This window comes from Legionella busanensis (genome assembly GCF_900461525.1).
GTDB lineage: Bacteria > Pseudomonadota > Gammaproteobacteria > Legionellales > Legionellaceae > Legionella_C > Legionella_C busanensis.
Map to the genome: position 1 here is coordinate 1503087 of NZ_UGOD01000001.1, position 57671 is coordinate 1560757.

Below are 57671 nucleotides of genomic sequence, written 5' to 3' on the forward strand. Positions count from 1 at the left end.
TAATCTACTTGCTGAGGTAATGTGTGGCGGTGATGTGTATCAAGGTACAGTAGTTGATGAGCAATGGTTACTTAATTTAGAAAGAAGAGCTTTTATAGAGCTTTTAGAAACCCCATTGACCCAGGCGCGTATTGCGCATCTACTCGAAACTGGCAAGCCACTACGTAATTAATCAAGGAGCAATCAATGACCAATATTTATATAGTTGATGTATTACGTACTCCTGTTGGTAAGGCGCCACGTGGTGTGTTTAGACATACATTACCTGATGATCTTTTAGCCCATACAATTAGAACGTTAATGTCACGTAATCCTTCTGTTGACTGGAAAGCGGTTGGCGATGTTGTGATTGGCTGCGCGATGCCTGAAGCAGAGCAAGGTATGAATGTCGCACGTATTGCTTCATTACTAGCTGGTATGCCAAATTCAGTACCTGCAATGACAATTAATCGTTTTTGCTCTTCAGGGGTACAAAGTATTGCAACGGCTGCGACTGCTATTAGTCAAGGCGCTATGCCTCTGGCGCTAGCTGGAGGTGTTGAAAGCATGTCTATGGTTCCCTTAGGCGGTAATAAGTACACAGCTAATCCTGCTATTTTCCAAAATGAACATGTAGCTATTGCTTACGGAATGGGTATTACTGCAGAAAATGTAGCAAAACAATGGGAAATTTCGCGCGAAGAACAAGATGAATTTGCTGCCGAGAGCCATAAGCGAGCCATTGCCGCGCAACAACGTGGTGACTTTGATCAAGAAATAGTGCCTATAGAAATTACGGAGCGTCATCCTAATTTATCAACTGATAAAGTCCTTACTAATAAGCGATTAATAGATAAAGATGAGGGTCCTCGAGCTGATACCTCTTATGAGGCTATTGCACGTTTACGTCCTGTTTTTTCAGCTAAAGGGAGTGTAACAGCAGGTAATAGCTCTCAAACAAGTGATGGAGCAGCTATTGCTCTTTTAGCAAGCGAAGAGGCTATAAAGCAATTTGATTTACAACCTATGGGACGCTTACTTAGCTATGCAGTTGCAGGTGTTGCGCCTGAGGTAATGGGCATAGGACCTGTCAATGCTGTTCCTCTAGCTCTACAAAATGCAGGAATTACTTTAGAGCAATTAGATTGGATTGAACTAAATGAAGCGTTTGCTGCCCAAGCATTAGCTGTTATTAAGACGCTTAATTTGCCGCGTGAAAAAGTAAATCCACTAGGTGGGGCTATTGCTTTAGGTCATCCACTTGGTGCTACAGGTACAATTCGTGCAGCTACCTTGTTACATGGACTGCGTCGGATTAAAGGACGCTATGGTATGGTTACTATGTGTATTGGTACTGGTATGGGAGCTGCTGCTATTTTTGAAGCTGTCTAAGAGTTTAAAGTAGCAGAGTTCGTATTGATTATGCTGCTACTTAAATTAAAAGCGTAGATTTGTCCATTTTCCTCTCCCTAACCCTCTCCCGCGAAAAGCATCATACTATCACGACACCTAGCGCGGGAGAGGGGGTAGACCAAGGTGAAATTGAAAAATATGTGCTTAATTCAAAATTAAATCTTGTCTAAAAAATTTCAGGGGCACTGCCTAATATTTCTAAACTATTTGGCTTCTTTATAAAAACTTTGCATAATATATTCAATAAATGTTTTTAGAGTGATCATGAAAATAAGGATTAGTATATTTTTATTATTATTTTTAAGCCAAGTATTTAAGGTTAACGCTTTAACTCAAGAAGAAAATAAGATAATTCATTATTTAAAAGCTAGTTCCCAAGAACAGCTCCATTTATTAGAAGATATAGTCAATACCAACAGCGGCACTACTAATATAAATGGTGTTAAAAAAGTAGGTGAATATTTAGAGTCGGAATTAAAACAACTTGGATTTACTACCCAATGGAAAAGTTTACCTGCTAAGATGAATCGAGCTGATACATTAATTGCTTATCATCAAGGTAATAAAGGGAAGCGATTTTTGTTAATAGGTCATCTTGATACAGTTTTTCCTGCTAGTAGTTCCTTTCAGCGTTTTAATTTAAAGGGAAATATTGCAACAGGACCAGGTGTTATCGATGCAAAAGGTGGCGATGTTGTAATCATTTACGCTTTAAAAGCCTTAGCTAAAGTAGGTGCATTGCAAGATGCAACAATAACGGTTGTGTTTACAGGTGATGAAGAAGACTCTGGAAGACCCACCTCTCTTTCTAGAAGACCTTTGATTGATGCAGCAACTCATAGTGACGTTGCGTTAGATTTTGAATGGGCAATATCATCTGATACTGCTACTGTAGCACGTAGAGGTATTGAAGATTGGGTAATTAAAACCGAGGGAAATGAGGCACATTCTTCCCAAATTTTTAAACCAGACGTTGGTAACGGTGCTATTTTTGAACTTAATCGCATTTTAGATACTCTACGAATGCTTCTTTCCAAAGAACAGTATTTAACATTCAATCCCGGATTAATTATGGGTGGTACTACAATTGAAGTGAATAGTGATGGAAGTAATCTTGTTTTTGGAAAACCCAATGTCATAGCTAAAAAGGCTATAGCAGAGGGGGATATTCGTTTTTTAACAGAACAGCAAAAAGAGAGTGCTAAGAAAACAATATTGTCTATTTTAAAGCAGAATTTGCCTGGTACAACAGCCGAAATTATCTTTAAAGATGGTATTCCATCAATGACGCCTAGGAAGGCTAATCTAAAATTATTAACTATTTATAGCAATATAAGCTCACAATTAGGATTAGGCAAAGTTACAGCGCTTGATCCCGGCATGAGAGGCGCTGGTGATATATCATATATTGCTGCTAAAGTACCTTATGCTTTAGCTGGCTTAGGTCCTGTTGGCAGTGGTGCGCATTCTGCAAAAGAAACACTTAATGTTGCATCGTTACTAACTCAGACTGAGCGTATTGCATTATTAATGTATCAGTTGCTTAATAATCCAGGCTTATTTGACACTAAATAACTTCTTGTCTAAGCTAATTTTTTGGTAAGTGTTTGCTCGGAACTATTGTCAGAGTTTTTACTGCTGTAAGCTCTCATTACCTATTTTATCTGCATTTAATTTAATTCTTTTTACCTAAGGATGTTTGTTAATGACATGAAAAGCCTTCTTTTATGTCAACTTACATTTATTAAGAATTATTTTTTATACAAGGAGGTTTTAATGCGTCAAGTAAAATATTTTCTTTTTGGTATCTTTTTAAGTTGCTCATCATTTGCTTTTGCCCAAACTTATCAAGGCGAATTAGAAGTGCTTATCTTTGATGATTTTTCGCATAATCAATCAAAGACTATTTATCAATTGCATGAAGGTGATGAAGTTTATATTTTAAATTTACCTAATACCATAGATAAAGCCAATCTCTTGTCGGGAAAAACTGTCATTATTGAAGGGCAAGAGGTGCAAGGAGTTAAAGAGAAAACTATTAAAGTAGATTCATTAACAATACCAAACAAAACAAGTTTTTCAGAATTACCTAATGAAAACCCAGCAATTTATGAGACAAGAAAAGTATTAGCATTGCTGGTTAATTTTACTAATATGCAGGCAACAACAACTGTATCAACCAATACGGTAGATTCTATTCTATACACGAGTACCCGTTCGACGCGAGCTAATTTTCAACGTAGCTCTTTTAATCAAGTTAATTTTATTCGTGATACGAACAGTGATGGTAAACCAGATATTTATGTCATTAACCTTAATTATGCTGCCAGTGGCTGTAATTATAATCAATGGGCAATTGACGCTAGAAACGCAGCTACCAGAGCAGGAATTAATCTATCTTTATATAGACACCATATGTTTGTCATCCCACAAAATGTCAGTTGCAACTGGGGAGGATTAGGTCATTTAGGTTGTGGGACTACATGTAGCACCTGGGTGCGAGCTTATAGTCCATCCCAAGTATATTCCCAGCTAATCTATACCCATGAGTTAGGGCATAATCTAGGCATGAATCATGCTGCAACTGATACTAATAATGATGGTGTAAGTGATTCTGAATATGGTGATGCTGCTTGTATTATGGGCACAGGTGATTTTCAATATTATAAGGAAGTTAATGCACCACATCGGGATAAAATGCAATGGTTTGCCAGTTTTCCCAACCGTATAGCTAATGTTACAGCTGGTAGCTATACCCTCTATCCATTAGAGGCTGGTGTAACTGGAACAGGTTTATTAGCATTGAAGGTTAAGAAAAATGCAACTGATACTTATTATATTTCTTATCGTAAAAATATAGGGCCTTTTGGCTCTGGTGCCGCCCCTTATCTTGATAAGATTAGTATTCACCGAACTCGAACTGGCGATGCGCATACCTATTTTATCAGAACGTTAAGCGCTGGACAGACTTTTGCTGATTTATCAAATAATGTAAAAGTAACAGCAGTAGTTATAGGAGGTAATGTAGCTATTGTAAATATTAATTGATAGATAAATTTAAAGCCCTTTGTTATAGGGCTTTAATTTTTAAATTTATTGCTACTATATTTTACTTTGTTCCCTAAACCCTTAGAAAATTCATATATTAGATTTGATTAAAAGTGATTTGCCTAAATTTTTAAAACTCTATCAGCAGAATTCAAATTTTCAGTCTACAATCTACTTATTAATTACCAGTCAATATTAATTAAAATTGACTAAATTGATTAAAATTATAACTAAATTAATTAATTTATTTATAAATATGTTATTTCCTATACGGGTAGTCTAATTATTTTATGGTTAAGTCTCATAAAGAAATGACCCATATTTTGGGTTTGCCAGCGAATCCTTTTAACAGCATCATATCTAATGAAGGAATGGTGAACACTGACGCTTTTGATAGTGTAGAACGAAGATATAATTTACTAAAATCTGCAGGCGCGTCTGATTTAGATTTTCAATACTTACCTGATCAAGGAAAAAAACTAAGCTTACCGAATGCACCGGGTAAATATGTAGGGTTTTATACTTATTGGGAAGGACATGCTTATTCGTTTCATGCAATTAATGACGGAACTCAAACTCATTTTATCTACGTAAATCGAGGGGAACCTCATGAAACAATGGATGAAACAAAGCCACCTAATGTAATCGTATTTTCTTTGAACAACGGAGATGAAGCTAATAATTTTGCTAATAACATGCGAATCGCAGCTAATTCGATTTTTAGTATGCGCGATCAAATGTCGACTTTCCTTGTTAATAATAAAAGTAGAGAGAATGCTGAGTTTACTAATCTATTAACAAAAAAAAATCAAAAGGTAGGAAACTGTACTATAGCTAATTCTAATATTGCTTGGCATTTTCAATTAGCGTCAGATTATATGCAACGTAATCCGGGCACAGATTTTTCAACAGCTTATGAGCAGACTAAATCGGCTTATAAAGAAATGCGAGGTAAGGATAGAATTCAAGCATTTAAATATTTATTAGAGGATAAAGATAATTACCTTTATAAAGATGCTTACCTTTATAATTATTTTAAAGCACTGATTAAAGTGGAACGAAAAGAAGGAATAGCGGCTATTTCAGAAATTGTTAAGAACAATAAGCTATTAATTAAATCATTGATAAAACCCCTATTAGATATAAAAAAAATAAAAAAATTTAGCTATATTATTTCTCTTGAAGCCTCCGTATCTTATTCTTCAACTCAGCTAAAAAATCAAATTATTCACTCTATAAGAGCACCACTCTTAGAGGAGTTTTTTAAAGAACTTAATTTAGAAAAGCAACAAAAATATATAAAGAAGAATAAGGAGTTATTAAAATATGCAAATCCTACTTTACAAAAAAAATTGATTGAAAATGATATTTCGTTAACTAAATTTGCTTCTACCCAGGTACAAGTACAATTACTAGTGGCTCATCCTAATAAATATCGTTACTACGCGAGTGATGAGGCGCTTAAAGCCAAAGGAATCAATCCTGAAGAAAATAATTTTTTGTTTGAACAAGCAAATTTTCTTAACAAGAATGAAGAAATTTTACAGATGAAAAAAGTCAGTAGTAATTTTTTGTTATCAAAAAGTGCTAGTCATAAAGAAGCCCAAATTAATAATAAGCTTAGAATTTTATATTCTTATGCAGAAAGAGGTGATGAAATTGGGGCGAAAAAAAGTTGGGACGAGCTTTGTCTCGTTTGTGCTGAGCGCAGGTTTTGCCCTTTGGGGAATAAATATTCAATTGATACTCATTCTGCGAAATGGTTAATTAAACACGTGGAAGGAGATGAGCAGTTGCAAAAAATTTTGGGTATAAAAAGTTCAGATTTAGTAATAGAACAAGTTCAAGATATTATAATGAAAAAAAATGCTGAACTGGCTCATAAAAGTTCTGACTTTAAAAAAAGTTATCAAAAAGTCAATAGTGCAACAGCTAAGGCAGAGTCTACAGCTGATGAAGGTTTAGTTGTGTCTAACATACCTAATAGTCCTTGAAATTACTATTTTTTCTCATTATTAATGATGTAATAAGGATAAGCATTAAGAAGTTTTAAATCTTATTACTTTGCGCTTTAAATTTTTATTACATAAAAATTTTATTTTAAGAATCATTATCATTAATTAATTAAATTAGCCCAAAAAATCTTAAAATTCATAGTCCTAAAATCAAATGGCTATAGATCACATTGTTCAAAATTTGATTTGTACTGTGAATATCCTACGCTTTAAGATAAGAGCGTATCCTAAGGAGCGTGCATGCGTTCATTTATTATTGCTGCGTGTTTGTTTGCAAACGTAGCCTTAGCAGACGAGATCATCGGTTTTACGGCCTTTGAAAATGAAGATTACAATACAGCTTATCCTCATTTAATGGAGTCGGCTAAACAAGGCAATGACGATGCTATGTATCTTCTAGGTAGAATGTATCAATATGGCTATGGCGTTAATCAAGATGACGCTAAGGCTGTTGAGTGGTATCGAAAAGGGGCTGAAAAAAATAATGCATTAGCTCAACTGAGCTTAGGTTATATGTATGATAATGGTAAAGGCATACAACGAGACTTTAAAGAAGCCTTTAAATGGTATATGAAAGCTGCAGAACAAGGTAACTCCATTGCTCAGCGTAATATCGGGCTTATGTATGCTACGGGCGATGGGGTGCAAGCCAGTGATCAGCAAGCATTTGTATGGTTTAAAAAAGCAGCTGAAAAAGGCTATTCTAAGGCCCAAGTTAATCTTGGGTATCAATACATGACTGGCGTAGGCACTGATAAGGATATAGAGAAAGCGCTGTATTGGTATAATAAAGCGGCTGAACAAGGGGATCCTAAAGGTGAATACAGCTTAGGTCTGTTATATACCGGCAAATTTGGGATTGCTCCAGATCAGAAAGCAGCTTCTTATTGGTTTTCAAAAGCAGCTAATCAAGGTCATCGCAATGCACAAGCTTATTTAGCCTACCAATATTTACATGGACTAGGCACACCTACTGATGCAAAAAAAGCTGCTTATTGGTATCAGGCTGCTGCTGAAAGAGGACACGCAGAAGCACAAGCAGAGTTAGGTCAATTGTATTTAAGTGGTTCAGGTGTTGAGAAGGATTATCAGCAAGCTGCCTATTGGTTTGGAAAATCAGCCGCACAAGGCGATCCGGTGGCACAAGGAAAACTTGGCTATTTATACCTAGCAGGTTTAGGTGTTACTAAAGATAATGCTCAAGCTTATGCTTGGTTTAAGCTAGCTGTAGATAATAAGAATGATGGTGCTGTTGATGAACTAGCGCGGCTTGAACCAAAACTAACTCCACAGGAAAAGCAGCGAGGCGAACAAATTTTTCAAGAATTAAAAAAGAAAGGGGCGGTGGCTGAGAATGATGTAGATGAGTAATTAAAAACTACGGGGTTAACGAGTAATAAGATTACTTGCGGCTGTAAAGTCGTATTAATATGAGTATTTAAGCGTTATAGAAAAGCTTATTGCTGAGGTATAGAAGTATTTTGAAAAGGAGTATCTTGAGAATCTAGAGAAAGCATGTCAGAAATTTCTTGATGAATATTAAAAGTTGATTCTTCACTAGCACCTTGATTCGAAAAAAGTAGGTGATGAAATTTTCCTGTTTGACTTTGGCATTACTAACTGATAGATAAACGATAATACTTCCTGATAAGCTTTATTGGAATTATTTGAAAATAGTTAATAAATAAATTAAGAATAAGGAAGCTCTGTTAGATAGTTTATAATTTATTTTTATCTTTCCGCTAAGTAAATGCTTTAGGTTATGAATAAGATAAGCTTAAAAGTCGTTATTTAATTATAATAATTTATAAGGTATTTAGACTTTCAGAAATAAGATTAACAGATAATTTTCCTTCTCTGTCTTTAGTTCGCTTTAAAATAGTATAATTGATTAAACTTAAATCATTTAATTTGACATAAGCAATACTCAAAAAGTATTCGCTTTCAATGGTAACCAACTCTTTACGTAGATTTAATTTTTTTAGTAATTGATTTAATTTTTGTTCATTCAAAATACCTGTTTTTCCACGAGCATTCATAATGTCAGCTATTTGCTCATCACTAAATTTATTACCAAGCGCCATTAATACCTTACGGGGCGCTGTATTAATGTTGATAGGAGTGACAGTTGGTAACGTGGTAATAAAAGGACTAAGCTGCTGGTATATTTCCCCTGTAACACCACGAACCAAACGTAGCTCTGATACACTTTGAAATAATTGTTTACTAGGATAATAGGGTGGCTTTTGTTTTAGATAGTAAGTAATAAATTCATCATTTCCACGCCCAGGCGTATAAGGTGTTAGCCATTGAAATATTGCCACTGCTAATCGCTCTTGATCTTGAGGTGGTGTTTTAGCTAAAACATTACTTAAAAATTTTAAAAAAACGGGATAGTAGTTTTTGTCGCTTAAATTATTTAAGTTAAAGAAAGCCTGTAAGTCATATAAAGAGCCACTGATGGCAACATTAGGATAAATAGAAGAGTACTGTTTAGGAAAATCTTTCACTTTGCCTTGTTTATCGGCAATAGTATATTGATTTTTCACATTGGCAAGATCCCCCATAGCCCAAAAAGCAATAGCTTGCGAAGCAAGATATAATTTATCGCTGGTAATGGTTAGTTGGGTACGATAAATATCAAGTTGTAGACGAATACTCATGGCAGTAGCAGCAATTGCTACTAAAGTCATAATAAATAAGGCGGAAATTAAAGCGCTGCCTTTGCCATAAATATTAACAGAAATATTAGTAACGACCTTAACCTGCATATTGCGCCTTAGGAATAGGTAAAAGTAAACTTAACTTATCACGCTGGTTAAGTATTAAAGTCAGCTGAATAGCTTTAGGCAACGGCTCGACTTGCTCAAGTTCACCAGTACCTACGTTCCAGCTAGGTAAAATTTGCAGGCTTTTATTCAAATAAGCGAACTGACATTTATTTAAGTTATCTAATAAAACCCTATCTTCATATTTATCTTTATTTGCTGGATCTAAGCTTGGCCAAGTTCTCCTTATTAATTGATTTTCTTTACATAGTAAACCTACACGTAATAAAGTACTTCTTTTTTCTGTACTATTGGGGTTGGCATGACCTCCACGTGTAAATTCTGAATAGCTGGCCTGGCCAATAAAGGCGGGAAACAAGTGCATTTCGTTACCGCGCACTGGCCTATTGATTATCTGCAGGCTGTCTCTTTCTAATAAACTGATAGCCAGCTGTAAATTTGTAAACCGATCAGCTTGCTCGGTAACGCGGGCACGTGTATTGAATGCATAATATAAGGCAGAAGAAGTTAAAGTGGCCAATATGGCAAATACCGCAATAGCAATTAATATTTCAAGTAAGGTAAATCCACCAGTTAATTTTTTTTGCAATTTTGTTGGGCTGATTAATCTTTCATGTATGTAAATGCTAGAGCTGTTGCAATTAATTTTATCTCTTAATTTAAAGTTATTTGGTAGCTTTGCTGTAAGCACTATAGGGTTATTCTTGTTCATAAAAATACCGATAAGCAGTTAAAGCCTCACTAAAAGGGCCAGCTTGATTTTTACTTACTTTAATATTAATTTCTTGAACAGCCTTTAAGGGAGTTTTAGTTATTTTAACTCGCCAATACCAACGTTGACCTAGCATAGTAGTGACTTGAGTTATTTCCTCATTTAAAGTGGGATTTAATAATTTAAGCTGTAACATGTTTACCCCTTGCAGGGCGATCCAATGACTTACCGTCTTATCTTTAATACGTGCTGTATTAGCAACATTTTGAGCAGTTACTTTTAATAAAGCAGTCAGTGCAATAGCAATTATAGCTAAAGCTAGTAGCACTTCTATTAAGGTAAAACCATTTTGATAAGATGGATTAGCGTATAGGTTTTTCATTTACTTTTTGGTTATCTAAAGTTAAAACGCCGTTATGTTTACCTATTAGAGTTATTATATTTGGCTCGGTAGGCGTTCCAAATATAAGTTTAAATTCAGTCATACTACCAGAGGGCGTCACTATAATAGTAGGACCTTTATTAGTCTTTAATTGATTATGTAAGGTAATAACTGTATCTTTTGGAAAAAAGCGGTGGAAAATAAGGCTATTTTTAGGCATGGGTTGCCAATTCTTATCGCTGTAGCGATAAGTTTCATAGCCTTCATTATTGACTGTTACGCCAAGTGTTACCATTTCTAATATAGCCCGTTGTTGTACAAGCTTTAAGTAGGCGCTAAATTGTTCTGCGGTTAATTTAATTCTTCTATTCGTACCAAAATCGCCGAACGCAAACAAGGCAACACTTGCAATAATGCCAATAATTAAAATGACAACTAATATTTCAATGAGGGTAAAACCACGCTCATTTTGCGTCCCAGTTACCAATTTCTGCATCTTTACCAGTACCACCAGGTTGTCCATTTGCTCCTAAAGTAAATACATCCACTTCCCCATGTTCACCAGGATTTAAATACAAATACTCACGTCCCCAAGGATCTTTTGGTACCGATTTCAAATACTGTTTCCAATCACGCGGTGCTGGATTACTGGAAGGTTTTTCTACTAAAGCTATTAACCCTTGATCAGTTGTTGGATAAAAGCCGTTATCTAATTTATAAAGATCAAGGGCATTTTGAATAGCTAAAACATCTTGTTTAGCTTTAACGGCTCGCGCTTCGTCTGGACGGCTAATAATTTTAGGTACAACGATAGAAGCTAAAATACCTAATATCACAACCACTACCATGATTTCAATTAATGAGAAACCTTTCTGTAACCTCATACTTTCTCCTACGAATAAATTACTAAATAATACTACCATTACCTTAATATTTGCCTAAGTGACTAATTGCTCCATTGAAAAAATAGGTAATAAGGTGGCTAATACAATAAAAAGTACTACAGCGCCCATAAGCATAATAACCATTGGTTCTAAAAGCGTAAGCGCTGTATCAATTAATCGTTTAACTTCATTATCTAAATGAGACGCTGCGCGTTCCATCATTTCTGCTAATTGTCCACTTTTTTCGCCACTAGCAATTAAATGAATCGCCATAGGACTTAAAAAATGCGTTTCTTTTAAAGCTACACTGATTCCGGTACCTTCACGCACGCGAGTTGTCGCGACATCAAAGGCATTGCGCATAACAACATTGTTAACAACACTTGCTGAAACACGCATCGTTTCTAATACATTGACCCCAGCAGAAAACAGTATACCAAAGGTATGGATATAGCGCGCGACATTTGTTGATCTTACTAAATAAGACCCTATGGGAAGTTTTAATAAAATTCGATGCCAGACGGTTTTTATTGCTAAATTTTTTAAACTTCTACGAAATACTATCAATATTAAAATAAAAGTGATTAACACATATAGACCATAGGCTTTAATAAAGTCACTAAGAATAATGAGTACTTTAGTCATTGCAGGCAATGATTGACCGCTGCTAGTAAATACTTCAATAATTTTTGGCACTACAAAAGCTAATAAAAAACTTATAATAGTTATAGACACAAAAATCATTAGAGAAGGATAAATAAGGGCATGTTGAATTTTTTGCCGGGTAGTTTGTTGAGTTTCAGTATAATCAGCAAGTTTTTCTAAAACTAAATCCAGACGGCCGGTTTGTTCGCCTGCGCTGACCGTCGCTCTATATAATTCAGGGAAGGAGTTAGGAAATTCACCCATGGCTTGAGCAAGCGAATAACCTTCAAGTACTTTAGCACGGATACCTATAAGTAATCCTCTAACTCGTTCTTTTTCAGTTTGTTCACTTACCCCGCGCAAAGATTCTTCTACAGGAATACCTGCTGCTAAAAGCGTCGCTAATTGTCTTGTTAACAGCGACAGATCTTGGGCAGAAATCTTGTCACGCCTACGCGGTGTCGTTGTTTGCTTGGTTAAAGCACGAACTTGGGTGGGAATTAAACCCTGATCGCGTAGTAGTTGCCTAGCTTGACGCTCGGAATCAGCTTCAATAACACCTTTATTTGTATTTCCCGCAGATGTTAACGCTTGATAATGATAAGCACCCATATTTTTTTTAAAGAATATCTATTTTAACAGTGTAATCTATTAGGTTTCAGAAGTCACTTAAGGTAAACTATTTATTAGGCTTCTATTGTTACTGAGCTGTGAGGTAATGGAGAAACCTATCTTTTGTTCAATTTTTAGGCTTAAAAAGATTATAGTTTTGTATAAAGACATTCTAACATTGAGTTTAATTCAGCCAGTATTGACGGAGGCCGATAGTTTAACCTTGGAGATAATGAATGAGTAACAATGCAGTTCAGGCAGCAATTAAAGAACATGGTGCTAAATTTGTTGATTTGCGTTTTACGGATACCCGAGGTAAAGAGCAGCATATTACGCTGCCTATCTCTGCTGTAGATGAGGATTTTATTGAAAACGGTAAAATGATTGATGGTTCGTCAATTAAGGGTTGGCAGAAAATTCATCAATCGGATTTAGCATTAGTTCCAGATTGCGAAAATATATTAGTGGATCCTTTTTATCAGGATAATACCTTAATTATTCGCTGTAATGTCGTTGATCCGCAAACTATGCTGGGCTATGATCGTGATCCTCGCTCGCTTGCTAAGCGTGCAGAAGCCTATTTAAACTCAACTGGCATTGCTGATGCAGCCTTATTTGGACCTGAGCCTGAATTTTTCATATTTGATGATGTTCGTTGGAAGACAACGATTAATAGCTCTTTTTATGAAATAGACTCCTCAGAAGCTCAATGGAATTCTGGTAAAAGTTTTGATGGTGGTAATATTGGACACCGCCCTCCTATCAAAGGTGGTTATTTTCCTGTTCCGCCAGTCGATTCTTCACAAGATATTCGTTCTGATATATGTCTTACGTTAGAAAGCCTGGGCATTGTCGTTGAAGCACATCACCATGAAGTAGCTACAGCAAATCAAGGGGAAATAGCAACTAAATTTGGCACATTAGTTAGAAAAGCTGATGAAATGCAGCTTTTAAAATATGTTGTGCATAATGTAGCTCATAACTATGGTAAGACAGCTACTTTTATGCCTAAACCGTTAGTAGGGGATAATGGAAATGGTATGCATTGTCACCAATCACTTATAAAAGATGGCGTTAACATATTTAATGGTGACAAATATGCTGGTTTATCAGAAACCGCGCTATACTATATTGGTGGTATTATCAAGCATGCTCGCGCATTAAATGCATTTACCAATCCTGCTACTAATAGTTACAAGCGCCTAGTGCCAGGTTTTGAAGCACCAGTTTTATTAGCTTACTCTGCTCGAAACCGTTCTGCTGCTATACGAATACCACATGTTGGAAATCCTAAAGGACGCCGTATTGAAGTACGTTTTCCAGATCCAACAGCTAACCCTTATTTGGCTTTTGCTGCGATGATGATGGCAGGGCTTGATGGTATTCAAAAGAAAATTCATCCAGGTGAGCCTATGGATAAGGATCTTTACGATTTACCGCCTGAAGAATTAACTGATGTACCCACCGTTTGTTCTTCATTAGAGCAGGCTGTTGAATACTTACGACAAGACCAAGAGTTTTTACTACAAGGTGATGTTTTTACTAAAGATTTTATAGAGAGTTATATTGCTTTGAGAGAAGCTGAAATAGCTCAAGTAAGAAGCCTAGTGCATCCTTTTGAATTTGAACTTTATTATAGTTTATAAAATAGACAGCCATATTATCCATAACTAACTAAAGATCAGTTTCAATGTTCTGAAACTGATCTTTAAAAGTTAATTTATTAAATAGATTCAGAAGTAATCGATCAGAAGATAGGCCAATATCTTGGTGAAATACTAGGGTTATGTAATATATGCCAAATTTTACCCTTAGTAAGTAGGGGGCTTATCACTGAGTTACAGAAAACTTTGCTGGCTATCATTAAGGGATTATACTTATGATAAAAGTTATTATTTCTATTTTCTTTTTCTTTTTGGTTAGTCCATTACAGGCTGAAATATATAAATGGACAGATAGTCAAGGTGTTGTTCATTTTAGTGACGAGCCTCATCCAGGAGCAGAAAAAGTTGTTTTGCCACCTACTCAGAGTAGTAATCCACCTTCTAACGCGCCAACAAATCCAACACCTCCAGTCACAGGGAATCCAGTCAATAAAAATTCTGTTACTCAGCCTGATTATACAGTGACTATTTCTCAACCTAAAAGTGATTCAACTATTCGTAATAATCAGGGATATGTGTCTGTTGTTATTGAGGTTGAGCCTGAGCTTCAACAAGGGGTAATGTTGCAGCTCATGTTTGATAATCGACCTTTAGGAAAACCGCAAGTAGGGAAAAGTTTTATTTTAAATAATGTAAATCGTGGTGCTCATACACTTGCTGTGCAGATTATCGGCGCTAACGGTGATGTATTAAGTACAAGTGATCCTGTAACTTTTTATATGCAAAGGCCAAGAGTTGGTATGGTGCCAAATACACGTCCAGCAAATACCCCTTGAAATTTTTATAGACCGTCCTCATATTGAAAAACAGTTTTTATTTTACTACATGCATTATGTAATGCTTTAGGGGAGATTTTAAATGTCGGGCAAGAAACAAACAATGGGATTCCAAACTGAAGTCAAACAGATGCTTCATTTGGTTGTGCACTCGCTCTATAGTAATAAAGAAATTTTTCTGCGTGAGTTAATATCAAATGCGTCAGATGCGCTTGATAAACTTCGCTTTTTAGCGCTTGCAAATTCATCTTTATATGAAAACGATTCAGATCTTAAGATTACTATTGATTTTAATGAGAAGTTAAAAACTATTACCATTAAAGATAATGGGATAGGTATGAGCTGGGATGAAGCGGTTGAAAATTTAGGAACTATCGCTAAATCAGGTACTAAAGAATTTTTAAATCATTTAACCGGTGAGATGAGTAAAGATTCTCATTTAATAGGGCAGTTTGGCGTCGGTTTTTATTCAGCATTTATCGTGGCTGATAAAGTAACAGTCAAAAGTCGCCGTGCTGGTTTAGCGTCTGAAGAAGGAATTGTTTGGCAATCTAATGGTGAGGGTGAGTTTACTATCGATCAAGAAAAACGTGCCGAACGTGGTACAGAGGTTATTCTTCATTTAAAGAAAGAAGAAGATGAGTTTTTAAGTGACTGGCGACTGCGCGGTATTATTAGTAAATATTCAGACCATCTATGCTGGCCAATTGTAATGAAGAAGGCTAAGGATGAAGAAAAAGATAAAGACGATAGTAAAGTTGAATATGAAACAGTCAATAAAGCCACTGCTCTTTGGACTATGCCTAAATCTGAAATAAGTGATGAAGATTATAAAGCTTTATATAAGCATATTTCACATGATTATCAAGATCCCTTAACCTGGGCACATAATCACGTTGAAGGTAAGCAAGATTATATAAGCTTATTGTATGTTCCAGCACATGCCCCATTTGATCTATGGCAGCAAGATGTAAAACATGGTTTGAAACTTTATGTTAAGCGTGTTTTTATTTTAGATGATGCTACTCAATTCTTACCGCGTTATTTACGATTTATAAAAGGGATTATTGATGCTAGTGATTTACCTTTAAATGTTTCTCGCGAAATTCTCCAAGATAATAAACAAGTTGAATCAATTAAAGCTGCTTCAACTAAACGTGTTTTATCTATGCTTGAAAAGATGAGCACAAGCGATACGGAAATGTATCAACGTTTCTGGAAGGAATTTGGTTTAGTTTTAAAGGAAGGGCCCGTAGAAGATTTTGCTAATCGTGAAGCGGTAGCTAGATTACTTCGTTTTGCTACGACCCATAATGATTCTGAGCAACAAAATATTTCTTTAATGGATTATGTTTCTCGTATGAAAGAGAAACAAGATAAGATTTATTATATTACAGCCTCTAGCTACAATGCTGCTAAATATAGCCCTCACTTAGAAATTTTTAAGAAAAAAGGTATTGAGGTGCTGTTATTAAGTGATCGAATCGATGAATGGTTAGTAGGTTACTTAAGTGAATTTGAAGGCAAAAAATTACAATCTATTAGTAAAGGTAAAATTGATTTAGAGCCAGAAAAAGATGAGCCAGATGTTAAAGAGCAGGAAAAATCTTTAGAACCTATGCTTAAACATATGAAAGAAATACTAGGTGATAAAGTTAAAGAGGTGACTTTAACCAATAGACTTACTGACTCGCCTGCTTGTATTGTGGCAGATGAACAAGATATGGGCCTGGAAATGCAGCGCATTTTACAAGCTGCTGGTCAACAAGTACCCGGTGTTAAGCCAATCTTTGAAATTAATCCACAACATGACTTAATTAAGCGATTACATGATATCGAAGATGATTCTCGTTTTGCTGAATGGGTTATCATGCTGTTTGAACAGGCGGTTCTCGCAGAGGGTGGGCAATTAGATAATCCGGCTGATTTTGTTAGTCGAGTTAATAAATTACTTATGACTGCTGCTTAGTTTATAAGTTAACTATTATTATCTTTTTTGTTTATATCCATCTTGTCTTATTTAAGATGGATATAAACTTTACTTAAGGCTCAAATAAGAGCTAGAGGATAGCGCTTAGTTGCGTTGTTTCCTCTTTTTCTTCTTTCTTCCCTATTTCAAAAGCACTAGTATTTTCATTTTGGCTAAATAGGGTATCTTGTGATAATGAGATAGGCATATTAGATGAACATCTCCAGCTTTGTAATGGTTCCTCTTTCTTTTGAGTTAAAATAGGAGAGGTAGAGGACACTTGTTGAGCTAGTGTTGCACGTTCTTTGTTTACTAGTTCCAACTTAGGCTTGATAAAGCAAACCATACGATTACGACTAGGATCACCTGCACGGATCATCTCCACGTCAGCACCAGAGACATCGTAATTCAGACCTGCTTCTTTGCATAATGATTTCCAGTGCTCCATCGAACGAAATAACCTGGTTTCATGCAACTCATCTTGCAGACTAGCCCCTATGACAGCGTTGAAAATCATATGTGCTCCATGTGCCATTACCATATCAGATTGATTGCGAACATCATGATCGACTAGCAGAAAATGTCCTTCTGCTCTTAAGACTCGTCTAACCTCTTGCAAGAAAAATTTTACTTTATTCTCAGGAAAGTGATGTAAGCCAATATAGCATGTAATGACATCGGCACTGTTGTCAGGTAGCTTATGTAAATTTGGATCACTGTAATCTAACTTAGCAAATTTATGATAAGGTCTAGGGAATCCAGTCTGAACATAATCAGACAATTGTGGATTTTCGTAAACTGCAACTATATTACCTGTTACTTTGAAATGCTTTTTAAATCCATCAACAAATCTACCTGGATAACCAATTTCAACTAGACCATTTATTTCTTTAGTACCATCCAGCAAAACGACTGCTTGTTCAGTTAAATCATTTTTTATTTCAGATAATGAAGTTAATATATGGCGAAAATCTGCCAGTGCATTTGCAGAGATTTCAGGAAGACGACGGCATAATTCCTGGTATATTTCTGCATGAGAATCATTATACCTCATAACGTCTTCTAACAAGTTATACAACTCTTTAGCCTCGACACGTTTTAGTACTACGCTAAGAAAACCGCTAAAACGCTCCTTCATTTCTTTGGTTTTCATGAGTTCATTAAAATAATTAGGCCTAGTTGATTTATGTGCAAAAAGGTTATTATAAATAGGTGCAAGATATTTTTGATAAAATCCACTGACAAATAGCTCATTCGGATCTACTTCATGCTTCATGCGCATAGCCTCAGCAGCTCTTGGATAGGCACGATTAAAGTCTTTTGGATTTGATATATGTTGATAGGGCAAGTAATAAGTACCGCCATGTTCAACAGCTAAATTTTGTGCTTCGCGTAACCACTTTTTAGCTTTGACAACTTGTGAATGCTGTAGTGGTTGGTTAAAACATAACACTATGGCAAAACGATCACCATCATGCGCATAGGACATCGGAGATGCGTTGTGTTGTTTTACAAAACGTACTGAAGCGTTAATTAACGCTACTTGATTGCTAGTCAGCAGTCGACTAAGTGCATACAAAAAGTCTCGCAAATTTTCTTCTGGAATAAAATATTCTTGTAACCATTCCGCTTCACTAACAGCATTGTTAAACATGGCATTAATTGGTGGCTGCATAATTTGATTTACTGTCATTGGCGGTGAATCATTTCTTAATAAGCGGCCATATTCTCTTTGCCAATATTTGTCTCTCATCCAGGCAAATTGGTTAGCCATATTTACCAAAATACGGTTGATACGTGAACCATATGTTCCTTCTTGAATTAAGTTTTCTGTTTTTACCTGCTTTGAATTATCTACTTGGACATAATCAACTGCGACTCCTGTGCCAAGTAAATCTTTTGGATCAAGTGACAGACGATATAAATGCATATGTATATTTTCATTTGGTTCGACGTTTCTACGAAAATGATTCACATAATCACTGAGCTTAACTTCTGTGCCTACTTCTTTTAATAATTTGTTATTGGTTAGCTGAAGGGTTATACTCGTAACAATACCAAACAGGCCTAAGCCACCAGTAATAAAGTGAAATAAGGGTTCTTTTGGAGTAATTGTTTGTTTTTCACCCTGAGCGTTAATGATATCCATGGATAGTATGGTATTAGACAGTACGCCCGTACGGTGGTTCCAACCATGAATATTGGTGCCAACAGAGCCGCCTGCTGAAAATACATTAGATGCTTGCTGAACTTCAAGAGCGAGTCCTAATTTGTCTGCATAATTTTGTACATCCTCCCAATGTGCCCCTGCCCCTATTGTGGCTGTTTGTTCCTTTGCATTAATTTCTACGGTATTTAAATAACGCATATCAATAGCGATACTTTGCTCACCCTTCGCACCTTCTGGAAAATATTGCTTACCTTGGCTCCTTCCTGAACCTATAGGCATTATTTTATGTCCATTCTTTGCTGCATCTTTTATAATGTCTATAACATTATCAACATTTTTAGGATATTCAATCTTGGTATTTAAATCCTGGTGTAATTTTCCACCTGATACTAAACCTTGAGTTGGATTATCTGAATTAAAGTGAAGTTGGACAAGTTTTGGTTTAAATAAGCCAACTGGTGAGGCTAACAGTGCTAAGACATTTTTACTAAAAAGAGTAGCGTACTTTTTAAGTTTAACTATACGATCATCTTGTACTTCATCTGATCGAGTAAATACACCTATACTGTAGCGGATACCTATTCCTAAGGAAGTAAACATATCAATAGCGGCGGCTGGCAAAAACAAGCCGCCATAAATAGTGCGAAGCTTTATTTCCTTCCATAGTTTTCCAAATAAGCTACCTGGCTCGCTTAAGTAAGTTCTTTCTATCATAGCAGCAGGTCCTGCACTAAACTTGCCTATCTCTGGCAATATTTTATCTATCTTAGATCGCATTTATAGTTTTCCTAAAAGTTATGGATAAATTTTACTTGAACATTTTCATGCTCATTAAGTTTATTAACAGTTTGCTGTAGTTCCTTGACAGGCGTATCAAAGAGACAAATTCGACGATTGGCATTAACTCTGTCACCATATGAATAGAGAAAACGAGTATTAGGAACTTGCAGGAGTTCTTTTTGACGAAGTTCTACTGAGGATTTACTAGATTCTGTAATTTCACATTTCACTTGGATATTGTGTTGGCCGGCAATTTTCTTTACTTGAATACCTCGCTGGCTTAATGATTTAAGATCTTCCTGAAACGCTGCATAACGATGTGTTCTAAGCAATGCATAGACAGAAGTATATTTCTTCTCTTCATTGTTGCTTTTTACATACACATGTAAATTCTCAGTACTGTCTTTAACCTGTTTATCGTATGCACTTTTTCTTACAATAGTTATTTTATCCTTAATCTCATTTAATTTTGATAGGAATTCTTGTTGGGCAACTTCGGGATCGACTGCACTTTCTGTATTGAACTTAACCAGTACATCCGTTGTAGCGGGAACAATATTAGTTTCAGAATGATACCAAGCGCTTAAAGGTTTAGAAATCCAATGGCGAGCGAATAATTCCATCGACAGAAATTTCCAGCTAAACCAGTCACCCCAAGTCTTAGTGCTTACACTACGATATCCTTCAGCTAATCTCGCTCTAATTTCATTATATTTCTGATCATAAAAAGGAATTGTTTGCAGATCATTGGCATACTGGGTAAAGTATTGCGCCAATTGACTTTGTATCTCAGTATTATTTTTTGCCTGCAAAAATAGACTAAAAAACAAAGATACTACGCCTTTGGGCATTAATTCAACTGTAGTAAAAACCCCAATAAAAATATCCATAAACATATATTCTGAAGATAAAATTGCCTTTCGTGGGCTATGTTTTGTTGCTGAAGAATATGATTTATAAATCACTTGCCACAAATCTACGATTTGCCTGAAATAAGGAAAGCGAAACATTGAATTTCCTTCTTTGACAAACTTACCTAATTCTTCTGCCATTTCAACATTGCGCCATTCAGGGCCAGTCATATATGATTGAAATTGCTCGCGGACGTAGTCAGGTTTTTCAGCAATTTTTAGTTTTTTGTTTAATAACTCTAAAAATTTTCCCATTAAAATTACTCCATGTTAGGTCAACTTATCTAAATGAGTTAGATTTGAAAATAAGTCTTAACTTGCTCAAATTAATAACAAGTTATAACTTTAAAAAAAGTAGTTCATATAACAATTTAACAGTAAATTAGTTACCCTTTCTTAAAGGGTGACAGGAATCGAATTTTAAGCATAAGTTGGCATTTGTGAAGTGTCTTGATGATAATTTACTGTTTTTTTTAACTATGCCTTTTTTATGCGCAAATCATTGATGATTTTAAAAATTATTATTCAGTTTAGTTTAGTAATTTTGTATATATAGTGTAATAAGTGACTTGTGTCGGAATATTAGAAAAAACTCTTCATTGGGTGATCTTGCGGGTAAATTACTAAAGATATGATTAAGTCAATTTTGAGTTTTAGTAGTTAGAATATTCATAAATAAAATCCTATTTATAAAATTGAACATGGATTCCAACCCTTATCTAAACTCAGTTCGTTTGAAAAAACAGCTGATATATATATTTCAAATCAGCTTGTATATAATGTATCATCGTGTATTAAATTAAATCATTTCGAAGCTAAATGCATTCCATAAAAAAATCAAATAAACATATCAATACACAATCAGTGCTAGTAAAAATCAAAAAGTTAATATATATTTTTTTGTACTCCTTGATTTTTTTTTGGAGTAAAACTCACCAGCTTACTTTAAGGGATTAAGTCATGTTAAAAAAAATAGCTCTGATTTCTTCACTAAGCGCTGTTTCTACGTTTGTAATAGCTGCTAATGCAATTGATCTTTATCAAGCACCTTATACAAGTTTAAATAAATATCAATTGCCAAATGTAGCAAGTAAGGCAGCTTCTGTTTCTAATAATCAACTTAAACTTATTCAAGAAACAACGCAAGGAAGCAAAGTAATTTTAACCTACCAACAATTATACAAGGGCATTCCTATTAGTGGAGCTCGAGTGATGGTGGTTACGGATAAAACGCAACCACATTCCTTGACTACTTCTGCAAAAGTAAATGGCCAGTTAATCGAAGAACTTAATATTGATACCCAGCCAAGCATTACTTCAGCTAAAGCACTTGAGCTTGCGTATAATGCTTATATAAAGTTTGGTGCCCAACCTAGTATCAAAGCTGAACAGGTAGAGTTACAAATTAGAGAAACTAATAAAAATGAATTTAAATTAGTTTATGAAGTCTCTTTTAAATTATTAAATGAAAAAGGTGCCCCTTCCTGGCCATTTTTTGTTGTTGATGCGCATGGCGGAACTATCCTAGAGCAATGGGAAAATATTAAAACGTATAATGATGTAGGTCCAGGTGGTAACGATAAAATTCATGAATATTGGTATGGTAAAGATGGTTTGCCTCCATTACGTGTACGCCAAAAAGACAATATGTGCGAGATGGAGAATGGATCAGTTAGAGTAGTACATTTAGATTCAAATTGGGACTGGGAAAATACATTACTCAATGCCTACCAATATCCATGTGGGCAAAATAAAGAAGAGCTGGTAAATGGTGCTTTCTCTCCTGTAAATGATGCTTATCATTTCGGATTAGTTGTAGTTCAAATGTATAAAAATTGGTATAGCCTGCCTGCTTTACAAACCCCTAAAGGTAGAGCAAAAAAATTAATTATGCGAGTTCACTTTGGCCAGGCATTTGATAATGCTTTCTGGGATGGTAAAACAATGTCATTTGGAGATGGCGATAGTTTTTATCCCCTAGTTTCTTTGGATGTAGCAGGACACGAAATATCGCATGGATTTACCGAACAACATTCCAATCTTGAATATCAAAACCAACCAGGCGCATTAAATGAGTCATTTTCCGATATGGCAGGACTTGCATCTCGTGCTTATCTTTTAGAAAAGCAGCCTAAGCTTTTTAATAAGACTAATATTACACCTAATCAAATGACTTGGGGCATTGGTGAAACAATAGTTAAAGATGATTTCGGTTTTAAAGCTTTGCGCTTTATGAATAATCCATCTCAGGATGGTGATTCAGCAGATTGTTCTAGTAGAAGTCTAGCGGAGCGCTCGGGGGAAACTTGTAAAATTAGTTATGCTGAACTCGTTGCCTTTGCAAAAAAGAATATCCCAAATCCTATGCATCAACAAAGTTACATTGTGCATACAGGTAGTGGTGTATTTAATAAAGCATTCTTTCTTTTATCACAAAAGATAGGGATTCAACAAGCTTACCATGTCATGTTAACAGCAAACACGACTTATTGGACACCAAAATCTAATTTCATTAATGCCGCTTGTGGGGTGCTGCATGCAGCTAAAGATTTAAATTTAGATACTAAGTCTGTTAAAACTGTTTTTAACAAGGTTGGTGTTAATACGAGTAAATGTCCAATTTAATTCTTACTTTAAATAATTGTTAATCTAAAGGCCCACTTAAGTGTGCCTTTAGATCTGAAACTGAATAATTAATTATTCATCAGTTAAGCGGAAATACTTTGTTCCGAAATAACGTAATAGTTTTTTTCGAATGGTGCCACGGCTTATACCTAGCATCTTAGCTGCTTGTAATTGGTTACCACGGCGCTTTTCCATAACCGCTTGTAAAAGTGGAGGCTCAACTTCTGATAAAATCATATCGTAAAGGTCATCAATAGGTTTATTTTTATTTTCTGCAAGAAAGCGGGTGACCAACGAGTAAACTAATTCTTGAAGGCCTTGGTCTTGTTTAATACCTTGAGTAGATGCTTGTGTATCAATCACGTTCATCGTAACTTCCTTATTTTTGTTAAAAGCTTTATCCAAATACTTTCGTTACGAAAGCCGAAATATTGTACCTCAAGGTTTTTTGATAATCTACTAACATAGGTAGCAAATATTGACCATATAACAATAATTAGATTTAAAAAATAACTTTATGTTATTTTTTAAATCATTGAAATTTAAATGATGTTATTAAAGTCATTGTTAAGTTAACATTTTTCTAAGTGTTAGAGACGCTAAATTTATCTATTTTTGCTTTTATCGTATGTGTTACGACTTATTCACATTTTTCAGGAGAAAATAATATGAATTTAGATCATTTAGCTTTCATTCTAAAAATAATAAAGGCAAACTCACCTTATAAAGTTAAAAAGTTCTGACTTAAACATAATGATATGTGCAACTGACGACTATCTTTATATTTCTCGAACAATCATCGTAGGTAAAAAAGGATAGTGAGTATTAATAGGAAAAAATTATGACCATCGTTGATTGGCTTACAACTTTAATTGCATTTGATACCACATCATCCAAGTCTAATTTAGAGTTAATTAATAATATTGCTGATTGGCTTTCCAATTATAATATTAAATCTAGATTAACCTTTAATGACGATAGAAAAAAGGCCAACCTTTTTGCGACTCTTCCTGCTGCTAATGGGAATACAGCAGGGGGTATTATTTTGTCCGGTCATACTGACATTGTTCCTGTTACAGATCAAGCTTGGACTAATGATCCTTTTAAAGCTGTAATTCTTGATGATAAACTATTTGGCCGTGGGGCCTGTGATATGAAGGGGTTTATTGCAGTAGCTTTATCCTTATTACCCAAATTTCAACAATTAAAACTATCTTATCCCATTCATTTTGCTTTTTCTTATGATGAAGAAGTTGGCTGCTTAGGTGCGCCATTATTGATTAAAGATTTGCAATCATTAAATTGCAGCCCTAAAGCCTGTATTGTTGGTGAACCAACTAATATGTACCCGATAATTGCCCATAAAGGAATTAATGTATTTCGCTGCCAAATTAGAGGAAATCCAGCCCATTCTTCGTTAACACCGAAAGGTTGTAATGCTATAGAGTATGCGGCGCAGTTAATTTTATTTTTAAAAAATTTAGCTTCTCAATTTAAAGAACAACAGCTTGATAAGGATTTCGATGTCCCGTTTACTACTTTAACTACCAATGTAATTCAAGGCGGTACTGCTCATAATATTATTCCTGAATTTTGCGAATTTGTTTTTGAGTTTCGTAATCTACCTGACCATGCAGCACTAAATATAAAAGAGCAGATTAATGCCTATATTACAGACCACCTATTACCGAAAATGCAGCAAGAATATCCATTAGCACAAATTGATTTAAGTGAAGTGGCAAGTGTTACAAGCTTTGCCGCGGATCCCAATGCTAAATTTATTAAGCTCTGTCAATCTATAAGCGGTGAACAAGACCTAAAGAAAGTTGCTTATGCAACAGAAGCGGGATTATTTCAAGAAGCAGCCATTCCTACTATAGTTTGTGGCCCAGGAAGTATTGAACAGGCGCATAGGAGTGATGAGTTTGTAACTTTACAGCAATTAGAAAAATGTAGACATTTTTTGCTTTCTCTTATTGCAGAAAGTAATAAAAGCTTTTTTAACTCTCTAAAAGATTAGGCACTATTATATTAATGCAGTAGATTGGTTTGTTGCTCTAACGTTATCTTCTAATTCATGCTGCTTTTCTTTGCTTGAAATTAATTGAGGAGTATTGATCTGTAATTTACATTTAGTAACTTTGAGAAAAAACGTTGGATCCGGTTGGTCTTTGTCGTTAGTATCTAATTTTATTTTGACATTATATTCACAAATAGGCACAAGATTATTTTCAGTTTCTTCTAATCTCTCTTTATCACAATTTTTATAAACACGTTCAAAGTCTTTATCAGATATTGGTAACAAGGTTTGACCATCGCTGCCTATAGCATAAAATTGTTGTGGTTTCTTAGGATCATTATCAGCAAAACTAAATGTATAAATTTTAATATTAACTGTTGCATAAACCTCATTAGCTGTATTTTTTGACCAGTTAATATGACCTTGTACCTTGCCTCGTTCCAAGATTCCTTGACGGCCGTCAGCAAATTCAATGGTATTAGAAAATTCATTTAAAACTATTGCCTCTAAAAATTGACCACCGAAATACATTATTTTACTGGCTTTTGAACCAGGATGAGGCAAGCTACTACTGTTGCTGCTATCGCTGGTAAAATTTTTAATTGTTTGCACAATCATCGTATCAAAAGGATCAATATAATTTGCAGGCGCAATTACAGCACCATAAAAAGTGACACCCTTCCTGCGAACGTCTGGTATTATTGTTGATTTATCAGAAGATACTAATTCTCTGGTACTTATATCTAAGTCGTGAAACGCTTGTGATTGCGTTAACATCACTTCATCATAATTAACTTTTTTAACAGGAATCTTGCGTATTGTGTGAGTTAGAGCTTCTTGATAGTAGGAGAGTAATAATTGGTGGGTTTCAATTAAGGCTTTGGTGAAATTGCTTGTCATGCCTAACTTTACTTTAGGCAAATCTGGCAAATTAAAAGAAATACCATCAGCAGTATTATTTACCTTGTTTAAAATTTGATAGTCTAATTTTCTCGAAATTAGCTGGCTTAATGTTGTATATTCTTCAGAAAAAACTGGTAATTCTTCTATTAGTTTTATGGCATGTTCAATATCTCTAATGCTCATAAAATCATTTAAATTTAGCGATTGATAAATCAAATTTACAAAGTTATATTTGGCAAAGTCCCGAAAGACTAATTTTTTTGAGGCAGTTTTCGCTTCAGCTTCAATAAAAGCTAATAATTTTTTGCTTAATTCATGAAGTATCATAAGTACAACAAATACTACGCGGATTAGGGATATAATATACACGTTTAATCTTAAGGTTATATTAACAACGGCTATAAGGATAAAAAGCAGTATGAAATTTGAATTTTTTACAAAAGAAAAAATGGATAAAAATTTCAATAAAGATCATTTTTTCTATCTTCCTATTGTCGAGGTATTGCATACTGAGAAATGGTATTTAGCAAATACGAAAAATATCTATAAACACTTTTATACTTCACCAGACAAACTTATGTCTGGCGAGCGCCTTTATATTAATAAATGCCTTAATCTTTCGTGTTACAAGGTAAATTTAACAGCAGAACAAGCTGCCCAGGTAGAGAAGGGAACTAAAATCTTAAATGGCTATCGTGCGGCAGTTAGTGTGGCGCCATGGCAAGTAGAATGCCGTATTGAATTTAATCAATTTGGTAATATTGTGCACCAAAATGCCGACTACTTTAAAAATAATAGCAACGAAAGCAATGTTGACTCTAACTATGCAGTCTAAACTATTGCCAAATAATATTGCATTGATTTTTTTGAGCTGATTTAAGCATATCAATAAGAGGCGCTGCTCGAGTAGATAAACTAATTTCAGGATCTTCGTCTTTATCAGGTTGCATAGACTTAACTTTATCCTTTATTTGAGCAAGGCCTTTTAGTAAATTATGAAGAGCAGTACCAATATCTTCAGCTTTAATAGCACCAGGTATATTATCACTATGTCCCATTAATTTAATTAGTCGCCTTGCAACATCACCAAAAAATGTCAATCGGCCATAAGATTCACTTGTAAATGTGACTAACATGATTAAATCCTTCTTTAATAACAATTTAAAGGATACTGAATTTATTATAAAATTTCTATTTCCTAAATATTTAAATTAATAATTAAGAAGAACAGCTTACTTTAATATCTGCTAAATCTTTAGATGGTGGCAATGAATACAATTCATACTCAGGCTGTTCGTCAAAAGGTTTTTGTAAGATAGTATATAATCTCTCAAATTCATCATATCTTTTATTTTCATACGCATCCGTAATAGCTTGTTGAGCTAAATGATTGCGAAGAATAAACTTTGGGTTTATTTGTTTCATTTTTTGATGACGAAGAGCAGAAGGTAGGTTTTCTAAGGTTAATCTACTTTCATAGCGTTCAAGCCAAGCATTAAATTTGTCCTTATCTTTAAAAAGATAAGATAAAATATCATTCTTTGCATCGTAATTACTTAAGCGACGAAAAAATAATGTATGATCAACCTGATTTTGCTCAAGTAAATGAAATAGATCAGCAATAAGTTGCTTATCTGTATTTTGGCTTTGCTCTAAACCAAATTTTTTATGTAATAAACGTGAGTAATAAGTCTGAAATTCGGTATCGAATTGAGTTATTGCATCTTGTAAGCTGTCCACAGTAACAAGTGGTGTTAATGCTTGTGCAAAAGCTAACAAATTCCAAAATGCAATGGCTGGTTGCTGGCCATAGGAATATCGTCCTGTATAATCAGAACTATTACAGATATGATTGATATTAAAGGTATTAAGAAAGCCAAAAGGGCCATAATCAATGGTTAAGCCCAAAATCGACATATTATCCGTGTTCATAACACCATGACAAAATCCTACTGCTTGCCACTGGGCAATCAGCCTAGCTGTTTTTAAAACGGCCTCTGAAAATAAATGTAGGTATCCTTCTGGATTAGTAGGTGCTTCTGGATAATGACGAGCTAAAACGTAATTGGCCAACTCTTTTAAAGCCTCATGTTGGTTTGTATAATAAAAGTACTCAAAATGGCCAAACCGAATAAGTGATTCAGCAACCCGGGTTAAAATAGCGCCAGGCTCAGGAACCTCTCGATAAACAGGCTCATCAGTTGCAACAATACATAAAGCATGTGTGGTTGGAATTGTTAATGCATGCATTGCACTTGAGCATAAATACTCACGAATAGTTGAGCGCAATACAGCTCGGCCGTCACCCATACGTGAATAAGGTGTTTGACCTGAGCCTTTTAATTGAATATCCCAGCGCGCACCTTGTTGGTTTACGACTTCACCTAAAAGTAAAGCTCGTCCATCGCCAAGTTGAGGTACATAATAACCAAATTGATGTCCTGAATAAACCGTAGCAAGAGGCTCACTTCCTTTTAAAAGTCGATTACCTCCAAAGTAATTAGCAAAGTCTTTTTTTTCTATATCTTTTTTCTTTATTTCTAAGAGTTCTGCTGTATTATAACTAACATGAACAAGGCTAGGTTTTTTTACAGGCACAGGCGCAAGTTTGGTAAAAAAATAGTTAGGTAAGCGCGCAAAACTATTATCAAAATTTAATTTCATAGTGCCTTAGTTAAAACAGAATAATTTTATAGCAGTATAGCAGGTTAGATATTTAATAGAATTTTTATCTGAAATTAGCTAAGTGTAGTCTACACTACTATAAGTATTTAAATATTGGTCTTTTAGATTAAACTAAGTAGAATTATTTAAATGTCTCTGACGAATAGATAAATTCTACAAAAAGCTTTAGTAATTAACTCTAAGGAGAGGTAATGAACGAAGGGATATCGCTTTGGGAAACAATTAGTAAACGAGAAAAAAATTACCCCATATTAGATAATGATATTGAGGTTGATGTTGCTATTGTTGGTGGTGGTATTACAGCTATTACAGCCGCAAATGAATTAATTGCAGCTGGTAAGCGAGTGGCTATTCTTGAGGCTCATCAAGTTGGCGGCGTTACAACTGGGTATTCAACAGGTAATTTGTACGTTGCTGTACAACCTTTCTATCAGAGTATCGAAAAGAAATTTAATTTAGATACAGCCCGAGTCGTTGCTCAATCGCGATTAAAAGCAATTGATTACGTTGAAAAAAATGTTCGTGAAAAAAATATTAGTTGCCATTTTATGCGCCGGCCTTGGTACTGCTATTTTCAAGGCGAAGAGCGTATCTCTATGGAAAAAGAAATTGAATTATTAAAGCGCTTAGATATAGATATAAATTATACTTCTGAAATGCCACTTGCTGTGCCTTTTAAAAAAGCAGCAGTTATGCCTAACCAAGCTCGCTTTAACCCGTTGCAATATGTTATTTCAATGGCGGCTTACTTACATGAAAAAGGTTGTATGATTTATGAGAATACACCTGTAACTCATTATGAAGAAAAAGATTTGTGTTTTTTATATACAAAAAATGGTAAAAAAGTTACAGCAAAAAACCTCTTTCTAGCAACACATTCACCCATCGGAATTAACCACGCACATTTCTTTACAGCACCGTACCGAAGCTATGTAGTTGCTGTTCATTTAAAAAATAATCAATGTCCAGAAGGGCACTTTTGGGATTTAAGTAAAAAATCCCATATTTTTTCAGCGCATGCGTATAAGAGTGATGAGCCAGAGTTAATGATGCTCTCTGGTAGTCATCATAAAACAGGGCAAGAATACTATACAGAAAAGCATTATAAAGAGTTAGAATCAGAGTTGAAGCTTTGCTTAGCTATTGATGATATTGCTTTTAAATGGTCAGCCCAACACTATCAATCTGCAGATGATATACCTTATATAGGTCTTGCTTCTAAAACTGCGAAGCATACTTTCATGGCTACAGGTTACTTTGCTGATGGTTTAACTTATGGCACTGTTGCAGGCCTCGCTATAGCAGATTTAATACTCGATAAAATAATGCCTTTTAATGGGGTTTATCAAGCTAATCGCAATACTCTTGGCGCTTCCTTCGGTTTTCTTGCTAAAGAGAATATTAATGTTGCTAAGCAATATAGTAAGGATATGCCTATTTTTGCGAAAACTGATTTTGAATCGATAGCAGAGGGCGAAGGCAAGATCGTTGAAATTAATCAAGAAAAATTTGGTGTGTGTAGAGATAATAATGAATTACATATGGTTTCTGCTGTATGTACTCATATGAAATGTATCGTTAATTGGAATAGAGCAGAAAAAACTTGGGATTGTCCCTGTCATGGCAGCCGCTTTACTAAACAAGGCAAAGTGATTGAGGGCCCTGCAATGGTGGATTTAACTTTAAAAGAATCTAAGTAACGTGAGTGCAATATAAACTATATATCATCCCTGCATAGGTAGGAATCTATGTGGAAATTAGCTTCGTGCTTATCTATGAATGGATCCCCGCCTACGCGGGGAAGACAGATTTATGAGTATGACAGAGAATTGATGAGTTTATGTATCATTTCCGCGTAGGCGGGAATCTATGATGAAATTTAGCCCCATGCTAATCAATGAATGGCTCTACGTTTGCGCGGGGAAGACAGATTTATGAGTATGGCAGAGAATTGATGAGTTTATGTGTCATTCCCGCGTAGGCGGGAATCTATAGTGAATTTAGCTCTGTGCTAATTGACTGAATGGATCCCCGCCTGCGCGTGGATGACAGAAGATTTGCGGGGATGACAGGAAATTCGCAATGTTTATGTGTCATTCCCGCGTAGGCGGGAATCTATAGTGAATTTAGCTCTGTGCTAATTGATTGAATGGATCTTCGTTTGCGGATGACATAGCTGCGCAGGATGACAGAAGAGAGGCTATAGAATTTTTTTATATTGCAAATGGATTTTATCTCGTAAAAAGCAAAGCATATATGCAGGATTCAGATTAAAGAAATCGAGTTTGATGCAAGAATTTATAAAATCTTTTGCGTTAAGCTCTAATTAAATAAGGAGTTTATTGTGTTAATTCTTGCGACTATATTTTTTATTTTAGCTGCAGTTTTAGGAATATATTTAATTACTTATATGTTCCAAGATAAAACCACACCTAAAGGCGTCGTCATGATTCATGGTTCTCTAGCTGCAATAGGGATTGTTTTGCTTATTTTGTATTTATTTTCTAGCCGCTCTTCACCTGTAATTAGTTTAATCTTGTTTATTTTAGCTGCTATTGGTGGCTTTTATATTGTTTGGCGTGACATTATGCTTAAACCGGTGCCTAAATTTTTAGTAGTAGGCCATGGATTAATTGCAATTATTGCTTTTATATGCCTAATCCTTTTTCAATTTACAGCTTCCTAAATTTATTGAGCATCTATGACTGAAACAACTATAAATAAACAACCTAAAAGTAACTTTTATATTACTTGGTCTGCTATTTTTTCTGCAGCAATTGTTGGCGTAGGCCTAAATTTTCTTTTAAATTTATTTGCCCTTGCATTGGGGATAGCGAGTTTTACAATTCGCTCTACAGGTAAGATTGAATTCTCTTTATGGGGATTAATCTGCTTTTGTATTGCTGCGATTATTGCTATGTTTTCAACGGGATGGCTAGCAGGTAGGTTATCTTACCCCACTTTAAAACGTATTTGGGGTTGCTTTATAGGTTTTTTAGCCTGGGCATTATTATTAATCATGACTATTATTTTAATTACTAACATGATTCAATTTGCCGTTTTTCATGCTAATTTCACATCAAGTTTGGTTGCAATTAAAATCACTAATGATGCGCCTATGCTCACTGAAATATTTTTACGTGGAAAAGCGCCTATGAGTGTTGCGCTAGAAGTAGATAAAAAAGTTATTATTCTTAATGCGCTTATTACTTTTATTATGTTTGGTTTAGGTGCTGGTGCAAGCTGTTTAGGGGGCTATTTAGGGTATGGTAGAGCAATAGCTAATAGGTGGCATCTTAAAGAGTAAGCATGAATATATTAATCACAGGCGCATCCGGCTTTGCAGGTGCATGGATTACTAAAGAAGTAACTGAACAAGGTCATCAAGTTGTTGCGGCAGTAAGGGATACACATTATACAAAAAAATTATTTCCGCACGCTAAGATAGTTGCTTGTGATTTTGTTCAGGACGTTAATCCTGAAGTTTGGCTGCCTCGCCTTGACAATATTGATATAATAATTAATTGTATCGGCATCTTTTATCATTCTGATGCAAAAATCATGTGGGCCATTCATTATGATACGCCTAAAGCATTATTTACCGCAGCTACAAAAAGTAATATTAAGCGTATTATTCATCTTTCTGCACTAGGCATTGAGCGGTATCAATCAGATTATGCTAAGAGTAAAAAAGCTATTGAAGATTATTTGTTCACGCTTAACATTACAACAGTTATATTAAGACCGTCTTTTATTTATGGCCCTGCTTCTGAGGGTGGTATGGCGCTTATGCGTGCCTTGGCTGCTTTTCCTGCGGTAATACCTGTAGCAGGAAGTGGATTACAACAATTTCAGCCTATTCATGTAGAGGATTTAGCAAAAGCTGTAAGCAATATTATAAACAATAATATTAATGAATCTATTATTTTACCTGCTGTATCTGCAAAGCCAATTACATTAAAAGAGATTTTACTAACACTAAGAGACTGGTTGCAAATTAAACGAGGCTATTGTTTATCTATTCCTTTAAAACTAATTAAAATTGGCGCAAAAGTTGGTGACTATTTGCCTTTCTCAACTATTAATACCCCTGCTATTGCCATGCTTGAGCAGGGTAATATTGCTACACCCGAGGAGTCTAAAAAGTTTATTCAAATAGCTGGTATTAAACCTAAGGATTTTGTAGAAGGCGCTTATCAGATACCGAGCAAAAATCCTGATCGTTGGTATGCAAGGTTATTTTTTGTTAAACCTTTGTTGCGATTAAGTTTGGCTTTTATGTGGCTTGCAAGTGCAATTGTTAGTGCTTTTTTATTTCCAAAGGCAAGCTCTTATTTTCTTCTAGCAAAAGTAGGCGTAAATAGTTATTGGCAACCAACTTTACTTTATCTGGCTTCTCTTATTAATGGTATGATTGGTCTTAGTCTGCTCTTCAATTACAAAACTAAGCTAAATTGTTTATTACAAATAATGGTAATGACTGCCTACACTATTATTATTACTTTAAAAATTCCATATTTATGGCTAGAACCTTTTGGCTCTATTGTTAAAAATATACCTGTATTAATCAGCATTATTATACTTTATTTAATGGAATGATATGCTTTATTTATGGTTAAAATATATACATATATTAAGCTCAACTTTACTGTTTGGTACAGGTATCGGTACAGCTTGTATTATGTTATATGGTCATTTAAAGAAAAATATTGTTGTAATGGGGGCTGTTAACGAATATGTCGTTCTTATTGATTGGATTTCAACCGGAAGTACAATAATTATTCAGCCAATAACTGGGCTTGCTATGGTGTATATAGCTGGTTTTCCCTTAAGTTCTTTATGGATATTAGGCAGTTTAATATTTTATATTTTGGCATTAATTTGTTGGCTTATAGTAGTTTACTTACAAATTAAAATACGCAATATTACTTCCTATGCAGCAAAAACAAACTCACCCTTACCAGTTGCTTATTACCAATACTTTAAATATTGGTTTATGTTAGGTTGGCCAGCTTTTATTAGCTTCTTAATTATTTTTTATTTAATGACATTTAAACCTTACACAATTCCTGTCTAACAACATCAACCATTGAGCAGTCAGCTTGCTCGCTAGATAAAGATTGTTTTAATGCCGCTAAACGTGTGGTTAGTTTTTTTTGTAATAGATTGTCAGAAAGTAGGTCGTTTAAGGTTTTTGTAAGTTCGATAGTATTACAATCATATTGTAATAGCTCAGGAACAATCATTTTATTTTGCAAAAGATTACAAAGTCCAAGATATTTAACTTTAATCACTTTAGCAGCAATTAAATAACTTAAGAAAGATCCTTTATAAATGATACACATTGGTTTTTCCATAAGCGCACATTCTAAAGACGCTGTTCCGGATGCAACTACCACATAATGACTACAAGCAAGAACATCAATTGCCTGCCCATTAATAAAACTAATTTTTATTGGGCTATTTTTAAAAAAATCTTTAATTAATTTTGGGTCTAGTGTTTGGGCAATAGGAATAACAAAGTGTAAGTCATGATGAATTAGAGCTAAGTTTTCGGCAGTTTTAACCAAAACGGGTAGATGCTTTTCAATCTCGCTACGCCGACTGCCTGGTAATAAGGCAATTAATTTTTTACTCTTAGGAAGGTTTAAGCATTTACGTATTTCTTCAATATCTTTAGATGGTTTTATACGCTGTACTAAAGGGTGGCCAACAAAGGACACCGGAACGCCTGCGTTTTGGTAAATTTCTTTTTCAAAGGGAAAAATGACAACCATGTGATCAACACAGGCTTTAAGAGTATGAATCCGATTGGCTTTCCAAGCCCATATTTGTGGGCTTATATAATAGATAATACGTAATCCCAGTTTATGTTTAGCAAATTTCGCAAGCGGAATATTAAATCCTGGGCAATCAACAAGAATAACTAAATCAGGTTTTGTCTCTTTTAAATGTTTTTTAATAATATTAAATGTTTTCTTAATAACGAAAGCATGCCGGATAACTGCGGTGATACCTATCACACCAAACTGAGCTAAATTGGCAACGATGTTAACACCAGCTTCTTGCATATGTTTGCCCCCCATACCACTAAATTGTAATGAGGGGTCATGAAATAATAATTCTTTAACTAAATCCGCTGCATGATGATCACCTGATTCTTCACCTGCAATAATAGCAATATGTTTAGGCATAGGCATCCGCAAGCCGAGAGACCAAATCTGTATTAATAAGAGTAGTTATTTTTTGAGCTGTTGCCAAGGCATTGCGTCCTTCCTGGCCTGTCACTAGAGGTATACTATCAGTTTCAATACAATGGATAAATGCTTTAATTTCTTCTAAAAGGGCATCACCTTTCTCAAAAACAGATTGATGACGAGTAATTTCAGGAATACCTGGAAACATTTCCCCTTGGCCCTTACAAAAAACAGCAAATTGCTTGTTATGATAGTCAATTGAAATATAAGAATTAGGCTGAAAGATACGTGTTTTGCGTTCCGTTTTAAAACTAATGCGACTTGCTGTAATATTTGCAACACAATTATTCTTAAAACGAATGCGAGCATTCGCGATATCAATAGAAGAAGACAGAATAGGCGTACCTTGTGCATCTATTTTAACAATAGGGCTATGAACAATAGTTTGAATAATATCAATGTCATGAATCATCAAATCTAAAATAACATTAACATCTGTACCGCGGGGATTAAAGGGTGCTAAGCGGTGTGATTCAATAAAAAGAGGCTTCTCTAAGTGCTCTTCTAAAGCTAAACGGGCTGAATTAAAACGCTCTAAATGCCCAACTTGTAGTTTTACTCCCTGTTTTTTAGCTAAATTAATCAATTCATCGGCTTGTTCAACAGTTTCAGTAATTGGCTTTTCAATAAGGACATGAATGCCATGCGCTAAGCAGTCTTTGGCAATTTCAAAATGCTGGTTTGTAGTTGTAGCAATACTAATGGCATCCACTTTTCCAAATAATTCTTTATAATCATAATAAGAAGCGACGTTAAATTCTTGTGCTACCTGATCGCAAACATTCTGATTAATATCGCAAACAGCAACTAGGATCACATTAGGTAAAGTTTTATATTTTTGGGCGTGAAAACGGCCTAGATAGCCGACACCAATAACAGCACATTTTAACACGTTCATGAAGATTGGAATTGAGTTATGTATGCGCATGATCGCATTTCTTAACTGATAAATCAATTTGAAAAGTTATTTCAGCTATTTTAGTATGCAGCAAATAAAAATTAAAATAGCTCTGAGGGTAAGGAATTAAATGATTAGGTATATTGCAGGTGTAGATGAAGCAGGCCGTGGCCCTTTAGCAGGCCCTGTAGTGACTGCTGCTGTCATATTAGAAGAGCCTATTGAAGGACTTACCGACTCTAAAAAACTCACACCTATCAAACGCAGTCAACTTGCACTTGAAATTCAAGCTAAATCATTAGCTTTTGCCTATGGACGAGCAGATGTTGCTGAAATAGAACAGTTTAACATTCATCATGCGACCTTATTAGCCATGCGCCGTGCGATTGAAAACTTACCCTTACGGCCGCATCATATTAAAATAGATGGCTTATATGTGCCTGATATAGACATTCCTTGCGAAGCCATTATAAAAGGCGATTTACTTATTTCTGAGATTAGTGCTGCTTCGATACTGGCTAAAGTGGCTAGAGATAATGAAATGGAAGAGATGGAGAAACTTTATCCTGGCTATGAATTTGCTATTCATAAAGGTTATTCTACTGCTAAACATTTAGATGCTTTACAAAGGCTTGGTCCCTGCGCAATTCATCGCAAAGTTTATGGTCCTGTTGCTAAATTATTAGCTTTAAAAGCAGAGCACCAACAAAATTAATATTAATTAATTTTATTTTGAGATTGGTTATTTATAAGCAAATTATTCTAACTATTAATTAGTATTGTATTAACTATCATGATAACCCAGGATTTAAATATCTTGCCACTTACTACGCAGGCGCTGAATGAAGGAGAGGATAAATTCTAACTCTATCATCCGTTTAATATCTAATTTTTATCCTTAAGTGATGAAGTAAATAAGAAAGCTTGTCTCTCTTCATACTGTGCTTTTTCCAATTCATTAAATGCATTGAGAAGATTTTGAGAATCAGTTTCGCGAGCTAGTTTTGGCAGATCTAGTCTCAGACCAGAGTAAATAAGATACTGACTTGCAAGCGTGCCCATGTCTGTCGTTTTGACAATACCCCTCGTTAGAATTTCCAATACATAGTTACCAAAAAGAAAGGCTTCATATTCTTGATTCAATGTTAGAAAATCACAAAATGACACGTTGAGTTTTTGCTCAAAAACCTGCTTTTGGGCAAGAAACCCTAAGCGATATGCTGTTGCATCGATTGAATTTATGTTGCCGAAACCTAGCTGAAATTGATAGGAGTGACGTGTTTCATGAATCAAAAAGAGAATTGCAGCATGAGGATTTGCATCTGCGAAGAGTTTTATAGGATTTAGTATGACTTTGCCTGTTCCTGGTTGAGTCGGATCGAACTGAAAGAATGTAGATTTTTGTGCAGAGTTATCTAAAATTAGCTCTGGAGCAGGTAATCCTGAAACTCTAGTTTGTATAGAAAAGATGCGATGCATAACTTCAATGCGATCTGATTCACTAAGATGTGGAAAATTCACTATGAGTTTGGTCAGCTCTGGTTTGCTACGAAGGGCAGCAATCAAAATATCACCTTGAGCATAGGTAGTGAGCAAAGACTCTTCAAGAAAATTTCTAGAATCAAAATGCAACACCGAGGCACCCGGAAAAAGATTCTGGAAAGATGCATTGGCAAAGAACGTTGGGTCTAATTGCTCTTGTGATACTACTGTTGAATAGTGGTAACTCCCAGCAGTCTGTGCCTCACTACACTCTACTGCATGAGTGTTAACACAACTAATAAATGATAAGATGAGTAATCCTCTTTGCTTCATATACTTATCTTCCTAATATGTAGAAGTTTAAACTTGATTTAGGCATTTCAAATTTTATAGATCTTAGTCTTGACCAAATTAGATTTAGTTAAGCGATTTCCAGCGATTAAGTTTTTTATTAGCTTTTACTCACACCATGTCTACTCTAATGCGTGCGCTCATTTTATAAAAGCCATTCATTTGAGTTAAAGCCGCTAATTAATTCCTTATTTAGCTCATAACTTATCATTTTAATTTAACGATAGGCATTAAATAAAATTCGATGTGAACTAACAGACATTAAAATGCCAAAGCCTGCTAAAAAAGTAACCATGGCGGTGCCACCATAACTAACAAGAGGTAAAGGAATACCAACTACTGGCAAAATGCCCATAACCATACCGATATTAACAAAAGCTGAGAGAAAGAATGTCATAGAAAGGCTAGCTGTTAATAAACGAGTAAAGCTAGTTTGAGCTTGATTTGCAATTTGCAATCCCCTTAGGGAGATAAAAATAAAAAGGATAATTAAAATAATACTACCTACAAAGCCAAATTCTTCTCCACTCACTGCAAAGATAAAATCAGTAGCATGTTCTGGTAAAAAATTTAAATGTGATTGAGAACCTTGTAGCCAACCTTTGCCAAAAGCACCACCTGAGCCAATAGCGATTTTAGATTGGATAATATGATAGCCCGATCCTAATGGATCTTGTTCTGGATTAAGTAAAGTTAAAATACGTTGCTTTTGATAATCATGCATAATATGCCATAAAAGAGGCGCGCAAAGGCTTGCAAAGAATCCTACTGTTAAAATAACTCGTATTGATATACCAGCTAAAAAAATAGCACTTAATCCAGCGGAGGCAACCATAATTGCTGTGCCTAAATCAGGTTGTTTAGTAATTAGCAGCGCTGGCATAAAAATAATGATACTCGCAATACCAGCTGTCTTTAAATCAATAGGCATTGGTTTCCGATCTAAGTACCAGGCTGCCATTAAAGGAACTGCTAACTTCATAATTTCTGAAGGTTGGAAACGAAATAAACCTAGATCAAGCCAGCGCTGAGCACCTTTACCAATTTTGCCCATAATCATAACTGCAATAAGTAAGGCAAGGCCTATGCCATAAAGCCAGGGCGTCCAAATTTTATACTTATGTGGTGGAATTGCAGCAAATACTAACATTATACTAACAGCAAAGGCTAAACGTATAGCCTGACGAATAATCATATGAATATTTTCATTGGACGCACTATATAAAATAAGCATGCCAAAGGCCATTAGAGTAATTAACAAACCCAGTAAAGGCCAATCAACATGAAAGGATTTTACAGTAAATCTATAAACCGGACGCGAATGATAGTGTTTCATGTGCTAGCCTCATTCTGTTTAAACTGAAAGTAGGCATCAAGAACCTTGCGAGCAACATTTGATGCAGCAAAATCATTTTCAACCAGAACTGCAATAGCAATTTCGGGTTTTTCAATGGGTGCAAAAGCAATAAATAAAGAATGATCTCTTAAAAACTCAGGAATTTCTTCATAACGTTTTTTCTCATATTGGCGACCACTAAATACTTGTGCTGTGCCTGTTTTACCAGCAACAGAGTAAGGAGCTGTTCGACCAAAACGATAACCAGTTCCTTCTTCACTTTTAATTACAGCTCGCATTGCTTCGCCAACCACTGTCCAATAATTTTCGTCTTTTAGTTTTATAGGATATTCTTCAACTGGTTTAAATAGGTGTATTTCATCTCGATCACTTTGTATTGATTTTTGGAGTAAATGGGGTCGATACCGACGGCCTTTTTGACTTAAAGCAGCTGTCGCATTGGCTAATTGTAGTGGTGATGCAAGCATAAATCCTTGGCCTATTGCAGTAATCAAGGTATCACCTGGAAACCAGGGCACCCCTTTACTGCGTCGTTTCCAATGGGCATTAGGTACAATGCCAGGTGCCTCTTCATTTAAATCGACATTAGTAAGCTGGCCAAAGCCAAATTTATGTAACATATCTTCTAGCGTTCTAATTCCTATTTTATGCCCTAGCTGGTAAAAATAGGTGTCACAAGAAACGGTAATGGCTCGTGCAAGGCTAATCATGCCATGTCCTGTTTTTTTCCAATCGCGATACTCGTGGCTAACACCGGGTAATTTAAACCAGCCCGGATCAAAGACCCGATAATTAGTATCAATGGCTCCTTTTTCTAACCCAGCTAAAGCAATAAAGGGCTTTACTGTTGACGCCGGTGGATATAGTCCTCGTACAGCACGATTATATAATGGTCTATCTTTAGCGGTAGCTAATTTTTGATAGTCATTGAGATTGATGCCGTTAACAAACAGATTAGGATCATAGCTTGGTGAACTTGCCATTGTTAAAATATCACCATTATGAGTACTTATGGCAACAACTGCGCCTCGCTTATCTTTTAAAGCTTCATAAGCAACTTTTTGTAAGCGCGAATCTATGGTTAAATAAAGCTTTTCGCCTGAGACTGGATTTTGCTTATCTAGTACTCTGATTGTACGGCCACTAACGTCGGTTTCAACTAATTGATATCCGACTTGGCCATGTAAAAGCTTTTCATAAAATTTTTCAATACCTGCTTTGCCAATAAAATTTGTTGCACGGTAATTAGTTGGATTTACTTCGCGCAATTCCTGCACATTAATTCTACCAACATAGCCTAAAAGATGTGAGGTTATTTCGCCTAATGGATAATAACGCATTAATCGCGCCTTAATATTTATCCCAGTAAACTGATGTTGATGGGAAGCAAAAATAGCAACTTCTTCTTGATCTAATTTAAGTTTTAAAGGAATAGGAACAAACGAGCGATTTTGCCGGCGAGTACGATTGAAATTGTCAATATCTTCATCACTTATTGAAGGAAGGAGTTTTCTTAAATCTGCAAGTGTTTTTTTTAAATTCTTTACATGTTCTGGTATAACTTCTAATACGTAGACAGGGATGTTTTCAGCAAGGATTACCCCTTTTCTATCTAAAATAATACCTCTTGGCGGGGCAATAGGAATAATGGTCATTTGGTTTTTTAAAGAAAGCGTCTTATATTGCTTATACTGGGCTAATTGTAGGTACCCCAATCTGGCAATAATGACTGCTGAACAGCAAATGATAATTGCAATCAATAAATTTAAACGAGAACAATGAATATTGAACTCAGCTTGTTCATTTTTAACCCGTTGATTAAGGCGCATCTTTTAGTGTTATTTTTAAAAGCCAATGAAAAATGAATGGACATCTTAACGCAAAATATCATTTGTGATAAGGGTGATTATAAATAATTGACCATGCTCGATAAATGGCTTCTAACAAAACAATTCTAACTAAAGGATGAGGGAGTGTAAGGGATGATAAAGACCATTGTTCTTGACTACGTGCTAAGGTGTGCGGCGTTAAGCCTTCTGGTCCACCAATAATAAAGCAAACATGACTCGTGATTTGTTGCAATGCTTCAAATTTTAAAGCAAGCTTTTCACTACTAAACGTTTTACCGCCAATTTCAAGTGCTATTATTCTGGCAGCGTCTGGAATGACTGCATCAATGAGCAGTGATTCTTTCTCTAAAATACGTTTTAAATCACTTGTCTTGGTCCGCTTTATTAAAGGAATCTCAATTAAATTTAATTTAACGTATTCCTTTAATCGTTTACTATATTCATTAAAGCCTTGCTCAATCCAAGCAGGCATTTTATTACCACATGAGATAATAGTAATTTTAAACATATTAAATTATTGATCATCTTGCCATAACCCTTCCAAATTATAGAAGGTTCTAGTATCTGGCTGCATCACATGTAAGACAAAATCGCCAAAATCAATTAATGCCCAATCACCGCTTTCTAGGCCATGGGAGCCTAGTATTGGCATATTAGCCTGTTTCATCTTTTCGACTACATTGGTAGCAATAGCTTTAACATGTCGCGAAGAACGACCGCTACTAATAACCATAAAATCGGTCACTGCAGTTTGCTCGCTCACATTAATAGTAACAACATTGATTGCTTGATTATCGTCTAAGATGGCAAGAAGTTTTTTAAGTTCAGGTGATTGTTCTAACATAGTTAAATCAGTTTAAAGCGTTGCATGATAACAGACATAGTTAAGACAATTCAAGCTGGCTTAACATGTAGGTTGGGCTAAACGAAGTGCCGCCCAACAAATGATAAATAGAATACATTGCCTTATGACTGAAACAGTTGAACAGCGCTATGGTTAGCTCAATCTACAATCTTTTGCCAACATCCTACTCTTTATCTGCGAGATCCAGGTTCCATAGGAATTCATAGCTCACTCACAAAGTCTATTGAGCGATTGGCTTTATTTCTTCGTTATATTGCAATGCTCTTTTGATGACTTTGCGTCCATAAAAATATTTACCAAAAACATTGGTTACTAATTGATTAATCATATGTGGAAGAAAAGGCATTGGCCTTAATACATCAATAATCAAAACGGCCCGGTAATCCTCACTCTGATTTCTAACCTCATGAGGCCAAGAATCATCAAATAAAACAGCTTGACCCTCTTGCCAAGTATAGGGTTGATTATTAACAATGATTTCTGGCGGATAGTTTTTAGGTATATGAAGGCCTAAATGATAACGAAGATAGCCCATATAAGGACCTTTATGCAGCGGAATAGATTTTCCTGGTTCCAAAATAGAAAAAAAAGCTTGAATTAAGTTAGGAATTCTTTTTAACAATTGACAAAGTTTAGGGCATAAAGTTTGCGCTTTTTCTAACTCATAGCCTAAAAGATAGACCATAAAAACATTCCAGTTCTTTTGTGTTGTGTCTGAGATTTCAGCTTCACCGGGGTCAATATCGTGATACCTGGGTAGTTGACTGCTACTTGTTAAGACCTGATTAAACTCTTGCTTTATTTCATTAAAATGGCTGGTTATTTCATTTAACGAGGGGAAAGTTTGTTCGATATCAAAAAAAGTTGGACGTTTTTCATAACCAATATAACGGCTATAAATATTATTAATAATATCTTTAAAATAATGATAATCCATGAATAAGCCTAGCATGATTAGCTTTGTTCTCGGTATGTTATTCAAATCATATGATTAATGTCAATTGATTATGGGTATGTTGAAAACTTGTTTATTTGAATTAAATTCATATTGGTTAGGCTGTTCAACATATTTATACTGATAGATTTATTAAATTTTGCTAAAATGAGCTTTTTAAATTTATTGCCATGTAACTGTAATCGCAATATTTTAATAGAGAATCCTACCTAAATGAGTTTTACTTCTTGGTACTATCCTTCATTTATTGCTCTTTTATTATATGGAGCGTGGGGGTATTGGGGCTCTAGAGCAGCTGATTTTATCAATCCTTTATCTATTACTTTTTACTCAAGCTTAGGCGTACTCATTTCTGGTATTATTTCATTAGTATTATTAAGTTTTAAACCTGAGCTTTCTAGTAAAGGTAGCTTTTATGGTTTATTAAATGGTTTGGCCAGTGGAATTGCATGTATTTTCTTTATCATGGCACTACGAAAGGGCCCAGCAATACCTGTGGTGCTTATAACATCCATGTACCCCGTTGTAACTCTAATTCTATGTATGATTTTTTTAAAGCAGACGATTACTTATAAGCAAGCATTAGGAATGGTATTTGCTTTTATAGCTTTATTTTTGCTTGCTAATGAATGAATTAAATTTTATTGAAGATATTTATAATGTTCCTGTATGGTTTTGCTAAATTTTAAAGCTTTAAATTGGTGTTAAAGTGTATTAAAAACAACTGACTAAACTGTTTTAACTCTCTATCAGAATGAATTTCAATAAACAAAGTTTGTGGATAATTTTGTTGTAATTGTTTTAATAATGTTTGCACTCGCTTTTCAAATCCCCACATATATTTTAACAAAGACCAACTTACTTTTTCATGGCAATTGGTTGCGCGATCGTCAATTCGTTTATCTTTATAGAAAAATCTTTTCAGAACACGCCAATAACAAAGCATTTTTGGATAGTTAAAATATAGGCATAGTGTGGCTCGCTTATAGCGCATCTCAAATGATTTAGTTGAGTTACCGTCAATAATCCATTGTTCTTGATTAACAAAGGATTGTTGAATAGAGAGAAATTCTTGGTAATTTCGTTCTACCCAATAATCGGTAAAAAAATATTTATCTAGGTGATAAAGAGGTAAGTGCGTCTGTTGATGCAATTGATAAGCAAAAGTAGATTTACCACTACCACTGCGTCCCATAATCATAATACGATGAGGCATAACTAGGCTTTTGAAGAAATCTATTAAATAATTTTAAATATTTATCAATTTTAGCTAAAAGTATATAAAACTTAAATATTTATTTGTTGAAAAATAAATCACTCAAACGAGGTTCTTAAAATAATTTAATTGCTAATTGGCATCTATAGATTTAGACTTATCGTCTATTAGAAGTTTAAGTATAGATATAAGTTTATTTTTCTCCTCTTTATTAAGCCATTCCTTTGTTTTCTCTAACGACTTAAGTTGTTTATGAATTACTGATAATACAGGTAAATTTATTTGGTGTAACTGAGCGTAATCTAAAACATTAAAGATAATATACTGAGATTCAATCGGCCTACTTATTTTAAAATCATAATACATACTTGGATAATAGCCTTTTAATGTAGCAGTTACCGCAATAAGTTTCTCGATTTTATTTTCAATTAAAGCCCCATCTTTTTTTGCAGCTAAACAGACTTCATACATTATAGCTCTGGCGATATCTTGGTATTTTTTTTGAGTCGCAATAACATCAACGGATACATTAAGTAAAAGAGATAAACTGCTAAAAGGGGTGTTCCACAATAACTTAGACCAACGAATTATACGATGATTTTCAAAAAGATGTATTTGTGGAAACAGCCCATTAGAAAGATTTACCGTAGCTAATTGCTGTTTTATATATTCACAAGAAGAAAAATCGTGGCTTTTAAAAGGGGCTAAATTTAATTCACCTAAGTGGGTTATTTTGACATACCCAGGTTTTACTCGGATAGCGCCAATAGTTGTTACACCACATATAATTGTCTGTGTATTTATAAAAGTAGATAAATATTCCTCATTACCAATTCCATTTTGTAAAATAAGTAGTTTACTATTTGGTTTTAAAGTAGGAGGAAGAAATTTTTTCAGTAAATGATTTTCAGTGGTTTTTAGCGCAATAATTATAATATCAGCTTTGGGCAGTAGCTTATAATCCTTCTCAATTTGATGGGGCTTTACTTGCTTAACACTACCACTTGGCAATTCAATTTCATAGTACTTCTGGTCTTGTACAATAGAGAAGTCAGACTGTTCAAGATAACAAACATAGCTTCCTGCCAAAGAAAATAAACCACCATAAAACTTACCAATAGCGCCTGAGCCAATAACTGTAACTGATATCATTTTATTAGTTTTAAGCCAAATTTATGTTGATAAAACAAGAAAGTATATTAGCATTATTAAAGTTTAAAATAATTAATTTTTATGTATTGCTTGTTATATCCTTAACGATTTTATTGTTTTAAATCAAAAAAGAAATTGAGTTGATTAGGGCTTTTGAAAAGAAAATTGATAGGTGTAAAAATAATTACTTAATATTTCGTTAAGCTATTTTGTGTAAAATCCGAACATTTGTTGACTTGCTATACCACTTATGTTGAACATAGTAGAAAGTAACAATAGTTGTTACCAATCCTTATTAAATTCGCAAAATATATCGCCCAAATTAATACTTCCTAATGATTTCACTGAAAAAGTTTACGCTATTTTACATCAGCGTTTACAATTATTAAGCTCTATACCATCAGAAAATAACTTAAAAATTAATGAGATATGGCAGTTATATTTATTGTCTGGTCAATTAGAGCTAATCCATAAATTAAGTAATAATGCTATAGCCTCTTTAAGCGATAATTGGGGCGCGAATGCAGCTCATTATCTTGCTTGGTCTGGGAATGCCCAGGCACTTAAATGGATTAAGAGGCATCATGCTCAATTATTTGAAATTAACAATAAAAATGGTTGTACTATTGCTCATTATGCAGCTTGGTCAGGAAATTCAGAAGTATTAACCTGGGTTAAAAATTATTATCCTCATTTGCTTGAGCTTAAAGATAAGATTGGCTGTACTATTGCTCATTACGCAGCTTGGTCAGGGAATCCTGAAGCATTAACCTGGGTTAAAAATTATTATCCTCATTTGCTTGAGGTTAAAGATAAAACTGGCTGTACTATTGCTCATTATGCAGCTCGCTCGGGAAATCCTCAAGCACTTATTCGAGTAAAAAATTATTACCCTCAATTATTTGAAGTTAAAAATAGTTTAGGCTTAACTATCTCGCATTATGCCATGTTTAGTAATAATCCTGCACAACTCGATTTAGCCTTAACGTTAAGTAATACACCAAATACATTCGATATTGATATCATTTATCTATCTGATCCTACTCAGCAAAATAAGTGCTTGCAAACTATTGCTAAAATGCTAGATAGCAATGTCTCTTTAACGAGTATTAAATTCCCTAAAGATATTGCGCCAGCGATACAAAAAGCAATTGTAGATGAACTAACAATTAATAGGACAATCAAGGAGGTAACCCCTAAATTAGAGGAATTAATTAATAGTTCTTATGAAAGAAATAACCAGATTTCAAGCTTACCAATACCAACTTTATTTAACATCTTTAAAAGTGTATTACCTCTCAGCATATCTGATAAGAAAGTAAGTGTTTTATTTAACAATATGAGGACTTACTTAAATCCATCTCATCGCCACAATTATTTAAAAAATAAAATAATTGATTTAATTAACAATGAAATTAAATGGCTTTCAGCTTTTCAACTATCTAAATTTTTGGGTTTAGTAGAAGGCAGTGAAGATAAAGTTGCCGCACTTGAGCAAATAAGAGAAATGATTACTAATAATAATTACACTTCTTTAGATGAATTAAAAAAATTTATTATTGGTATTTTCGCTTCCTATCAAGATATTTTAAAAAATCAAAGCTATTTACTTTCTCTATTTCAAACAAAGCAACAAACTAGCTCCTGCCATGTAATTGACGCTTGTTATAAACTTTTAGATATTAAACCAAAATTTAATTCGCAAGTAGTTTAATGAATAACTTCAGCATTTTCCTACTTGTTAAAGTTTAAAGCCTTTTAAAATTAAGGTTATTCACAAAATCTGGGGATAACTCTGTGTGGTATTTGGAGAAAACACTTAATTACCCAGATTTTAAGGGTTGATTTGATTAATTAAGGTTTTGATAAGATTGCTTATTTAAAACTCATGGTTATCATAAATCAATAATAGGTTGGGTTAAACGAAGTGCAGGCCAACAAATTATAAAGATTTTACATGCCCTAAGACTGAAATTGTTGGGCTGCGCTATGCTTAGCCCAATCTACGTGGACTAATATAATCTTTAAAATTTAACTGTTCCACTAAAGCTGGTTATTTATTCATTTTTTCTAAATTAATTAACCATTCTTTACGGGCTATTCCACCACCATAACCGCTTAACTGGCCATTTTTATTAATAACACGATGACATGGAATAATAATAGCTAATTGATTTGCACCATTGGCTTGTGCAACTGCTCTAAAAGCTGCGGGTTTTCCAATAGCTTTGGCAATATCTAAATAAGTTCGTGTTTCACCCGTAGGAATCTTTTTTAATGCGTCCCATACTTTTTGTTGAAAAGGGGTACCTAGAAGGAATATAGGCGTTTTAAAAGTCTGCAATTTACCATCAAAGTATGCAGTTAATTCCTTTTCTATAGATGTAATAGGAGAGGTTTTTCCTGGTAAAATAGACGCTTTTGTTTTAGCTTTCAAACTTTCTATTTCTCGTTCTAGGCCCCGACGATCAACAAATTCTAAAAGATATAATGCCGAGTCAGAACTAATTACAATCATCGGTCCAAGTTTTGTATCAAGCCATGATGCGTATAAAATGAATTTATGCTCTGAGTGTGATGGTGCAATACCTAAATGGCGAGAAAAAGCTTCTCTTAATCCACTCCCTGACTCATAACCTATTGTCAACTGAGTATTAATTATGGAATCGCCTTTGCGAATTTGCTTCATTGCAATTCCCAATCTACGCGCTCTAGCATAAGCAACAAAAGTCATACCAAATCTTTTTTTAAATTGACGGCGGGCAGTCGAAGCATCAACAGAAATTTGCTGAAAGTCACTTTCTTTCCATCTTTTTTCCGGATTATCTTCAACAGCTTTGACAAGAAATTGAATAAGATGAGAAACCTCATTGGGAGGAGATAGAGGTTGACAACGTTTGCAAGGTCTATATCCCGTTAATAAAGCATCCTGGGCTTTATTAAAAAATTCACAATGTTCAAACTTAGGTTTTCTAGCTGCACAGGTTGGTCGACAAAATACGCCAGTTGTCTTAACCCCGACAAAAAAGATACCTTCATAATTCGTATCTTTATTTATTAAAGCTTGATAATACTCTTGATATTTATTCATAAAGATAAATTTTTATAAACTAGCCTTGTCTTATAGTATAAATTTTTTAATAGCGGGTTGCCGCCGAAAACCAGGCACCAATTTTTAAAGTTATTTCGGCTTTTATTATTGCTACAAATTTCTTCGGAAAAATTTACAAACTGACAAAGTTTAATATTTGACATTTTAAATTAGTATGTCTAAATTATTTTCATTTTTTGTTATTTATGAGAAATAAATCTGAACCTACGCCGCTTGGAGTGAATTATTATAACAATATTACCGGCAGTGACTTACGTGGTATTAGCACCCCCTCAGAAAATGTTGCTTGGATAAGTGGAAATAATGGTACGATTATCTGCACGATTGATGGCGGATTAACCTGGAGTATTAAAAAAATTCCGGGTACTGAAAAATTAGATTTTCGTGATATTAAAGCATTTGATGAACATACAGCCTATGTAATGAGTGTTGGTTATGGGCAAGATTCTTGTATTTATAAAACTAACAATGGTGGACAAACCTGGACATTACAATTACAAGGTCAACATTCAGCAGAATTTTTTAATTGTATGGCTTTTTGGAATCAACATCATGGCCTAGTTCTTTGCGATCCCCAAGAAGATAGATTTAAGCTTTATACAATAAAAGATGGAGACAATTGGTTACCTATCCCTTCAGATTCAATACTAACAGCTTCTGATAACGAAGGTGCATTTGCTGCAAGTGGTAGTTGTATGACTGTCTATAGTGATACAAATGTATGGTTTGGTACTGGTGTCAATAATGCTCGTGTTTTTAAAAGTACTGATAGTGGATTTAATTGGACGGTAGCGGAAACACCGATTAAAAAAGAAAACAACTCTTCAGGCATTTTTTCTATTGCATTTTCAGATTTAAAGCATGGAATGATTGCTGGAGGTGATTTTAAAAATCCCAATATTGGCGGTCCAAACTTAGCTGTGACGATTGATGGCGGTGCTACTTGGAAGAGTTTGGATATTTCTCCACAGCATTATTGGTCAGCTATTTCGTTCACGCAAGATAAGCACAATTTTATGGTAGTCGGCTCAACCCATGCTGGTTACGCATCAAGTTTTTTTGGTAATCCATTAACTATAAAAAATGTTTGTAAAACAGATAATGAGTCAACAGCTAGTGACTCAGGCTTAACTTGGGAAAGAGCATTAAATAATGTTAATTTAAATGCATTTAGTTTTTGGAAAAAAGACAGTGCACTTGCTGTGGGGCCCAAAGGCAACATTGCTGAAATTAAAATACCTGGTCAAAAAATGTGAATAAGAAAACCTAATCTTTTTAAATAAGCGTAGGTTGGGCTAAATGAAGTGCAGCCCAACAATTTTGCCATATATGTATAGCCTATTCATCACATTTGTTGGTTTGCATTATGCTTAGCCTAACCTACATTTGCTTTTTATCTATACGCCAGTGCTGTAGGATTATTATAAAGAAGGGATACCGAAAATAAGATGAGTAGAAATCGTCTAGGGAGAGATAAACCAAAACATTAACATTCTAGGAATTTATAATGAAAATTACTGATGATAATGATACTTCAACAGAAGAAAGTATTTTAACTAAATTACCCAAGGATGTTCGAGGCTATCTATTTGGCTTCTTTAATCAAAAAGACCTACGTACGATTGCTATCGCAAACAAAAAGCTAAAAGAATATTCTACTGAAAAACTTAATGAATTGACTGACAAATATAAATCTAATATTTTTTATACAGTAGGAAATCCTATTCAATTTTCTGATAATACTTCTAGTCACTATATTTTAGACTTATTTCCTCAATTTACCTATAGAAATAAGATACCCCCTATAGAAATATATAACTCCTTTAGTGTAAAAAATATTGAAAGCCTAAGGCTTTTCGCAAATGAAGATGATGCCTACGAGTATTCTAGGTTTTTAAGAACTGGAAGTCATTTAAACAACGGTGAGGAAGCATTTCAGTCTGCTATTTTTAAAGTTAATTATTTAAAAGAAGTAAATCGTTGTAGTAAAAGAAAAGAAACTATAATCATTAATCCTAATTGTCATTCTACTATATATGACTTAAATGAGCGTTCTAGAGATATTGAATTTTTTGAGGCAAAGAGATTTGATGTAATTCCTTTGAAGGGAATATTGAAAATTCATTTGCAAGAAAAAGAAAAATTTCGTGATTATGGAACCGTAAATTTTTCAAGTTTTAAAAAAGAAAATAACTATTTTAATTTTAATAGCTGTAATATTTGCTGAAAAATTATTACATGTTAACTATAGGCTTAACTTATTTTTATTATCCAATTATATTTTATATTAATGTAAATGAATGGGTACGAATAATTAATTGTTCTTGCTGAAATCGTTGCTCTAAACAGATGCGATAACTATGCCACCAATCAAGCGAAAAATGATCATCCATAATTTCAAAAATAATTAACTCATCTATTACAATTTTGTCATTTTCCTTTTGCCAAAAACCTTGCATAGGAGCACGCGTATAAGCAGTTAATCCACCAAATTCTTTTATTAACTCATCGTATGTTTGTTTGAATAATTTCTTGGGAAATTTTTTCTTTTGATTATCATAAACAGGTAAGAATAATTCGATAAGATGCATATTGCTCCTCGGCAGGCCTTTAACTATATATTTTTAAAATTATACCTATTATCTTTTATTTTAAATATTAAATTTTACTTAGTTTGGAATTGTTCATTATTTTATAAAACTGTTATTTTTAAATTTACATCCCCTATAAATAAATCACTATTTCCTTGACTTGAGCATTTTTAATTTAATAGACTGCAAAAAAATTATAATAAAAATAGAGGCTTGGCATGCAAAATAAATTTCTACCTTATATGCAAGGGTGTTTTGAATCTTTAGCAAAACAAGATCCCCACTTATTCAAGCTGATAGAAGAAGAACATCAAAGGCAGAATAATTCTCTTATTCTAGTTGCTTCATCCGGCGTTGCCTATCCGTCCGTCATTGCTGCTAGTACTAGTGATATCACCAATTTAACTTTAGAAGGTTATATTGGTAATCGCTTTCATGCTGGTTGTGAAGTGATTGATCAAATAGAGCACTTGGCTATTGAAAGAGCAAAGCTAGTTTTTAAAGCACGCTATGCTAATGTCCAACCCCTAAGTGCAGCCATTGCTAATAATGGGCTACTTTTTAGCTTATTAAATGCTAACGATACAATATTAGGAATGCACCTTGATGCAGGAGGGCATTTAACCCATGGAGCCAAAGCTTCGATTTCAGGTAAATACTTTAATGCAATCTCGTATGGGGTGAACTCAGAAGGTTTAATTGATTACGATGAAGTAAGGGCTTTAGCAAAAACGCATCAACCAAAACTTATTATTTGTGGTGCTAGTGCTTATCCTAGACTTATTGACTATAAGATTTTTCGTGAAATCGCTGATGAAGTAGGAAGTTATTTGTTAGCTGATATTTCGCATATAGCTGGTTTAATTGCTGCTGAACTCATACCAAGTCCTATTGATGACGCGCATTTTGTTGTCACTAGTACTTCTAAGCAATTATATGGCCCACGGGGCGGTTTAATTTTAATGGGTAAAGATGCTGATACTATTGTTAATGGTAAAACTTTAGCTAATCTTGTGCAAAATAGCATCTTTCCAGGTATTCAGGGTGCTCCTAATTTAGCTTCCGTTACCGCTAAGACTGTTATGTTTGGAGAAATATTATCAAATAATACTTTTCTACCCATGATGAAACGAGTACAAGCAAATGCACAATACTTAGCTAATGCATTAACTGAAAAAGGGTATCGGGTTGTGGCTGGAGGAACAGATACACATATGGTGCTTGTTGATGTGTTTTCTTCAAAAGCAATGACTGGGTTTGTTGCTGAAAAGGCATTAGAACAATGTCGAGTTATTGTAAATAAAAACAGAATACCAGAAGATCAACATTCTGTTTTTGTCACCAGCGGAATTAGGTTCGGTACTAATACTATTGCCTATCAGGGTATGGAAAAAGAAGGTGTAATAGCTTGTGTTGACATTGTAGATAAGATACTTTCTGCAACTCAGTATCTAGATAAAAAGAAATTTGAATTAAACCCTAAAATAGCGCAAGAAGTTAAGGAAGAGATAATTCATATTAAACAAAATTTATGTAATCAGAATATGAAAATAAGTAGAAAACATGAGTCTTTCGCAGAGAGCTTAGTCTAATTTTTTATTTTAAGGAATGTGATGTTTTCTATAGTAATTAGCATCCTGTTACTACATTTAGGATTTGTAGCTTTGCCTGGGCCAGATTTTGCAATAGCTTTGAATACAAGTCTTACAAATGGAAGAAAAGCAGGAATCTTATGTGCCAGTGGTATTGCTACTGGCATGTTACTAAATGGCTTAATAAGTTTTTTATTAGGCTCAGCTATTAATAAGAATTACCCTAAACTTTATTTTTTATTTATATCTTTGGGGCTTTTATATTTATTTTATATTGGTTTTAGTTTGATACTTAAATTTTATTTTTCTGATAGAAATATTTATTATAAACCTGCTCCTATTCAATTAAAAAAATCATTCCTCACAGGTTTTATTACGAATCTAACCAATATAAAAATTACACTTTTCTTTACTTCTATTTTGCCATTATTTATGAGTTTGAATAAATATTTTCAATTTCTTGCCTTAGCAAGTATTGGCATAACTACTTTTGCCTGGTTTAGTTTTGTAGCATATTTTTGTGATAAGAAAATTAAAACCATCTTTATTAATAAAATTCACCAGGTCGAATTAGTAATGGGCATCATTATAATTATATTTGCTATAGCAACTTTTTATAAGTTTGTAATGTAGATTCTAATATACTAGAGATTTAAAATTACCTGAATGTTAGGCAACGTCCCTGAAGTCTTGTCTAACGAAACTTAGCTGAGCTATATTCCTCTTGCATAATATGTTGCTGCTGATACTTTATTACTTCTTGTTGACATTCTGTTGTTTGGTAGTTAGAGCTTTGCAAATCTAAAACAGTTTCATTTGCATGATTAACAATGGTCGTATCAATACGCTTATCTTGTAATAAACGCTTAACACAGGCTAAGTGACCACGTTCCACTGCATCATGAAGTGCAGTATAACCAACATTATCTTGTTTATTGATATCTAATTTAGGGTCAGCTAAAAACAAATTAAGAACTGCTACATCACCAATTGATGTCGCCATAAATAAAATAGGTTCAGTTGACCCCATGGTTGCATTAATATTAATGCTTGGAGTTTTTAAAAGCATTTTAACAATTTCAAAAGCCTCTTCATATTCTTTTCCCTTTTTTCCAGCGATGTTTCGTATTGCATCTGTTAAAGGTGTTGTGCAATAGAGATTACTGCAATTAGTTACTTTAATATTTGGGTAAGCAATTAGGCAGCCACGAATAGCATGTACGTCATTTAAACGAATAGCAACAATTAGATTATCAATATCTTCCCGAATGACACCTGGATTGCTTGCTTTAAATTTTTCAAAATAACTAAGATCTTCTGCACGCTCTTGCTTCTTCTTTTCAAGCATCTTTCTTAAACTTTCATCTTTGGTCATGCTAACTAAAGAGTCACCTCGATAAGGGGACTTAAATAACGTACCTGGATATTGAGATAATAAAATTACCGTCTTAGGATGTTCATATTGTAATGCTAACACTGAAGGTGTAGTGCCATTTACATCACACGCGTCTGGACTTACGCCACCATAATAGACCAAATTACTAATATTTTCGTTATTACCACTTCTTGCTGCAGCGTGAATGGCAGTACTGTAGTTGTGTGTTGGTTTATTTATAATTTCTGGGTAAACATCCATAAGTAACTGCAAAATTTTTGGATCTTTACTGCCAGCATAATAGGCGCTGTACTCACTCGGTTTAGCCTTATGCTTAAGTAAAGCTTCAACTAAATCTACTTTATTAGCTTTAATAGCGTAGTCTAAGGGATTATCGTAATCTATTCTGCTGGTACTTGCACCTGCTTTAATTAACAGATCAATCATTTCGACAGACTTTACTAAACATAAAGCTTCTTGATCAAACCAGTTGGTTTGATTGACTGCTTGTGGAAATAGCTTAATGAGTTTGGAGGCAAGCTCTAAATTGTTATTTTTTACAGCAAAGTGTAATAAAGGGTAACCTTGAAAAATTTGTTTTTCAAATAACCACGAACTTAATTCATTTAAGTCTTCGGCAGTTACATTATCATTAAGAAAGTGATTTAGTATTATTAAACGATGACTCATATTGGGGTTTAAAATAATACCGAGCGCTTGTATTTGTTTATCGAACTTCTCGGTAGAATCACCCTTAGTTCTTAGCTTCCACTGATGCAGCATAAATTCAGCTTGCATGATCTCTTGATTTGCTTCGGAATTAAAATGATTTTTTATTAATTCTTTGACAGCTTGTGCTTTTTCTTCGGGTATTAATTTCTGGATAATTAATCGCATAAATAAATGTGGAAGAAAAGGGTGATTCGCATTGCGTGAAATAAATTCTGCTAAATAAAATTGTTCAAAAAATGATATTGTATCTGTATATAATTCATCTGCAATATCTTCTGGTAAAAATAACCGATACTTTACTTTCAAAGCGATAAGCATACTTGCTAGGCTACAATTACCGACAGTTTGAAACTTTCCTGCAATTGTATTAGCAAATGTTAAACCTAATATTTCATGTAATTCATGTTGAATATAAGATTTATTTGATTCATAGTTACTTTTGTTAAAAAGCTTATCTAGAACTGCTTCATTTAAATTTTCATGCTTAGATATTTTATAATGTTCAGTGGTTGCATCTGTACTACAGCCACCGCCATTATTACGGTAAAAATCATCTTGTTGAATAATGATATCTATCGCATGCTCAGGCCAGCCTGTAATTATTTCAGCACCTAAATTTTTACTATCAGTTAGTACTGAGGAAAGTAAGCTAGCTTTAGACGAATTTAATGACGGATAGTAATTATTCCAAGATGAAGACAAAAAATAAAAGCGCATTGCCTTGATTGTCATATTCCTTACTTGCTTAATGGACTCGAGATGGTCAGCATGTTTTCCATTTTGCTCACAATCTTTGACATACGCATTCATTAAATGGACTATAAAAGGGGCAGTATCAGAATAATTGCTGCCCGTTAACTTAATACTATTAGCACTATTAGTTGCTATCGAGCCACCTAAGGAAAATAAATGGCCAAACATTTTACAATCTCGTCCAATATCAGGAGTATTTTTAGATTGAAGACATTTTTCTTCCCAAGCCAACATTGCTTCATCAAAGCAATTTAAATCAAATAAGGATTCATTCAAATAATTTATCGCTTGTAGTTGCTCCTTACTATTTTCTTGGGTTAGGTCTTTAATATGTTTAGTCGCTAAACTTAAATCAAATTTAGGGTTGAGCTCTTTAAGCTTAGTGTATATTTCATCCCGCTCATAAGAATGTTCTTTAAGAGCAGCACAAGCTAAGCAGTATTCCAGATCTATATCAATATTTGCTTCAACTAGCGCCTTAATTAAAGGTAGTATTGTTGACTCTGTGACACGTTTTTGACGAAACTCATTAAAGCAATCTGATATAATTTTTTTAAGAAGACTGTTGTATTCTTTTTTATTTTTACATATTTCGAGAATGTTTTTAAATTCAGAGATAATACTGTAGTCTGAACTTTTTAATAGTTCACTTAAAATAGTTTTACCATTTAAGCTCTTTTCAAAAAATAAAGGTGGATGTAGTTTTAAAACCTCTAACAACAATATTTTATTCGCATACTCTGATCGGCCTGCTTTATTTTCATTAATCAAATCTATTACAGATTTACCATCCTTGTTTTTATATAAAACATTAATTCCTTTTTCTATAAATGATTTAGCTATTTCTTCAGCTGAATATTTACAATGAAGAATTGCCAGTTGCAGATAGTTATTGCCATCATCATCTAAACTATGGACGTTAAATTGCTCATGATTAATAAATGCATTAATTAATGCTTTATCCGTATATTCATCATTTGATAATAATTGTGCTAACGCGGTTTGCCCTTTACTATTTTTAATATTGGGATTAGTTTTAGCATTTTTAACTATATGAGGAACATACTCTCTATAAGAATATGAATTCTCCGAAAGCATGTGCAGTAATATTGAATTATATTTGGAGGTTTTCTGATTAGGATTAAAGTCTTTATGTTTTATTAATTTTTGCAAAGATTCTTGGTGTTGGAAGAAACTTGAATTTAAGATTAATTCAAAAAGAGTTAAATCTCCTCCCAATGGCTGATTAATATCAAAATGCTCATCCTCAAACAAGAAATCCAAAACTTGACTTGTATAAAAATCATTATGTTTTAAATAACAACTGAGAAAACTCATACCTTCATTATCAACAGTATTTAATGGGGCTCCAGCTTTTACTAATGTTTGTACATAATCCTGGAAATTTATGTTTTTTACATGCTTTGACTTAGCTAATACATGCAAGACTGAATCACCCTCATCGGTAAGTTCAGTCACTGTAAAATTTTCTTCGCGAAGTTTACTTAAAATTTCATTAGGTTGGTTTATATTATTCAGTAAATCTAGTAGCTTTGAACTTAGCATTTTTTTACCAATGTGTTTTTAAAGCCGGCTAGTGTAGCAGCCAAATATTAATGGAATATTAAGCATTAAAGATTAAATTTGCTCAGAAGGAATTATATAAACTCTTTAGAGTAGGGTTAGTAATCTAATTAATTTATATTAATTATTAAATATTACTCATTGATGAGCTCGAAGGCGTGTTGGTAAAAGAAGTAGAATAACTAGCATATTTTAAAAGTAAAAACTTAATTATTTTATTAAGTACTATACAAAATGTAGTTGCACATAGTAATACGATAAACATACGAGTAAAAGTATGACTATAATGCTGTTTTAACTCAACTATAGTCATAGATTCGGACGCAATAGCAGTAAGATTGGCTAACTTACCAGATAAATAAGCTCCAATTCCTAATGAAACAAAGAAAATTCCCATCATAGTACTTACCTTCTCTCGGCTAGCTAGTGTCGTTATTGCGGCAAGGCCAACTGGTGAAAGTAATAATTCGGCAATTGAAATTAATAAATAAGTAGGTATAAAAAGTAAAGGCGATAATAAAATATTGGAATTTTCAGAAAAATGACAAACTAAAAGAATAAAAACAT

The 57671-nt window shown here is 34.2% G+C and carries 50 protein-coding genes (2 of these 50 cut by a window edge); 24 read left to right on the forward strand and 26 right to left on the reverse strand.

Annotation, left to right across the window (positions count from 1 at the left end; genetic code table 11):
- The 6 genes from DYH30_RS06750 to DYH30_RS06775 all read left to right on the forward strand — a co-directional run.
- On the forward strand, positions 1-172 hold the 3' end of the coding sequence (locus DYH30_RS06750) for a 3-hydroxyacyl-CoA dehydrogenase/enoyl-CoA hydratase family protein (protein ID WP_115330917.1). The gene continues 2195 nt to the left of window position 1, outside the view; only the last 172 of its 2367 coding nucleotides appear in the window; the start codon falls outside the window, past its left edge; the stop codon is at positions 170-172.
- A 14-nt stretch (positions 173-186) separates the two neighbouring features.
- Positions 187-1371, forward strand: coding sequence for an acetyl-CoA C-acyltransferase (locus tag DYH30_RS06755; protein ID WP_115330918.1), 1185 nt, complete (start codon positions 187-189; stop codon positions 1369-1371).
- A 285-nt stretch (positions 1372-1656) separates the two neighbouring features.
- The gene (locus DYH30_RS06760) at positions 1657-2967 is read left to right on the forward strand and encodes a M20/M25/M40 family metallo-hydrolase (RefSeq protein WP_115330919.1); all 1311 of its coding nucleotides are present in this window, start codon (positions 1657-1659) and stop codon (positions 2965-2967) included.
- Positions 2968-3168: 201 nt separating this feature from the next.
- Positions 3169-4440 carry a metallopeptidase domain-containing protein gene (locus DYH30_RS06765; protein ID WP_160116170.1) on the forward strand — a complete coding sequence of 424 codons (1272 nt, stop codon included), beginning with the start codon at positions 3169-3171 and terminating at the stop codon, positions 4438-4440.
- A 290-nt stretch (positions 4441-4730) separates the two neighbouring features.
- A complete protein-coding gene (locus DYH30_RS06770) occupies positions 4731-6434 on the forward strand; it encodes a hypothetical protein (RefSeq protein WP_131740593.1) in 1704 nt (567 codons plus the stop codon).
- Between the two features lie 261 nt (positions 6435-6695).
- The gene (locus DYH30_RS06775) at positions 6696-7826 is read left to right on the forward strand and encodes a tetratricopeptide repeat protein (RefSeq protein ID WP_115330922.1); all 1131 of its coding nucleotides are present in this window, start codon (positions 6696-6698) and stop codon (positions 7824-7826) included.
- 434 nt (positions 7827-8260) lie between these two features.
- Here the strand turns inward: DYH30_RS06775 and gspK are convergent, their stop codons facing one another.
- Genes gspK through lspF form a run of 6 tightly spaced genes read right to left on the reverse strand, consistent with a single transcriptional unit; the run spans position 8261 to position 12479 of the window.
- A complete protein-coding gene (gene gspK / locus DYH30_RS06780; protein ID WP_115330923.1) occupies positions 8261-9226 on the reverse strand; it encodes a type II secretion system minor pseudopilin GspK in 966 nt (321 codons plus the stop codon).
- Complete coding sequence (gene gspJ / locus DYH30_RS06785; protein ID WP_115330924.1) at positions 9216-9956, reverse strand: type II secretion system minor pseudopilin GspJ; 741 nt, start codon at positions 9954-9956, stop codon at positions 9216-9218. The genes gspK and gspJ overlap by 11 nt, the downstream gene beginning before the upstream one ends.
- A complete protein-coding gene (gene gspI / locus DYH30_RS06790) occupies positions 9943-10338 on the reverse strand; it encodes a type II secretion system minor pseudopilin GspI (protein ID WP_115330925.1) in 396 nt (131 codons plus the stop codon). Before gspI ends, gspJ begins: the two co-directional genes overlap by 14 nt.
- Positions 10319-10861, reverse strand: a complete 543-nt coding sequence (gene gspH / locus DYH30_RS06795) for a type II secretion system minor pseudopilin GspH (protein WP_115330926.1) — start codon at positions 10859-10861, stop codon at positions 10319-10321. Before gspH ends, gspI begins: the two co-directional genes overlap by 20 nt.
- Positions 10803-11222, reverse strand: coding sequence for a GspG family T2SS major pseudopilin variant LspG (lspG, locus tag DYH30_RS06800; protein WP_115330927.1), 420 nt, complete (start codon positions 11220-11222; stop codon positions 10803-10805). Before lspG ends, gspH begins: the two co-directional genes overlap by 59 nt.
- Positions 11223-11276: 54 nt before the next feature.
- Positions 11277-12479 carry a GspF family T2SS innner membrane protein variant LspF gene (lspF, locus tag DYH30_RS06805; RefSeq protein WP_115330928.1) on the reverse strand — a complete coding sequence of 401 codons (1203 nt, stop codon included), beginning with the start codon at positions 12477-12479 and terminating at the stop codon, positions 11277-11279.
- A gap of 236 nt (positions 12480-12715) precedes the next feature.
- On the opposite strand from lspF, the gene glnA reads away from it, so the two are divergent.
- The 3 genes from glnA to htpG all read left to right on the forward strand — a co-directional run bounded on the left by glnA (position 12716) and on the right by htpG (position 16888).
- On the forward strand, positions 12716-14125 hold the full coding sequence (gene glnA, locus DYH30_RS06810) for a type I glutamate--ammonia ligase (RefSeq protein ID WP_115330929.1): 1410 nt from the start codon (positions 12716-12718) through the stop codon (positions 14123-14125).
- A 233-nt stretch (positions 14126-14358) separates the two neighbouring features.
- Positions 14359-14919 (forward strand): DUF4124 domain-containing protein, encoded by a 561-nt coding sequence (locus DYH30_RS06815; protein ID WP_115330930.1) that lies wholly within the window; start codon positions 14359-14361, stop codon positions 14917-14919.
- 82 nt (positions 14920-15001) lie between these two features.
- Positions 15002-16888, forward strand: a complete 1887-nt coding sequence (gene htpG / locus DYH30_RS06820) for a molecular chaperone HtpG (RefSeq protein WP_115330931.1) — start codon at positions 15002-15004, stop codon at positions 16886-16888.
- Between the two features lie 91 nt (positions 16889-16979).
- On the opposite strand, the gene DYH30_RS06825 is transcribed toward htpG, so the two are convergent.
- Positions 16980-19835, reverse strand: a complete 2856-nt coding sequence (locus tag DYH30_RS06825; protein WP_115330932.1) for an FAD-binding protein — start codon at positions 19833-19835, stop codon at positions 16980-16982.
- 11 nt (positions 19836-19846) lie between these two features.
- Complete coding sequence (locus DYH30_RS06830; RefSeq protein ID WP_115330933.1) at positions 19847-21004, reverse strand: hypothetical protein; 1158 nt, start codon at positions 21002-21004, stop codon at positions 19847-19849.
- A 705-nt stretch (positions 21005-21709) separates the two neighbouring features.
- Between DYH30_RS06830 and DYH30_RS06835 the strand changes: the two genes are divergently transcribed.
- On the forward strand, positions 21710-23374 hold the full coding sequence (locus tag DYH30_RS06835) for a M4 family metallopeptidase (protein WP_115330934.1): 1665 nt from the start codon (positions 21710-21712) through the stop codon (positions 23372-23374).
- 72 nt (positions 23375-23446) lie between these two features.
- Here DYH30_RS06835 and DYH30_RS06840 read toward each other — a convergent pair whose 3' ends face one another.
- The gene (locus DYH30_RS06840) at positions 23447-23743 is read right to left on the reverse strand and encodes a helix-turn-helix domain-containing protein (protein ID WP_115330935.1); all 297 of its coding nucleotides are present in this window, start codon (positions 23741-23743) and stop codon (positions 23447-23449) included.
- A gap of 472 nt (positions 23744-24215) precedes the next feature.
- On the opposite strand from DYH30_RS06840, the gene argE reads away from it, so the two are divergent.
- Positions 24216-25394 (forward strand): acetylornithine deacetylase, encoded by a 1179-nt coding sequence (gene argE, locus DYH30_RS06845; protein ID WP_115330936.1) that lies wholly within the window; start codon positions 24216-24218, stop codon positions 25392-25394.
- A 6-nt stretch (positions 25395-25400) separates the two neighbouring features.
- On the opposite strand, the gene DYH30_RS06850 is transcribed toward argE, so the two are convergent.
- The gene (locus tag DYH30_RS06850; protein ID WP_131740595.1) at positions 25401-26624 is read right to left on the reverse strand and encodes a hypothetical protein; all 1224 of its coding nucleotides are present in this window, start codon (positions 26622-26624) and stop codon (positions 25401-25403) included.
- 91 nt (positions 26625-26715) lie between these two features.
- Between DYH30_RS06850 and DYH30_RS06855 the strand changes: the two genes are divergently transcribed.
- Entirely contained in the window at positions 26716-27132 is a 417-nt protein-coding gene (locus DYH30_RS06855; protein WP_115330938.1) for a hypothetical protein, read from the forward strand.
- Between the two features lies 1 nt (position 27133).
- Here the strand turns inward: DYH30_RS06855 and DYH30_RS06860 are convergent, their stop codons facing one another.
- Both DYH30_RS06860 and DYH30_RS06865 read right to left on the reverse strand, forming a co-directional pair.
- Positions 27134-27433 carry a DUF1840 domain-containing protein gene (locus tag DYH30_RS06860; protein WP_115330939.1) on the reverse strand — a complete coding sequence of 100 codons (300 nt, stop codon included), beginning with the start codon at positions 27431-27433 and terminating at the stop codon, positions 27134-27136.
- An 82-nt stretch (positions 27434-27515) separates the two neighbouring features.
- Complete coding sequence (locus tag DYH30_RS06865) at positions 27516-28961, reverse strand: protein adenylyltransferase SelO (protein ID WP_115330940.1); 1446 nt, start codon at positions 28959-28961, stop codon at positions 27516-27518.
- Positions 28962-29173: 212 nt separating this feature from the next.
- Here DYH30_RS06865 and DYH30_RS06870 point away from each other — a divergent pair, with 212 nt between their 5' ends.
- The 5 genes from DYH30_RS06870 to DYH30_RS06890 all read left to right on the forward strand — a co-directional run bounded on the left by DYH30_RS06870 (position 29174) and on the right by DYH30_RS06890 (position 34059).
- Positions 29174-30682 carry an FAD-dependent oxidoreductase gene (locus tag DYH30_RS06870; protein ID WP_115330941.1) on the forward strand — a complete coding sequence of 503 codons (1509 nt, stop codon included), beginning with the start codon at positions 29174-29176 and terminating at the stop codon, positions 30680-30682.
- 644 nt (positions 30683-31326) lie between these two features.
- Positions 31327-31668, forward strand: coding sequence for a hypothetical protein (locus DYH30_RS06875; protein WP_207385755.1), 342 nt, complete (start codon positions 31327-31329; stop codon positions 31666-31668).
- Between the two features lie 15 nt (positions 31669-31683).
- Positions 31684-32289, forward strand: a complete 606-nt coding sequence (locus DYH30_RS06880) for a hypothetical protein (protein ID WP_115330943.1) — start codon at positions 31684-31686, stop codon at positions 32287-32289.
- 2 nt (positions 32290-32291) lie between these two features.
- On the forward strand, positions 32292-33581 hold the full coding sequence (locus DYH30_RS06885; RefSeq protein WP_115330944.1) for an SDR family oxidoreductase: 1290 nt from the start codon (positions 32292-32294) through the stop codon (positions 33579-33581).
- 1 nt (position 33582) lies between these two features.
- On the forward strand, positions 33583-34059 hold the full coding sequence (locus tag DYH30_RS06890) for a DUF2269 family protein (protein ID WP_115330945.1): 477 nt from the start codon (positions 33583-33585) through the stop codon (positions 34057-34059).
- Here DYH30_RS06890 and lpxB read toward each other — a convergent pair.
- Together lpxB and DYH30_RS06900 are read right to left on the reverse strand one after the other, a co-directional pair.
- A complete protein-coding gene (gene lpxB, locus DYH30_RS06895) occupies positions 34034-35182 on the reverse strand; it encodes a lipid-A-disaccharide synthase (RefSeq protein WP_115330946.1) in 1149 nt (382 codons plus the stop codon). The two genes, DYH30_RS06890 and lpxB, sit on opposite strands and share 26 nt — an antisense overlap.
- Positions 35169-36137 carry a Gfo/Idh/MocA family protein gene (locus DYH30_RS06900; protein ID WP_115330947.1) on the reverse strand — a complete coding sequence of 323 codons (969 nt, stop codon included), beginning with the start codon at positions 36135-36137 and terminating at the stop codon, positions 35169-35171. The genes lpxB and DYH30_RS06900 overlap by 14 nt, the downstream gene beginning before the upstream one ends.
- Before the next feature lie 130 nt (positions 36138-36267).
- Here DYH30_RS06900 and rnhB point away from each other — a divergent pair, with 130 nt between their 5' ends.
- Positions 36268-36852 (forward strand): ribonuclease HII, encoded by a 585-nt coding sequence (rnhB, locus tag DYH30_RS06905; protein ID WP_115330948.1) that lies wholly within the window; start codon positions 36268-36270, stop codon positions 36850-36852.
- Between the two features lie 170 nt (positions 36853-37022).
- On the opposite strand, the gene DYH30_RS06910 is transcribed toward rnhB, so the two are convergent.
- From DYH30_RS06910 to DYH30_RS06935, 6 genes are all read right to left on the reverse strand, one after another.
- Positions 37023-37952 (reverse strand): hypothetical protein, encoded by a 930-nt coding sequence (locus DYH30_RS06910; RefSeq protein ID WP_115330949.1) that lies wholly within the window; start codon positions 37950-37952, stop codon positions 37023-37025.
- A 235-nt stretch (positions 37953-38187) separates the two neighbouring features.
- Positions 38188-39306: a rod shape-determining protein RodA gene (gene rodA, locus DYH30_RS06915; RefSeq protein ID WP_115330950.1), complete on the reverse strand. Its 1119-nt coding sequence runs from the start codon at positions 39304-39306 to the stop codon at positions 38188-38190.
- Positions 39303-41156: a penicillin-binding protein 2 gene (gene mrdA, locus DYH30_RS06920; RefSeq protein WP_115330951.1), complete on the reverse strand. Its 1854-nt coding sequence runs from the start codon at positions 41154-41156 to the stop codon at positions 39303-39305. The genes rodA and mrdA overlap by 4 nt, the downstream gene beginning before the upstream one ends.
- 58 nt (positions 41157-41214) lie before the next feature.
- Positions 41215-41685, reverse strand: coding sequence for a 23S rRNA (pseudouridine(1915)-N(3))-methyltransferase RlmH (gene rlmH / locus DYH30_RS06925; RefSeq protein WP_115330952.1), 471 nt, complete (start codon positions 41683-41685; stop codon positions 41215-41217).
- Between the two features lie 6 nt (positions 41686-41691).
- Entirely contained in the window at positions 41692-42021 is a 330-nt protein-coding gene (rsfS, locus tag DYH30_RS06930; protein ID WP_115330953.1) for a ribosome silencing factor, read from the reverse strand.
- 241 nt (positions 42022-42262) lie between these two features.
- A complete protein-coding gene (locus tag DYH30_RS06935) occupies positions 42263-42979 on the reverse strand; it encodes an aspartyl/asparaginyl beta-hydroxylase domain-containing protein (RefSeq protein ID WP_115330954.1) in 717 nt (238 codons plus the stop codon).
- Positions 42980-43210: 231 nt separating this feature from the next.
- Here DYH30_RS06935 and DYH30_RS06940 point away from each other — a divergent pair, with 231 nt between their 5' ends.
- On the forward strand, positions 43211-43630 hold the full coding sequence (locus tag DYH30_RS06940) for an EamA family transporter (RefSeq protein WP_115330955.1): 420 nt from the start codon (positions 43211-43213) through the stop codon (positions 43628-43630).
- A gap of 52 nt (positions 43631-43682) precedes the next feature.
- Here the strand turns inward: DYH30_RS06940 and DYH30_RS06945 are convergent, their stop codons facing one another.
- Together DYH30_RS06945 and DYH30_RS06950 are read right to left on the reverse strand one after the other, a co-directional pair.
- The gene (locus DYH30_RS06945; RefSeq protein WP_242604647.1) at positions 43683-44213 is read right to left on the reverse strand and encodes a P-loop NTPase family protein; all 531 of its coding nucleotides are present in this window, start codon (positions 44211-44213) and stop codon (positions 43683-43685) included.
- Positions 44214-44345: 132 nt separating this feature from the next.
- The gene (locus DYH30_RS06950) at positions 44346-45365 is read right to left on the reverse strand and encodes a 2-dehydropantoate 2-reductase (RefSeq protein WP_115330956.1); all 1020 of its coding nucleotides are present in this window, start codon (positions 45363-45365) and stop codon (positions 44346-44348) included.
- A gap of 250 nt (positions 45366-45615) precedes the next feature.
- Between DYH30_RS06950 and DYH30_RS06955 the strand changes: the two genes are divergently transcribed.
- Positions 45616-47079: an ankyrin repeat domain-containing protein gene (locus tag DYH30_RS06955; protein ID WP_115330957.1), complete on the forward strand. Its 1464-nt coding sequence runs from the start codon at positions 45616-45618 to the stop codon at positions 47077-47079.
- A 339-nt stretch (positions 47080-47418) separates the two neighbouring features.
- Here the strand turns inward: DYH30_RS06955 and DYH30_RS06960 are convergent, their stop codons facing one another.
- On the reverse strand, positions 47419-48456 hold the full coding sequence (locus DYH30_RS06960; RefSeq protein WP_115330958.1) for a bifunctional transcriptional activator/DNA repair enzyme AdaA: 1038 nt from the start codon (positions 48454-48456) through the stop codon (positions 47419-47421).
- A gap of 206 nt (positions 48457-48662) precedes the next feature.
- On the opposite strand from DYH30_RS06960, the gene DYH30_RS06965 reads away from it, so the two are divergent.
- A complete protein-coding gene (locus tag DYH30_RS06965) occupies positions 48663-49733 on the forward strand; it encodes a WD40/YVTN/BNR-like repeat-containing protein (protein WP_115330959.1) in 1071 nt (356 codons plus the stop codon).
- A gap of 251 nt (positions 49734-49984) precedes the next feature.
- The gene (locus DYH30_RS06970) at positions 49985-50704 is read left to right on the forward strand and encodes a hypothetical protein (RefSeq protein ID WP_115330960.1); all 720 of its coding nucleotides are present in this window, start codon (positions 49985-49987) and stop codon (positions 50702-50704) included.
- 55 nt (positions 50705-50759) lie between these two features.
- Here DYH30_RS06970 and DYH30_RS06975 read toward each other — a convergent pair whose 3' ends face one another.
- Complete coding sequence (locus tag DYH30_RS06975; RefSeq protein ID WP_115330961.1) at positions 50760-51068, reverse strand: hypothetical protein; 309 nt, start codon at positions 51066-51068, stop codon at positions 50760-50762.
- Between the two features lie 218 nt (positions 51069-51286).
- Here DYH30_RS06975 and DYH30_RS06980 point away from each other — a divergent pair, with 218 nt between their 5' ends.
- Together DYH30_RS06980 and DYH30_RS06985 are read left to right on the forward strand one after the other, a co-directional pair.
- A complete protein-coding gene (locus DYH30_RS06980) occupies positions 51287-52660 on the forward strand; it encodes a serine hydroxymethyltransferase (protein ID WP_207385756.1) in 1374 nt (457 codons plus the stop codon).
- A gap of 21 nt (positions 52661-52681) precedes the next feature.
- Complete coding sequence (locus tag DYH30_RS06985; protein ID WP_115330962.1) at positions 52682-53293, forward strand: LysE family translocator; 612 nt, start codon at positions 52682-52684, stop codon at positions 53291-53293.
- Between the two features lie 61 nt (positions 53294-53354).
- On the opposite strand, the gene DYH30_RS06990 is transcribed toward DYH30_RS06985, so the two are convergent.
- Positions 53355-57086, reverse strand: a complete 3732-nt coding sequence (locus DYH30_RS06990) for an ankyrin repeat domain-containing protein (protein WP_115330963.1) — start codon at positions 57084-57086, stop codon at positions 53355-53357.
- Between the two features lie 145 nt (positions 57087-57231).
- Positions 57232-57671 carry the end of a peptide MFS transporter gene (locus DYH30_RS06995; protein ID WP_115330964.1) on the reverse strand. 1054 nt of this gene lie beyond the right edge of the window, so only the last 440 of its 1494 coding nucleotides appear in the window; its start codon lies off the right edge, out of view — the gene reads right to left on this strand; its stop codon occupies positions 57232-57234.

Bases quoted from the DNA above. Each gene is read 5' to 3' on its own strand.
- DYH30_RS06980 (WP_207385756.1), top strand. From the start codon at position 51,287: ATGCAAAATAAATTTCTACCTTATATGCAAGGGTGTTTTGAATCTTTA.
- DYH30_RS06840 (WP_115330935.1), bottom strand. From the start codon at position 23,743: ATGAACGTGATTGATACACAAGCATCTACTCAAGGTATTAAACAAGAC.
- DYH30_RS06975 (WP_115330961.1), bottom strand. From the start codon at position 51,068: ATGCATCTTATCGAATTATTCTTACCTGTTTATGATAATCAAAAGAAA.
- rnhB (WP_115330948.1), top strand. From the start codon at position 36,268: ATGATTAGGTATATTGCAGGTGTAGATGAAGCAGGCCGTGGCCCTTTA.
- gspH (WP_115330926.1), bottom strand. From the start codon at position 10,861: ATGGACAACCTGGTGGTACTGGTAAAGATGCAGAAATTGGTAACTGGG.
- lspG (WP_115330927.1), bottom strand. From the start codon at position 11,222: ATGAGGTTACAGAAAGGTTTCTCATTAATTGAAATCATGGTAGTGGTT.
- DYH30_RS06965 (WP_115330959.1), top strand. From the start codon at position 48,663: ATGAGAAATAAATCTGAACCTACGCCGCTTGGAGTGAATTATTATAAC.
- htpG (WP_115330931.1), top strand. From the start codon at position 15,002: ATGTCGGGCAAGAAACAAACAATGGGATTCCAAACTGAAGTCAAACAG.
- DYH30_RS06960 (WP_115330958.1), bottom strand. From the start codon at position 48,456: ATGAATAAATATCAAGAGTATTATCAAGCTTTAATAAATAAAGATACG.
- DYH30_RS06970 (WP_115330960.1), top strand. From the start codon at position 49,985: ATGAAAATTACTGATGATAATGATACTTCAACAGAAGAAAGTATTTTA.
- DYH30_RS06985 (WP_115330962.1), top strand. From the start codon at position 52,682: ATGTTTTCTATAGTAATTAGCATCCTGTTACTACATTTAGGATTTGTA.
- DYH30_RS06775 (WP_115330922.1), top strand. From the start codon at position 6,696: ATGCGTTCATTTATTATTGCTGCGTGTTTGTTTGCAAACGTAGCCTTA.
- DYH30_RS06870 (WP_115330941.1), top strand. From the start codon at position 29,174: ATGAACGAAGGGATATCGCTTTGGGAAACAATTAGTAAACGAGAAAAA.
- DYH30_RS06910 (WP_115330949.1), bottom strand. From the start codon at position 37,952: ATGAAGCAAAGAGGATTACTCATCTTATCATTTATTAGTTGTGTTAAC.
- glnA (WP_115330929.1), top strand. From the start codon at position 12,716: ATGAGTAACAATGCAGTTCAGGCAGCAATTAAAGAACATGGTGCTAAA.
- DYH30_RS06825 (WP_115330932.1), bottom strand. From the start codon at position 19,835: ATGCGATCTAAGATAGATAAAATATTGCCAGAGATAGGCAAGTTTAGT.
- rlmH (WP_115330952.1), bottom strand. From the start codon at position 41,685: ATGTTTAAAATTACTATTATCTCATGTGGTAATAAAATGCCTGCTTGG.
- mrdA (WP_115330951.1), bottom strand. From the start codon at position 41,156: ATGCGCCTTAATCAACGGGTTAAAAATGAACAAGCTGAGTTCAATATT.
- DYH30_RS06850 (WP_131740595.1), bottom strand. From the start codon at position 26,624: ATGATACTTCATGAATTAAGCAAAAAATTATTAGCTTTTATTGAAGCT.
- DYH30_RS06885 (WP_115330944.1), top strand. From the start codon at position 32,292: ATGAATATATTAATCACAGGCGCATCCGGCTTTGCAGGTGCATGGATT.
- DYH30_RS06945 (WP_242604647.1), bottom strand. From the start codon at position 44,213: ATGCCTCATCGTATTATGATTATGGGACGCAGTGGTAGTGGTAAATCT.
- DYH30_RS06900 (WP_115330947.1), bottom strand. From the start codon at position 36,137: ATGAACGTGTTAAAATGTGCTGTTATTGGTGTCGGCTATCTAGGCCGT.
- DYH30_RS06830 (WP_115330933.1), bottom strand. From the start codon at position 21,004: ATGGGAAAATTTTTAGAGTTATTAAACAAAAAACTAAAAATTGCTGAA.
- argE (WP_115330936.1), top strand. From the start codon at position 24,216: ATGACCATCGTTGATTGGCTTACAACTTTAATTGCATTTGATACCACA.
- gspJ (WP_115330924.1), bottom strand. From the start codon at position 9,956: ATGAACAAGAATAACCCTATAGTGCTTACAGCAAAGCTACCAAATAAC.
- DYH30_RS06880 (WP_115330943.1), top strand. From the start codon at position 31,684: ATGACTGAAACAACTATAAATAAACAACCTAAAAGTAACTTTTATATT.
- DYH30_RS06865 (WP_115330940.1), bottom strand. From the start codon at position 28,961: ATGAAATTAAATTTTGATAATAGTTTTGCGCGCTTACCTAACTATTTT.
- DYH30_RS06815 (WP_115330930.1), top strand. From the start codon at position 14,359: ATGATAAAAGTTATTATTTCTATTTTCTTTTTCTTTTTGGTTAGTCCA.
- DYH30_RS06955 (WP_115330957.1), top strand. From the start codon at position 45,616: ATGTTGAACATAGTAGAAAGTAACAATAGTTGTTACCAATCCTTATTA.
- DYH30_RS06855 (WP_115330938.1), top strand. From the start codon at position 26,716: ATGAAATTTGAATTTTTTACAAAAGAAAAAATGGATAAAAATTTCAAT.
- DYH30_RS06860 (WP_115330939.1), bottom strand. From the start codon at position 27,433: ATGTTAGTCACATTTACAAGTGAATCTTATGGCCGATTGACATTTTTT.
- DYH30_RS06835 (WP_115330934.1), top strand. From the start codon at position 21,710: ATGTTAAAAAAAATAGCTCTGATTTCTTCACTAAGCGCTGTTTCTACG.
- DYH30_RS06950 (WP_115330956.1), bottom strand. From the start codon at position 45,365: ATGATATCAGTTACAGTTATTGGCTCAGGCGCTATTGGTAAGTTTTAT.
- DYH30_RS06990 (WP_115330963.1), bottom strand. From the start codon at position 57,086: ATGCTAAGTTCAAAGCTACTAGATTTACTGAATAATATAAACCAACCT.
- DYH30_RS06935 (WP_115330954.1), bottom strand. From the start codon at position 42,979: ATGGATTATCATTATTTTAAAGATATTATTAATAATATTTATAGCCGT.
- DYH30_RS06760 (WP_115330919.1), top strand. From the start codon at position 1,657: ATGAAAATAAGGATTAGTATATTTTTATTATTATTTTTAAGCCAAGTA.
- lpxB (WP_115330946.1), bottom strand. From the start codon at position 35,182: ATGCCTATGCCTAAACATATTGCTATTATTGCAGGTGAAGAATCAGGT.
- DYH30_RS06765 (WP_160116170.1), top strand. From the start codon at position 3,169: ATGCGTCAAGTAAAATATTTTCTTTTTGGTATCTTTTTAAGTTGCTCA.
- DYH30_RS06755 (WP_115330918.1), top strand. From the start codon at position 187: ATGACCAATATTTATATAGTTGATGTATTACGTACTCCTGTTGGTAAG.
- DYH30_RS06890 (WP_115330945.1), top strand. From the start codon at position 33,583: ATGCTTTATTTATGGTTAAAATATATACATATATTAAGCTCAACTTTA.
- gspK (WP_115330923.1), bottom strand. From the start codon at position 9,226: ATGCAGGTTAAGGTCGTTACTAATATTTCTGTTAATATTTATGGCAAA.
- lspF (WP_115330928.1), bottom strand. From the start codon at position 12,479: ATGGGTGCTTATCATTATCAAGCGTTAACATCTGCGGGAAATACAAAT.
- rsfS (WP_115330953.1), bottom strand. From the start codon at position 42,021: ATGTTAGAACAATCACCTGAACTTAAAAAACTTCTTGCCATCTTAGAC.
- DYH30_RS06940 (WP_115330955.1), top strand. From the start codon at position 43,211: ATGAGTTTTACTTCTTGGTACTATCCTTCATTTATTGCTCTTTTATTA.
- DYH30_RS06770 (WP_131740593.1), top strand. From the start codon at position 4,731: ATGGTTAAGTCTCATAAAGAAATGACCCATATTTTGGGTTTGCCAGCG.
- rodA (WP_115330950.1), bottom strand. From the start codon at position 39,306: ATGAAACACTATCATTCGCGTCCGGTTTATAGATTTACTGTAAAATCC.
- gspI (WP_115330925.1), bottom strand. From the start codon at position 10,338: ATGAAAAACCTATACGCTAATCCATCTTATCAAAATGGTTTTACCTTA.